The following is a 57671-nucleotide window of genomic DNA, read 5'->3' on the forward strand; positions in this document are numbered from 1 at the left end:
TGAGAGCCTACTCTAAGCGTAGGGCTTGAGAGTGAGGCGGACCATATAATTAGCCCCGCTGAGTCGCGGGGCTGATATTTGGTGATTTGTGTTAGCTCGTAAGGAGTCTTTGCATCTTATCGCGCTGTGCCTCTATGTAAGCGCGTTCTGGGCTTTGTTCTTTACAGTGATCCAGAATGAACTCAATTGAGCTTAGTACTGTCCTCCAGCGCGGTGTCTTAGGCAAAGTCTCAATACGCATGTATTTATCGAGCGTACGTGTTTGTAATGTACTGCGGTCGAGGTAGACGCGCCATAAACCACTTTGTTCAGCAAAGGCAAACTTGGTTTCTCCAGTCACCGATTCCCAATATTCCAATGCATGAGTCATCGTATCGACTAATACTTCGCGCATCAGCTCTTGTTTGTCCTTCTTGTTACCCAATGCTTTATCAGCAAGGCGAGTAAACTCACCGCCAAGTTCTTTCAGCTTCTGCAGCTGGTCTTTATCACCATCAAATGCGTAACTTGAAAGTACTTCAACTGCCGTCTCTAGGTTATGGATACGAGCTGCATTCGCTCCGCCTCCTACATTGAAGATATACATGACATCTAAACCAGAGCCTTCAGGCAGCTTGAGGATGTCTGCTTCAATGTTTTGACGAATATCTTCGATGTAGATATCAATCTTGCCACAGTAGTGCGGCTGCTTAACCGTAAGGAACTTAGGTGCAATTAGCTCATCAGCGGAAGAACGTTTTAGCTGTTCTAGGCTACGTTTAAATAGCTTACATGCTGCTTCGTTAGCAAAGCGAATACGTTGATCTTCACGAAGACAAATAATCGCCTCAGGTGCCGATTCTAGCTGTTCTAGCAGTCTACCTTGTGTCTCGAGCAGGCTGGCTTCGACTTCAGCACGCTGGCGTAGCTCCGATTCCAGTAACTTGTTCTCGATGTGGCGCATTTCAGCCTGACTTGCCGTCAAGTGGGCCTGAATACGTGCCGCGAGCTCTTGCTTATTAAATGGTTTGGTTAGGTAATCGTTCGCTCCCGCTTCAAAGCCCCTAACGCGATCTTCGGTTTGGCTTAGCGCTGTGAGCATAATGATTGGCAGCTCTGCATGATCGTAAGTTTCACGAAGTTCACTACAAACCTGATAGCCACTCATGCCTGGCATCATTATATCCAGTAGCAGCAACTCAGGCTTCTCTTGTTCAATTAAAGCGAGTGTCTCAGGGCCGTCTGAAATGGTACGAACTCGGTAGCCTTCAAGTCTCAAGAAGCTTTCAAGAACGCGCAGGTTGACGGGCTCATCATCAGCAACGTACAGCAATGGACCATCTGGGTTTTCAGGTAGAGACAAGTCGTCATTGTTGTCAAAGTTCGCTTCTGGAATTTGGAAATGCCCGCGAGCGGCAAGGCTTTCAGTCGCTTTGATTTCTTCTTCACTAGCGAGTGGCAAGGTGAAGCTGAATGTCGTTCCGACCATAGGTTGGCTGCTGACATACAATGAACCGCCCATCAACTCGATAAGTTGACGGCTGATGGATAGACCGAGACCTGCACCTTGACGGTAGCGACTAGCATCTTGACCTGCTTGGATAAGAGGTTCGAAGATATGCTCTAGGTGTTCAGCTGGAATACCCTGACCAGTATCGACCACTTGTACTCGGACTTGATCGTCTACAACGGTCGCTGAGATAACGATTTTGCCTTCTGAAGTGTACTTAATAGCGTTGCCAATCAAGTTATACAGCACTTGTTCCAAACGCTGAGGATCTGCTGAGACTGCTTTCAGATCCGCTGGCACTTGATTAATGATGCGGATGGTTTTGTTACCCAATAGGTGACCAGAAAGCTCCAGCACCAAGCGTGTTGCACTGGCTAGGCTCACTGCAGACTTTTGGATATCCATGCTGCCGTAGCGCATCTTGTGGTAATCCAATAGATCATCAACGAGGTTTGCTAGGCGCTGACCACTCTTGATGATGATGTCCAATTGGTACTTCTGGCTCGCAGGTATCGCGCCATTTGCACCAGACACCAGTGTCTCTGCAATGCCAACCATACCGTGCAATGGTGTGCGTAACTCGTGAGAGGTTGTCGCTAGGAATTCATCTTTCAGCTTATCTGCCAACTGCAATTCTTCGTTTTGCTTTTGGATCAGTTTGATGTTGCTCTCTAGCTCTTCGTTTTGTTGCTTGATGGTTTGGATCTTTTCACGAATTGAGCGCTGCATACGCTCAAAGCTGATTGCGAGTCGACCGATTTCATCTTTACGTTCGGTATTAAAGGTGGTTTCGTCCAGATCGCCAGCAGATACTTTCTCTGCTGCCCAAGTCAGCTTAAGCAGCGGAGAGGTGATGAAATTAGATAAGTAGTGTGAAGCAATCACAACCAAGATGATCGCTATTAGCATCGCAATGACAAACAGTTTCTCGAGCTGATGGACACGTGCAAAGGCCTCTTTCTCAGGAAGCTGTACAACGAGAGCCCAAGTGAGACCGCGAGTCTCAATAGGTGCAAATGCCGCAATCATCTCTTCGCCTAAACGGTTGCTGTATGTGCCCACTTCCGTTTCGCCAGCTAAAGCTTTGTCGACGATCTCTAAACTGTTTTGGATGTCTTCTTGCTTGGTGTTGATGGTACGAGGTTTGTGGTCACTGCCAACTAATAAGGTATCAATTGAAGAGTCACGATTGATTTCTGCAATCAGCTTTGTGATGCCATTGTTTGGCAAGCGGAACATTGCATAGCTGTGCAGATAGCCTTGCTGAACAATAGGCGCACCCAACCAAGCGACTTGCTTACCGTTTTCAATGTCAAAGTCGGATACCACGACAGGCGTGTAATCTTCATTCACTTTTCGGCGCGCGCTTACATCCTCGGAGAGGCGTTTAAATGTTTTTCCCAAAGCGGTGTCTTTGTGACGGCCGCTGAGGAGGTTGGTGCCGAAGTTATCATCTTTATTGATCGAATAAGTAACGTTACCGTCGATATCAACTAATAAAATATCGTTGAAATCAGAGCGCTTTAATAGCTCTAGGTAAGCCCAGTGATAACGTTTATGCAGAAGACGATAACGCTCACTACCAACGTAGTTGGAAGATTCGGGTAAAATCGACGTTTTGATTTGATCGCCGCTGCCTTTGATATAGCGTTGCTGTGCATTCTCTCTTGCTTCATCGATGTCGTGGCCTAATCGGCTAAAGGCATTGACCAAACCGTAGAAGCGCCCGCCACTGGCATAAGCCAATTCTGAGCGAACAAAGCCCATAACTTCGGTTTCTTGAGCTGCAAAGTAGTCGATGATCTGTTGTTGTTTGGTATCACGGACTGAGAGCAAATGGGATGTGCTCTGTTCTTCCAAATCTTTACTGTGGGATTGGAGGAAGAAAATAGCAGTGATCGTCAGTGGCGTAATACTAAGAACCAAAAACGCGGTCATTAGCGTGCTTTGCAGGCGCTTAAATTTCTGCTTTTTGTAGAATTTAAACATGGATAAGATTACAACTCATTAAAGGGCAGCGACCAATTTACTGGGGCTTACCGAGGTTCTCGTTAAAACGGACAAGAAGTTAAATGCGATAGAATTAACAAAATTAACGAGTTTTTTTTCTTTGACAAGAAAGTTGATTGCAAAGCGTGGGGAGCGACGCAGTTTTTCGTTGAGTTGGGCGGTTTTTGGCAAAGAGTTGCGCAGGATTTCACCTGCGCAACCAAGGGTTAGGATTTTTTCGCGTAGTAGATAGAGAATTTGTTGGTCTTATTTAGCGTCTCGCAATTATTGAAGGCTTTCTCAATAATTGGCGGATACTGCAAGAAACTGTTCGCCACAATGATCATTTCACCGTTGGCCGTCATGTACTTTGGAGCTTGACCTAAAAGAGTTTCTGCTGCGTTGTAGTTGGTGTCTAAGCCACTGTGAAATGGTGGGTTACTGACAATAAAACGGTAGTCTTTAACCGTGTCTGAGTAGATATCTGAGGCAAAAACACGACCGGATAACCCATTCGCCTCGAGTGTTGCTTGGCTAGAGGTAATGGCATAAGCGTTAATATCACACATCTCAATCGCGATCTCTGGGTTTGCTTTAGCCATAAATGCACCCAGCACACCAGCACCACAACCAAAGTCGAGTACCTTGCCTGAAAGCTTAGGTAAGGTTTCAAGCAGAAGACGACTGCCTAGGTCAAACTCACCATGGCTGAATACGCCAGGTAGACTCTTAACGGTAAGTGATTGTTCACCGAGTGTAATTTCGTAAGATTTAAACCAGTCGGCTTGATTGAACGGTTTTGGTTCGTTAAGGCAAGTGCCCCAGTAAAATGAACAGCGACGAGCAGAGTCGTATTTTTTAACCGGGCCGTATTCTTTGAACATCTTCTCAATGCTCTTGATGCCTGAGCGGTTCTCACCAACGACGACGATTTCTGTATTGATGCCTAACTTAGCCATCAACATTGCCAGTAAGTATTCTGCTTCCGCCTTGGCTTTTGGCCAGTATAAAAGCACCATGTCTGCTTGAGTCTCAATATCAAACTCTGAACCAAAGTGACTCTTCACTTTGTCCGATGTGCGAATTTGACGGTAGTAGCTGTAGTTAGAAGTAAATACTTCAACAGACTCACAATGAGCTACTAACTCAAGAGGGAACAGGTCTTCAACTTCTCCAGCAACTAAAACGTGTTTGCCGTTGAAGTATTCAAGTTGGCGCTGAGCTATTTGGCTAGGAGCGATATAAGCAGACATAAATTTGGTTCATCAGAAATAATTAGGGCCAGATTTTCGCATAATCTGGCCCAAGCTTGAAGTGAATAAGCGGTCGTTAGCTATTGTCTTGTTGATTGAGGAAGTCTTTAAACTCCTCTTCGTAGATATTGAATAGCACCATAGTCACGGCAAAGATCAGTGGACCGTAAATAAGGCCAATCAAACCAAATAGATGCAGACCACCCAGCAGTGAGAAGAAGATCATGAGCGTGTTCATGCCTGCACTGCCTTGCATCAGCAGTGGGCGCAGCAGGTTATCGATCGAGCCAACTACGAGAACACTCCACACTGTTAGGAATATAGCCCAAGTTGTGTCGCCAGTTAGGAACAAGTAAGCGGCTGCTGGAATCCAAATTAGCGCCGTGCCAACTACAGGGATAAATGACGCAAAGCCCATCATAGTGCCCCAGAACAAGCCAGGGAAACCTGCAAGCCACATACCGATACCACCAGCAAAGCCTTGAGCAATCGCGGTTAAGAATGACCCCATTACAGCTGATTTCGAGACCTGTTCAATCTCGGTCAGGATCTTATCTTCTTGGCTGCGAGAGAGCGGCAGAATATGGCGCATCGCTGAGATGATCTTGTCGTGGTCACGCAATAGGAAGAACAACACGAACAACATCAGGAAGAAGTCCATCAGGAAGTTGGTTGCATCCCCTAGGATTTTGGCACTGATAGCAACAAGGTTTGAACCAAATGATGTGGCGAATTGGCCAATTTTCTCAGCGATGGCTTGTGGTTCGATTTTGTCGAAAGGTAAGTACTCATTAACCAGTGCTAACCCTTTGACAACCCAAGGGTGTTGGAAGATATCTTGGATACCACCATTGCTTACCCACTTGTAGGTGTTTTGCGAAAATACCGACCCTTGCTGCACGATAGCAGCAAATACAAACAATAATGGAATCACAATAATAAAGGTGAGAACCACACAAGAGAGCAGTGAAACCAAGTTTTTGTGGTTTGGCAGTTTTCGTTCAAACCACTCATGTATTGGGAACATGAGTAGAGAAATAATAAACGCCATTACGATCGAGTTGATGTAAGGCTCGACCAATAAATAGCAGGCAAAAGCAGCGGCGAGCAGCGCAACAACTAGCACTCGATGACTCGACGTGATTTTTACATTATTCGGCATGTGATTAATCCAACTTACGGATGATTTATGTTTTACGCCTTATACCACAGCGCAAAATCTTTATTACTTTGCACCGACGTTTCTTTCAAGCTTATGACATAGCTGAATTGGGAAGGGGCAATTGACCTTGTTATAATGACCACAAATCAGACGGTTATCAATCAAGAGATAGAAAAATGGGTTGTTGTAGCGGCGATAAGAAGTGCAAAAGTGAAAAGAAAGCCAAACGTATACCGTGGTTTGGTATTGTTCTTGGCGTGTTAGTTATCCTCGTGATTGTTAATTGGCAAGCCTAATCCAGATAATAAAAAAGGACCTTGAAGGTCCTTTTTTGCGATTGCTGTTCTGGTAAAGAACGCTTATTTTGCTTCTTCAGCCAGAATTGCGAAACAACGATCAGCAGCTTCTAGTGTTGCATCAATTTCTTTTGAACCGTGAGCAAGAGAAGTAAAGCTTGCTTCGAATGCTGATGGTGCAAGGTATACACCGTGTTTTAGCATTAGGTGGAAGAAACGCTTGAAGCGCTCGACATCGCACTTAGTCACGTCTTCGTAGCACGTTACGGCTTCTTGGTCAGTGAAGAAGAAACCAAACATGCCACCCACTTGGTTTACTACCATTGGGATACCGTGCTTTTCTGCCAGTGCTTTGAAGCCTTCAGCAAGCTGTTTTGTTTTCGCCGCAAGACGTTTCTCGTTGCCTTCTTCTTTTAGCAGGTTCAAACATGCAAAGCCCGCAGCCATTGCTACTGGGTTACCTGAAAGTGTGCCAGCCTGGTAAACTGGACCTGTTGGCGCAACGTATTGCATGACTTCTTTACGACCACCGAAAGCACCCACTGGCATACCGCCACCGATTACTTTACCTAGCGTCGTTAGATCAGGCTTGATGTTGTAGTGTGCTTGTGCGCCGCCTAGTGCTACGCGGAAGCCTGTCATTACTTCATCAAAAATCAGTAGTGCACCTTCTTGGTCACAGATTTCACGTAGACCTTCGTGGAAACCTTCTACTGGTGGGATACAGTTCATGTTGCCCGCTACTGGTTCAACGATGATACATGCGATCTCGCCTTTGTTTGCTGCGAACAACTCACGTACTGAATCTAGATCGTTGAATGTTGCGGTTAGTGTGTGCTTAGCAAAGTCAGCAGGAACGCCAGGAGAGCTTGGTTGGCCAAGAGTTAGTGCACCAGAGCCAGCTTTTACTAGCAAGCTGTCTGCGTGACCGTGGTAACAGCCTTCAAACTTCATGATTTTGTCACGGCCAGTAAAGCCACGAGCAAGACGGATTGCACTCATGGTCGCTTCTGTACCAGAGCTCACCATGCGGATTTGTTCCATTGATGGCACTAGCTCAGACACTAGCTCAGCCATGGCAATTTCCATTTCAGTTGGCGCACCAAAACTCAGGCCACGTTGTGCAGCATCGATAACAGCTTCACGGATAACCGCGTGGTTATGACCTAGAATCATTGGACCCCAAGAGCCAACGTAATCAATGTACGCTTTACCATCGGCATCAAAAATCAGTGCACCGTCTGCTCGTTCGATAAATAGCGGAGAACCGCCAACGCCGTTGAATGCACGAACTGGTGAGTTCACACCGCCAGGAATGGTTTGCTGAGCCTTTTGATATAGCTCTGATGATTTGGTCATGGGGTTATCCTCTTTTGATTGCTCGGACCAAGTGGAGCGCATTGTACCTAGCTAATCTCAAGTTAGAAACGTTTTGGGTAATTTATGTGGGCACGGGCGATGTAAACTTACATATCAGCATCTGTTCTAAAGAATCAGCGGTGAATACTTGAACGAGTTTGTCAGGTATTGGATAATCGCTCTAATTAGCAAAAATTTGACGTCTCGCTTCAGGCTTGACGCATTACACGAGTGAGAGAGGTCTTCGTGAGCGAAGTAAACGTACCATTGTCTTTTTCTGATGCTGCAGCATCACGCGTTAAGGCGCTGATTGCAGAAGAAGAAAACCCAGCATTGAAATTGCGCGTATACATTACTGGTGGTGGCTGTAGTGGTTTCCAATACGGCTTCACATTTGATGAGAGCGTAAATGAAGGCGACACAACCATCGTAAACAGTGGCGTAACACTGGTTGTAGACCCAATGAGCCTGCAATACCTAATCGGTGGCGTGGTTGATTACACGGAAGGTTTAGAAGGAGCACGCTTCTTCGTTAATAACCCAAATGCGACGACAACTTGTGGTTGTGGTGCATCATTCAGTGTTTAATTAACACGACAACAGGCAGCCAATTGGCTGCCTGAGCTTTACGTAGCAGGGAGTCACGTAAACGCACTCCAGTTCCACAGAGGGCTGTGAGCTAAAAATAAAAAGGACTTTGTATGTCTGAAGTTTCTCTCGGACGACGCCTTGTCGAACGTCCATGGCTAGTTTCTTTAACACTGATTCTCGTACTTGCTGCATGGCTTGCAATAGGCCAACTTAAGGCGCAAGACGAAGCGAGTTTATCATTCTCCCCTCAATCCGATGACACGCCTGTTGCTAAGGTGATGTTCAACTCTTTTACCGCCCAGCCAACCAGTAAAACCATAGAGTTATATGGACGAACTGCGCCAAATAGACAAGCTCGTTTAGGGGCAGAAGTTGCGGGTAAGATCATTCGCTTGAACGTTCAGAAAGGGCAACGTGTTAAACAAGGGCAGGTGATTGCCAACATCGACGAGCGCGATCTCGATACTCAACTCAAGCGCGCTAAAGCGATGTTGCGTGTCAAAGAGAAAGAATTTAAAGCGGCAGAATCTTTGAAAAACCGAGGTTTGCAAGGTGAAGTTGCCTTTGCCACTGCACAAGCTGCATTGGTTGATGCTCGCGCAAACCTGAGTAATGTTGAAACCGCACTTAAAAACACCAAAGTAAGAGCGCCTTTTGACGGCATTCTTGACCATAGGTTCGTTGAAGTGGGGGATTTTGTTGGTGTTGGCGATCCTATTGCGACTGTTATTGACCTTGAAAAGTTAGTCATCGAAGCGGACGTTAGCGAGCGTCATATCCAATATTTAAAACAAGGCCAGCAAGCTGATGTCAGAACCATTGATAACACCCACCATCAAGGTGTTATCCGTTATATCGGGCGCGTATCTTCTACTTCGACCAATACTTTCCCGATTGAGATTGAAATCAGTAACGATGAACGTGCAATGCCTGCGGGTGTTAGTGCTGAGGTGGTATTGTCGCTAAGTGAAGTGATGGCAGTGAAAGTAACCGCCGCAATGCTCGCGCTCGATGAAGAAGGCAACCTTGGCATCAAAACACTGCGTGATCAGCATGTCCACTTTGTTCCTATTCAACTTGTGAAAGCTGAAAAAGATGGCGTTTGGCTGTCTGGATTGGGCGACCAAGTGGACATCATCGTACTCGGGCAGGGCTTTGCACGTGATGGTGATTTAGTGATGGCGACCAAAGTGGATGACGCCATTGAAGCTGCGAACCAGCAATAAGGAGGCAATATGTTTGCTTTGATTGATGCTGCGTTATCGCGTGCACGTACGATGCTCACCTTGTTGGTGATGATTTTGATTGCTGGTGTGATCACCTACATTACGATTCCTAAAGAATCGAGTCCAGACATCACCATCCCTATTATCTATGTTTCGGTAGGTCACCAAGGCATTTCGCCAACTGATGCGGAGCGCTTATTAGTTCGCCCAGTAGAGCAAGAGCTGCGTTCGATTGAAGGCGTAAAAGAAATGACCGCGGTTGCTTCAGAAGGCCATGCCTCGGTTACGCTTGAATTTAGTGTCGGTGTTGATCTGGCTGAAGCGATGGCAGATGTGCGTGACGCCGTCGATCTAGCCAAACCTAAATTGCCTGAAGACAGTGATGAGCCAACAGTAAATGAAGTGACATTCGCATCAGAAGAGCCTGTCCTCACTTTGGTTCTGTATGGCACCGTCCCTGAGCGCACAACAGTACAAATTGCTCGTGCACTGCGTGACAAGCTAGAAAGCTACCGTCAGGTGCTTGAAGTTGATATTGCCGGTGATCGTGAAGACATTGTTGAGATCGTCGTCGATCCGCTGTTGATGGAAAGCTATGGTCTGGATCAAGCAGACATCTACAACTTGATTGCTCTCAATAACCGAGTTGTGGCAGCGGGTTTCGTGGATACTGGCTATGGCCGTTTTTCAGTCAAAGTTCCTTCCGTATTTGATTCTCTCAAAGACGTATTAGAGTTACCGATTAAGGTAAACGGCAAAGAAGTGATTACTTTTGGCGATGTGGCGACTGTGCGCCGAGCCTTCCGTGATCCTGAAAGCTTTGCTCGCTTGGATGGTGACCCTGCTGTTGTATTGAATGTGAAAAAGCGTGCTGGCGAGAATATCATTGAAACGGTGGAACTCGTTAAACAGGTTCTGACTGAAGCGCAAAAGCGAGCGGATTGGCCAAACAACTTGCAGGTCAAATATACGTGGGATCAGTCCGATGACGTCAAATTGATGCTCAACGACCTACAAAACAACATCCTCTCCGCGATTATCTTAGTGGTTATCGTCATTATCGCGATACTTGGTGTGCGAACCGCTCTCTTGGTGGGGATCTCTATTCCTGGCTCATTCCTTACCGGCTTATTAGTGCTTTCGGTGTTTGGCTTAACGGTCAACATTGTGGTGCTATTCGCGCTGATCATGGCCGTAGGTATGCTGGTGGATGGCGCTATCGTGGTGACCGAATTTGCTGATAGGCGGATGCAAGAGGGCACGCCACGTAAAGAAGCGTATCGGGACGCGGCAAAACGAATGGCGTGGCCTATCACCGCTTCGACGGCAACGACCCTTGCTGCGTTTGCTCCGCTATTGTTCTGGCCGGATATTACCGGCGAGTTCATGAAGTATCTGCCGCTAACATTGATCGCAACGCTCACCGCTTCGTTGATGATGGCGCTGCTTTTTGTTCCGGTTATTGGTGGGATTATTGGTAAGCCACAAGTGGTTAACCCTAAAAGCCAGCAAGAGATGATTGATCTTCATAATGGCGAGTTTGATAAGGCTACTGGTATTACCAAGCTCTACTATCAAACGCTCTCGGTCGCTATCAAGCATCCACTTAAAGTTCTCTTCAGTGCCATACTGCTTGCTGGTGGTGTCGGCTTTACTTATAACAAGGCAGGACTAGGGGCAGAGTTCTTCCCAGAAGTGGACCCCGCTTTCTTTACCGTCAAGGTGCGTTCTTACGGCGATTTATCGATCAACGAAAAAGATGTCGTGATGAAAGAGATTGAAAAAGTCATGTTAGGGCATGATGAATTTGAGAGTGTCTATACGCGCACCGGAACGGATTCAAATGATGGTGATGAGATTGGTCAGATTCAAATAACGCCCGTCGATTGGCAATATCGTCGCAAAGTGAAAGACATCATTGAAGAACTCAAACAAACCACTAATCAATTCTCGGGCGTAGAGCTGGAGTACAAATTTCCCGATGCTGGGCCGCCGGTTGAACACGATCTTGTGATTGAAATGTCGGCGCAAAACTCAAGCATCGACCAATTAGACAGCGCTGCCAAATTGGTTCGTTACTGGGCTGATCGAAATCCCGCTTTAACTAACTTAAGTGATACAACCAATAAAGAAGGGATTGATTGGCAGATTGATATCCGCAGAGACGATGCCTCTCGCTTTGCTGCTGATGCAACTCTGGTTGGTAATACCGTCCAGTTTGTTACCAATGGTTTGAAGATTGGCGACTATTTGCCAGATGATGCCGATGAAGAAGTCGATATCTTAGTGCGTTACCCACAAGATAAGCGGGATATCGGACGTTTTGACCAGTTACGTGTAAAAACGGCGGCAGGTTTAGTGCCGATCACAAACTTTGCGCAGATTAAACCTGATCATAAGCAAGATACGATTCGCCGTGTTGATGGTCGTCGTGTAGTGAACATCAAAGCAGACATTGTTGAGGGTTATAACCTTGCCCTTGAATTACCAAAGATAACTGCAGAAGTAGAGCAGTTGGGCTTGCCTGCTGGTATTGAGTTTAAAATTCGCGGTCAAAACGAGGAGCAAGAGAACTCTTCTGCGTTTTTACAAAGTGCTTTCATGGTTGCACTTGGCGTGATGGCTTTGATTCTGATTACTCAATTCAACAGCTTCTACCAAGCCTTTTTGATTTTAAGCGCTGTGCTGTTTTCTACCGTTGGCGTGTTTGCTGGCTTGCTTATTTTCCAGAAGCCTTTCGGTATTATTATGTCGGGTATTGGTGTGATCGCATTGGCTGGTATTGTGGTGAACAACAATATCGTATTAATTGATACCTATAACCAAATGCGCAAGCGTGGGTTAGAAAAATCAGAAGCAATTCTGCGTACGGGCGTACAACGCCTGCGTCCAGTGTTACTGACCACTGTCACTACTATCCTGGGCTTGCTGCCAATGGTGTTAGAGATGAACATCGACTTAGTTAACCAGAAGATTGAATTTGGTGCGCCAAGCACGCAGTGGTGGTCTCAATTGGCTACGGCCGTTGCGGGTGGTTTGGCTTTTGCGACGGTGCTGACCTTGGTGCTGACACCGTGTCTGTTGATGCTTGGCCATGAACACAATATTGATGAACCAGACTCCGAAACAAAAGAGGCAGCGTAGGCTGCCTCTTTGTCATTGTTCAATTTAAATCGTTTTAGCTACTTCATCGCGAGTAATTTACTGTAGCGATCCAGCTTAGCCATACTGATCTTTGCGTTCGCCAAGAAGGTTTGTTTTGCTTTACCGGTCAGAGATTTCGACTGCGGTAAGTTTACCGTTCTTGGGTTTTTATGAACGCCGTTAACCAAGAATTCGTAGTGCAAGTGTGGACCAGTTACACGGCCAGTACCACCCAACGTACCGATGGTTTGACCTTGCTTAACGCGTTGTCCCGTTTTTACTGTTCGCTTAGTTAAGTGTAAGTATTTAGTAATGTAGGTATTGCTGTGTTTAATAAACACGTAGTTACCATTGAATTTGTTGTACGCTGATTTTTGCACAACACCATTACCCGCAGCCCAAATTGGTGTGCCTACAGGCGCGGCATAATCGGTACCTCTGTGAGGGCGAACTCTCCCGGTAACTGGGTGTAAGCGACGAGGATTAAAGTTAGAGGTAACACGACGGAAATCCAAAGGTGCTCGTAAGAAGGCTTTCTTCATCGCTCGGCCATTTTCATCGTAGTACTTACCGCTCTTCTCATCTAAGATTGCGGTAAAGGTGTCACCTTGGTTGTTAAAGATTGCAGCAATGATTTTTCCGCGTCCAATCACTTCGCCTTCAACCACTTCTTCTTGGTAAAGCACGCGGAAGGTATCGTTTTTACGAATGTCCAAAGCAAAGTCGATATCCCAACCAAAAATTCCCGCCAGTTCCATAATTTGGTTTGCATTCAAACCGGATGAAATCCCCGCATTCCAGAAGTTGGATTTGATTGTTGCTTCAGCGTAGTTATATTGGTAATCGACTTCTTTTTTGTCCACTTCAGAAACGTATTTGCCACCTTGCAGTTTAATGCGGAACGTTTCGAAGGCATTGAGTGTGCGTTTTAGTTGAATAAAGTCGTTATTTTCATCAAAGCCAAATTGCAGCCTGTCGCCAGGACGCAGTCGAGTGAGTTGCTCTTTGATTTCTTTATCTGAAGTAATCAGTTCATGCAGAAGGCGAGGAGATAAACCGACGCGGTTGAAAAGTACAGCGGCACTTTCACCATTTTTGACTTTGTATGTTTCCCAGCGCAAAACAGAAGGAAGAGTAGAAGAAGTGCTGCGCTCGGGTGATTCCACAGAAATCGGTACCGAGTAATGCTCACCGACTTTGAGTCGGCTTTGCTGTGGATCGAGGTCTTGCGGATCGGGTAAGAAAAACAGCGCGACGATGATCAGCGCACTAAAAAAACCGATCAGTACTTTGTGCAAGAGCGGTAGTCGGACAAAAATCGAATGCATGAGGTACTTGATTACTAAATTAAACGTAAAAATTGACAACTACCTAGTCTAACGTGTTTCAAAATGCATCGCTATTCAAGTAAGATGTTCAGCTATTATATTTTTGCCAAATCTGTGGGAGTGAACAAGAATGGCGAGCATTGAAGCTGCATTAGCCGAGATTAAGCGCGGTGTTGAAGAGCTGATTCCAGAAGAAGAGCTGATCGCAAAACTAAAAGAAGGTCGTCCTCTACGTATTAAATTGGGCGCCGATCCAACAGCACCTGACATTCACCTAGGCCATACGGTTATTTTCAATAAGCTTCGCTTGTTCCAAGAACTAGGTCATGAAGTGACGTTCCTAATCGGTGACTTCACTGCAATGGTTGGTGACCCAACAGGTAAGAACTCAACTCGTCCACCGCTAAGCCGTGAAGATGTTCTGCGTAACGCTGAAACGTACAAAGAGCAGGTGTTCAAAATCCTAGATCCAGCTAAGACAAAAATTCAGTTCAACTCTGAGTGGCTATCTGAGCTTGGCGCAGAAGGTATGATTCGCCTTGCAGCGAACCAAACCGTTGCTCGTATGCTAGAACGTGATGACTTTAAAAAGCGTTACGCTGGTGGCCAGCCAATCGCTATTCATGAGTTCATGTACCCACTACTTCAAGGTTGGGACTCAGTAGCAATGGAAACGGACGTTGAGCTTGGTGGTACTGACCAGAAGTTCAACCTACTGATGGGTCGTGAACTGCAAAAATCTCACGGTCAAAAGCCTCAAGTTGTACTGATGATGCCGCTTCTAGTAGGTCTAGATGGTGAGAAGAAGATGTCTAAGTCTTCTGGTAACTACATTGGTATCAGCGAAGCTCCAAGCGAAATGTTTGGTAAGATCATGTCTATTTCTGACGTTCTAATGTGGAGCTACTACGAGCTACTGTCTTTCCGTCCTCTGGAAGAAATTGCACAGTTTAAAGCTGACGTAGAAGCAGGTAAAAACCCTCGCGATATCAAAGTTCTGCTAGCGAAAGAAATCATTGCTCGTTTCCACAGTGAAGCGGATGCAGATGCAGCAGAGCAAGAGTTCGTTAACCGTTTCGCGAAAAACCAAATTCCTGACGAAATGCCAGAGTTTGATTTTGAGGCCGGCACGCCAGTAGCAAACCTACTGAAAGAAGCGGGTCTATGTGCTTCAACTTCTGAAGCAATGCGCATGGTTAAGCAAGGTGCTGCTAAGATTGAAGGCGAGAAAGTTGCTGATGCGAAGTTTGCTCCTGAAGTAGGCACTTACGTATTCCAAGTAGGTAAACGTAAATTCGCACGTATTACTATCAAGTAATCCATAACTGCTCAAAATGAAAGCGCCCACTGGGCGCTTTTTTTGTATGAAAATTTGGTGAATCCACAAGAGATTGACTGTAAAAGTGACGCATTTTTGCTACTATACGCGCGCTGCTAGGTGAGCAGCTTTATCGGAGATTTACATGAACAATACCGACCATCCTCCCAGTTGTTGGGTGAGTAAGATTAAGGGAGCGAAATAACCCGCTTCGGTATTGGCGATCTCCGCCTTACCTGAGTGGTGAGGCATCTTTTCTAATTTTTCCTTCTTGTTATTTCCTTTCATAAATTCTGAATAGACAGTGCTTTGGCATTGATGTTTTCGCACATCCAGTGTTTCTAATACACGTATGGACTGTGCTGAAGGCTTTTTGCGTGCGTTGTCGATGGTCGTTACCAATGCCAATCGGGAGATTCGCCATGACGGTAATGAACAACACTTTTATTGAAACAACACCAAACTTTTCTGAAGTAGAAATTGGTGCCGCTCGTAATGCGTTTTTGCGATACGAGCAAGAGCAGCAACTGCATTTACTCACCATTATGCCTATCGATGAGGCGGTTGGTATTTTGCAGCACTGTTCAGTTGGCTATGTAAATAGCTTGATTGCTCAACTTGAACAAGCTGGGCATGACAAACGTGCTCGTCACTATGCTCACCAGTTAGGTCTGCATATGTCTGAGGTTGATACACCAGACGGTTATCTTTCTACGAGCGTGCTAGGGCATGTGAAGCAGCGTATTGGCTGGATCATTGCACTTGCATTGCTTGGGATTGTGTCTGGCTTAATCATCGCTCAATATGAAGACACATTGAGCCAACTCGTTTTGCTGGCGGTTTACATGCCGGTGATCGCAGCCGCTGGTGGCAATACAGGAACTCAAGCCGCAACTTTGGTGATTCGTGCTCTTGCAACAGGAGAGCTTAAGAAGCGCCAATGGTTGGAGGTTTTGTGGAAAGAAAGCCGCGTAGCTCTGTTTATCGCGTTAGCGATTGCTATCGTGATGGTCGGCCGCATCATGTTATTCAGTGGGGGGCAATCGACAGGAGGCTTTGCGATTGAGGATATCGCGTTGGCGATTGCCGTCGCGTTGTTTATTCAGGTGACCATTTCAACCACGCTAGGCGGATTACTTCCTATTATTGCTCGAGCTTGTAAACTGGACCCAGCCGTTTTGGTGAGCCCAGTCTTAGCATCGATTGTCGATATTTCAGGGATGTGGATCTACTTTACCGTGGTGAACTACTTCTTAGGCATTGCCTGACTGAAACTCACAATGTCTTGGTAGAACAACTTCTCAAACTGCGTAATAGGGGGGACGACAGGCTTGTTATCGTCCCTCTTTTCTGGAAAGTAGTCCGATACAAACTGAACAAATAAAGTATTTGGTTTTCCGTTCTTATCTAATCCATAGCCTGCCATGTTATAGGTTCCGTACAGCGAACCGCTCTTCGCTATCAACTGACCTTTGATCGGCGCTTTGCGCATACTTTTACGGTATTGCAAAGTGCCCGACTCACCAGACTTCGGCATAATTGCGATCAGGTTAAGCTCCTTCTCATGCTGCCAAATGTAACGCAAAATGGCCGCCATAGAAGTGGCTGAAATTCGGTTATTGCGTGATAAGCCAGAGCCGTCTTCCAGTCTTGCATTACGAATATCGACACCGGTATTCGCAAAGATGATTTGTTTGATGGCTTCTGTACCGTTAGTAAAGCTTCCCGGTTGAACAAAAAACTTCGCACCAAGGGTTTTAGTCAGCGTATCTGCAATCAAGTTGTCAGAGCGTTTGAGCATTTGGTCTAAAAGTTGTGGCAACGGTTTAGACTTATGTACAGCAAGCAACTTACGCTGCTTTTCTGGTGCTTTACCAATTCTAATATTGCCTTTTAATGAGATACCAACTTGCTTGAGTAACTTTTGTACTTTTTGGCTGGTATAGCGTTCAGGATCTTGCACAGCAAATTTAAGAGGAAGCGGTTTGTCGCCTCGGTCAACCAGACAGCCAGTCAGTTCGTATTGGTTGTCTGGGTTAGCTATTAGGTCTAAATCACAGTGACGGCTCTTCTGAACGCTTCTAGAGACGGTTTGAACACTGGTTTTTACGTTTATTGGTTGATGTTCTGGGACGTAGACGCGAGTAGAACCATTTTTCTGCGTGTAGATAGAAGCTTGGACACAGTTATCATTCAACGTAATAGCAGAAGCTGGAGCACTGTAGCAAACCCCCAGAATATCCCATGGCCAACCTACAGCACGGTTATAACCAGTAAAAGCGCTGTTATCTAGCCAAAGGTCGCCTTTGATTTGATTCAAACCATTTTTCTTGGCTCGTGTCAGCATGGTTTTTAGATCTTGAGTCAGTAACGTTGGATCTCCAGAAAAAGTAAGTACCGCATCTGAGTTTGAGCTCTCTAAGGTGGTGCGAAACGCAAAGCTGTTTCCAAGTTCAAGTTTTGCCGCTAATGCAGTGACGACTTTTAGCGTGCTGGCTGGTGGGAAATACTGATCGGTTGGATGAATACCAGTTAGCTCACTTTGGTCATTGAGTTTTTCAGCAATCAAGCTGACACGAGAGCCTTCTGGCAAAACCTCTTGATGAGGATAGGCCATTGATGTGAGTGGGACGAGACTAGAAAAAAGTAATAAAGACCAACGTAAGCGCATAATGACAGTTCGTGAGGTTAGTTATGCAATTGAGTATATACCGAAAAATTGCAGAATTCTGGATATAAAAAATGCCCGCGTTGTGCGGGCATTTTATCTTCAAGTCGTAAGACTGAATTAGAAGTCGTAACGTAGACCTAGAGCTAGCTCGTCTTCTGCGTCAGCTTTAGTAGCTTTGTAGTTAGAAGCAGTAGTTGAGCCCATTGAATCGCCAGCATCAATTAGGTTGAAGTTGTACGATACGTAGCCACGGAAGTTAGGCTTGAAGTAGTAAGACGCGTCAACAGCGAAGTTGTTGGCAGACGTTTCGCCGTTAGTTTCTGCGTTGTTGTATGTAGAAGTGAACACAGTTTGACCTAGAGTGTAAGCACCTGCTAGTTCGTAACCTGTGTAATCTACAGTGTTCTTGAATGTTGCTTCTTTTTCACCGTCAGTGAATACACCAGCGAAGTATAGGTCGCTCATAGTGTAAGAAGCAGCAAGCATGTATTCGTTAGCGTCAGCTTGATCTGCGTAACCAGCACCTAGGTCAAGACCAGTGTCGCCTAGTGTGTAGATTGCAGATAGAGAGTAGCCATCTTCGCCGTTGTCTTTGTATTCGCCGTTGTCTTCTACACGGTCAGCAAAACGGTAGCTAGCTTTAACTGCTAGGTTTTCGAATTGACCTTTGTAAGAGAACATGTTGTCAGAACGGTCAGCTGCAGCTAGTTTGTCAGCAGCAGAGTTACCGTGGTAAGCCATGATATCTGTGAAGTCAGTAATAACGCCTAGTGCACCGTCGTTTTTACCGTAAGTCATTTCACCGAAAGCACCGCCAAGACCAGCGTATGCGTAACGAGTGTCTAGATTGCTGTTGCCGTCTACGCCGCCGTTTTCAGCTGTAGTGAACTCACCTTCCCAGAAACCAACACCGTATAGGTTGTCGTTGATTGCTTGAGTACCAAGGAAGTTTAGACGGATACGAGAGTTGTCCGCTACATCGCCATCTTTCATAGATAGACGTGCTTCAGCACGGCCGCCCATTTCTAGAGAAGTACCGTCTTGGTTGTAAAGCTCAGCTGCGTTAACGCCAGTTGCCATAGCTGCTGCAGATACAGAAAGAGCAATTAGAGTCTTTTTCATCTTATTTGTCCTAGTTAGCTGTCCATAATCATTGTTTTATGGGGGAGAGGTTATCTCTCACAAGTTATCGTTATGCGTATGGTTTCATTCGTGAGAATCGCCCACATTCGAAAAACCGATGACGTAACAACTTGCCGGACATGTTTTACTGCTAAAGTTTCCTTATGAGTTAGTAAAATGATATAAATCCAACTAATGAACAGTGTTCAATTGTTTGCTTTTGTTTTGTAAGTTGTTGTTAAATAGTGGTTTGTTTCGAGATGACATTGGCCTGACATTGATTTGTTTTTATCTTTTTTGATGTTTTTAGTGTAATGAACAGTGTTGTTTTTCAATAAACTGCGATGATGGTTAAATCTAAAAGCCATTGATGGCAAGGTATTACGCACACAACTGGATGGCAAAATCGAATTAGGGTGATTTCATACCCCAGTTTGTTTAAACTAATCAAAACAGAATCTTTGAACGTACTACCCAATCATCATGATTGGGTAGGCTTTTTTTGTCCAAAGACACCTTTGGCCTTGAGGTTATATAATGGAAAAAGTTCCAATGACACTACGTGGCGAACAATTGCTACGTACCGAGCTTGATCGTCTACTAAAGCTTCGCCCGCAAATTTCAGAAGCAATCGCAGAAGCGCGTGAACTAGGCGACTTGAAAGAAAACGCTGAATACCACGCAGCTCGTGAAGAGCAGGGTATCTGTGAAGCACAAATTCGTGACATTGAATACAAACTGTCTGTCGCTCAAGTAATTGACGTAACATCGATGGACAACACTGGTAAGGTGATTTTTGGCTCAACCGTAACTCTGATTGATTGTGATACGGAAGAAGAGAAAACCTACCAAATCGTGGGTGACGACGAAGCAGATATTAAAGCAGGTCGTATCTCAATCAGTTCTCCAATTGCTCGTGGCCTGATCGGTAAGATGGAAGGTGACGAAGTGGTTATTCAAACCCCTGGTGGTGCGAAAGACTTCGAAATTGACAGCGTTGAGTACATCTAATTAGGCGATGCTGTCTATTCGCTGATATAAACAGTAGATGCAAAAAAGGTCGCCCATGGCGACCTTTTCTTCTTCCGCTGCGTGAGTAGGGGTTACTTACGTGGGATTTCGATTTTACGCTCTTCAGACTGGCGGTATAGCACAAGTACTTTACCAATTGTCTGAACTTTTTCAGCGCCCGTCTCACGTACGATAGCGTCGATGATCAGCTGTTTTGTCTCACGGTCTTCTGATGCAACTTTAATTTTGATCAGTTCGTGGTGGTCAAGAGCGATTTCAATTTCTGCTAGCACGGCTTCTGTAAGTCCATTTGCGCCCATTAGCACAACAGGTTTTAAACTGTGAGCCAGGCCTTTTAGGTGCTGCTTTTGTTTGGTGCTTAGGTTCATTACGCGGCCAATTTTCTTTAAAATAAGGGTTGAAAAAAGCTATTTTAACGCCATCTATTGCTGAAGACTATAATTTATTGAGTAATAGGTTGAGCCTATTAAAACAATAGCTCCTAATTACGCCTTGTTGGGATTAAAATGAGTAAACAAAAACATTCGGCTAGTTCTGGTCGTTGGTTGAAAGAACACTTTGATGATAAATACGCAAACGAAGCTCGTAAAAAAGGCTACCGTTCTCGTGCTTACTTCAAAATTGAAGAGATCCAAACAAAAGATAAATTGTTGAAATCTGGGATGACTGTCGTCGATTTAGGCGCCGCTCCAGGTGGATGGTCTCAATATGCTGCTAAGATAATAGGTGAAGAAGGTCAAATCATTGCATGTGACTTATTGCCTATGGATCCAATCGCTGGCGTAAGCTTCCTACAAGGTGACTTTCGTGACGAGGCAGTATTAGATGCTCTGTTAGAAAGAATCCAACCTTCAATGGTGGACGTAGTAATGTCTGACATGGCGCCTAACATTGCTGGTAATAATTCTGTAGATCAGCCACGAGCTATGTATTTAGTTGAATTGGCTTTAGATATGTGTCGACAAGTTCTAGCACCTAATGGTAGCTTTGTCGTAAAGGTTTTCCAGGGTGAAGGCTTCGATCAATTTGTGAAAGAAGTCCGAGACATGTTTAAAGTCGTAAAAATCAGAAAACCAGACTCATCGCGAGCTCGCTCACGAGAAGTCTTTGTTGTAGCCACTGGTTACAAAGGTTAACTATTTCGCTCGTTTAGAGCATGGTTAACACTATAGCTACAGGTAATGAACTGTAGTACCCTACCTTTAATTACAATTAGTTATCGAGAGGCTGACACCTTGAGTGACATGGCAAAAAATTTAATTCTGTGGCTTGTTATCGCTGTCGTATTGATGTCGGTATTCCAGAGCTTTGGCCCTGGAGAAAGCAATGGCAGAACCGTGGATTACACCACGTTTGTACAGGAAGTTGGCCAAGGCCAGATTCAAGAAGCAACTTTTAAAGACGGTGAGATTAGCTTTGTTCGTCGCGGCGGCGGTGCCAAAATGGTTACTTACATGCCTGTGTATGACCAAAAGCTTCTAGATGACCTAATTAATCAAAACGTGAAAGTGCAAGGTACGCCTCCTGAAGAGCAGAGCCTGCTAGGCACTATTTTCATTTCTTGGTTCCCAATGATCTTACTGATTGGTGTATGGATTTTCTTCATGCGTCAAATGCAAGGCGGCGGCGGTAAAGGCGCTATGTCTTTCGGTAAGAGCAAAGCTCGTATGATGAGCGAAGAGCAGATCAAGACTACTTTTGCTGACGTTGCAGGTTGTGATGAAGCAAAAGAAGACGTAAAAGAATTGGTGGACTACCTGCGTGATCCAAGCCGCTTCCAAAAACTGGGCGGTAAGATTCCAACTGGTGTTCTAATGGTTGGTCCTCCTGGTACTGGTAAAACGCTTTTAGCGAAGGCCATTGCCGGTGAAGCAAAAGTACCGTTCTTTACTATCTCTGGTTCTGACTTCGTAGAAATGTTCGTAGGTGTTGGTGCATCTCGTGTACGTGACATGTTTGAACAAGCGAAGAAAGCGGCACCTTGTATCATCTTCATCGATGAGATCGATGCGGTTGGTCGTCAACGTGGTGCAGGTGTTGGTGGTGGTCACGATGAACGTGAACAGACACTAAACCAAATGCTTGTAGAGATGGATGGTTTTGAAGGTAACGAAGGTATCATCGTTATCGCCGCGACTAACCGTCCTGACGTACTTGACCCTGCGCTTTTGCGTCCTGGCCGTTTTGACCGCCAAGTCGTTGTTGGTCTTCCTGACGTACGTGGTCGTGAGCAAATTCTTAAAGTACACATGCGTAAAGTGCCTCTAGCGGGTGACGTAGAGCCATCTCTAATTGCACGTGGTACTCCAGGTTTCTCTGGTGCAGACCTAGCAAACTTAGTTAACGAAGCGGCACTATTCGCTGCACGCGGCAACAAGCGCAACGTTTCTATGGTTGAGTTTGAACTGGCGAAAGACAAAATCATGATGGGTGCAGAGCGCCGTTCAATGGTGATGTCTGAAGAAGTGAAAGAATCAACAGCATACCACGAAGCGGGTCACGCAATTGTTGGTCGCTTAGTTCCGGAACACGATCCAGTGTACAAAGTGTCTATCATTCCACGTGGTCGTGCATTGGGTGTGACTATGTACCTACCTGAGCAAGACCGTGTGAGTATGTCTCGCCAACACCTAGAATCAATGGTTTCTAGCTTGTACGGTGGTCGTCTAGCGGAAGAGCTGATCTACGGTGCTGACAAAGTATCGACAGGTGCATCGAACGATATAGAACGTGCAACAGACATCGCTCGTAAGATGGTTACGCAGTGGGGCTTCTCTGAGAAACTTGGTCCGCTACTGTATGCGGAAGAAGAAGGTGAAGTGTTCCTTGGCCGTAGTGTGACTCAGACTAAACACATGTCTGATGACACAGCGAAGCTGATCGACGACGAAGTTCGTAAGATCATCGACCGCAACTATGACCGTGCGAAGAAAATCTTGGAAGATAACATGGACATCATGCATGCGATGAAAGATGCGCTAATGAAGTATGAGACCATTGATGCTGGCCAGATTGATGACCTAATGGAGCGTAAAGCTGAGATCCGTGAACCTGCTGGTTGGGGCGACAAGCCAAACAAACCAGAAGATAACGATAAGCCTCAAGCGAAGCCTGAAGTAAAAGCAGAAGAGAAGCCGGTTGAGCCTACAAAACCTGTAGAGCAATCAACGTCTCAAGAAGCGACTTCAAGCGAAGCGCCAGAAAAGAAAGACTCTGAATAAAGAGTAGCCTTTGATAACAAACCCCGAGTTAAGCTCGGGGTTTTTGTATCTGTTGTGATTATTAACGCTATGATTATTAAAGCAAACAACAAATCTCTCGATCTTTCTCGCCCTCATGTTATGGCAATCCTCAATGTCACGCCTGACTCATTTTCTGATGGTGGTAAATTTAACTCACTTGAATTAGCGCTTGCTCAAGTTGAAAAAATGATCGCCGCTGGTGTGAGCATCATCGATATCGGTGGTGAATCAACACGACCAGGTGCCCCTGATGTTGAATTAGAAGAAGAACTGCAACGTGTGATTCCTGTTATCCAAGCGATACGTGATAAGCACGATGTTTGGATTTCTGTTGATACCAGTAAAGCTGAAGTGATGCGCCAAGCGGTTGCTGCTGGTGCAGACCTCATTAACGATGTTCGTGCGCTTCAAGAGCCGGGAGCATTAGAGGTAGCAGCAGAAGCTAACTTGCCAATTTGCCTGATGCACATGAAAGGCCAGCCACGTACGATGCAAGCCAATCCTCAATACGATGATCTGATGGAGGATGTCTCTGCATTCCTTCAAGAACGAATTGCTGCTTGTGAGGCTGTGGGTATCGATAAGTCTCAACTTATCCTTGACCCAGGTTTTGGTTTTGGCAAAACCATAGAACACAATTATCATATGCTCGCTCATCTTGAGAAATTCCATGAATTTGGCTTACCAATCCTTGCCGGTATGTCGCGTAAATCTATGATTTTCAATCTGTTAGATAAGCCAGCGGCTGACTGCACCAATGCGAGTGTCGTCTGTGCGACTATCGCGGCGATGAAAGGCGCGCAAATTATTCGAGTTCATGACTTTGAAGAAACCATTGAAGCAATGAAAGTGGTTGAGATGACGAACAAAAATATCTAAAAGAATTAAGGAAAGTTTTATGTCTGATAAAAGACGTTATTTCGGTACTGATGGCGTACGCGGTAAAGTTGGACAATACCCAATTACTCCAGATTTTGTACTGAAGCTTGGCTGGGCAGCTGGTCGTGTACTAGCGAAACAAGGCACAAAAAAAGTTATCATCGGTAAAGATACGCGTATCTCTGGTTACATGCTTGAATCTGCTCTTGAAGCCGGTCTTGCCGCTGCTGGCCTGAAAGCAACCTTTACTGGTCCAATGCCAACCCCAGCGGTTGCTTACCTAACGCAAACCTTCCGAGCGGAAGCGGGCATCGTTATTTCAGCTTCTCACAACCCATACTATGATAACGGCATCAAGTTCTTCTCATCTGAGGGTACTAAGCTTCCGGATGATATCGAGCTTGCTATTGAAGCTGAGCTAGATAAAGACATTGAATGTGTGGAGTCAGCTGAGCTTGGTAAAGCAACACGTCTGAACGACGCTGCTGGTCGTTACATCGAGTTTTGTAAGAGCACCTTCCCATCAGATCTTAGCCTAGCGAACGTGAAGATTGTGGTTGATTGTGCCCATGGTGCTACTTACCACATCGCTCCTAACGTATTTAAAGAGCTAGGTGCTGACGTTGTTGCTATGGGCGTTGAGCCAAACGGTACTAACATCAATGCTGAAGTCGGTGCGACAGACGTCCGCGCATTACAAAAACGTGTTGTAGAAGAGCAAGCTCACCTAGGCCTTGCGTTCGATGGTGACGGTGACCGTATCATCATGGTTGACCATTTGGGCAACAAGATCGATGGTGACCAAATTGCTTACATCATCGCTCGTGATGCACTGCGTCGCGGCGAATTAAAAGGCGGTGTCGTTGGTACGCTAATGACTAACCTAGGTATGGAAAATGGCCTGAAGCAATTGGGTATTCCGTTCGTACGTGCTGCGGTTGGCGACCGTTACGTGATGGAGCAACTACTTGCTAAAGGTTGGAAGATCGGTGCTGAAAACTCAGGTCACGTTATCTTGCTAGATAAAGTGACTACTGGTGACGCTATCGTAGCTGCGTTGCAAGTGCTTGCTTCTGTTGTCGGTAGCGAAATGACATTGCACGACCTGTCTCAAGGTATGACGCTTTACCCACAAGTGTTAGAGAACGTACGCTTTGCTGGTGAAAGCAACCCACTTGAAGCGCAAGCAGTGCTAGACTCAGTTGCAGAAGTAGAAGTAGAGTTGGGTGACAAAGGCCGAGTATTACTACGTAAATCAGGCACTGAACCACTTATTCGTGTAATGGTGGAAGGTGAAGATGCGGAACTTGTTCAAAGCTCTGCGCTTAAGATTGCAGAAGCTGTAAAAGCAAGTTGTTAATCATTGCTTTAACCCATTTTGCGAGAGGAAAGGGCAACTTTTGCCCTTTTTTTGAGCGCTTAATGCGTTGGTGGTGACTTTTTACTAATTTTCCCTTGTCAGCGTTACTGGCTTTCGCTAGTATTGCTCCGCCTCCCGTTAGGAGGTCGCTAGCCTTGTTCATAAATAAACACGATTGTTTTTGAACGGCGCTGGCTCAACAATTTGGAACATAGGTGGAAAAAAATGTTTTCAGTTCTACTTGTGATTTACCTGTTGGCGGCGCTTGGTGTGATTGGCCTTGTGTTGATTCAACAAGGTAAAGGCGCAGATATGGGAGCCTCGTTCGGTGCAGGTGCTTCAAACACAGTGTTTGGTGCAAGCGGCTCAGGTAATTTCTTAACCCGAACAACTGCTATTTTAGCAACCGTATTTTTTATCGTTAGCTTGCTACTTGGTCGTATGTCTACGCACAAGACTGAGTCACAATGGGTAGATCCAACACTAGGTCAACCAGTTGTAGAACAAGTTAAAGATGCAGCAAGTGAAGTTCCAGCACCAACAGGTGATGAAATTCCACAATAAGCTGTAAAGGTTTATGTAGCCGAGATGGTGAAATTGGTAGACACGCTAGCATGAGGTGCTAGTGCCTTAGGTGTGAGGGTTCGAGTCCCTCTCTCGGCACCATGAATTTACAAACTTGTAAATCACTTGGTTGAGCGTATAATGCTCAGCAAGTCGGACGCGGGGTGGAGCAGCTTGGTAGCTCGTCGGGCTCATAACCCGAAGGTCGTCGGTTCAAATCCGGCCCCCGCAACCAATCTCTTCTTTCATTTGGAAAGAATGATTCGATTGGCAAGTTTGCACAGTGCTAACCACACTGTGAGTTAAGAAAAGCAGTTTTTGGCTATTCTTAACGTATCAGGGTCCAGCAGCATAAAACCCCGACTTTCGGGGTTTTTTGTTATCTGAGTTTTTGTAATTTAACTCGGATCACTGCTTGGTTTTTTGATTGGGCTCTGAGCCCTTTTTTTGTTTCTGGAGTGGTTCAAATGACTGGTTTAGAAAGACAACTTACTGAAATGCTTGAAGCTCCTGTAGAAGCAACAGGCTACGAGTTGGTTGGATTAGAATTTATTCGTGCGGGTGCGCACTCAACGTTGCGTATCTACATCGACCATGAAAATGGTATCAACGTAGATGCCTGTGCAGAAGTTAGCCATCAGGTAAGTGCAGTATTAGACGTTGAAGATCCAATTTCTGTTGCTTACAGCCTAGAAGTTTCTTCTCCAGGCTTAGAAAGACCACTTTTCAAAGCAGCACATTACGAGCAATTTATTGGTCACGAGGTCAGCATCGTATTGAAAATGGCTGTTGCAAACCGTCGTAAATGGAAAGGTATTATCCACAGCGTTGATGGTGAGACAATTGCAGTTACTTGTGAAGGGCAACAAGAAGAGTTTGCTCTAAGTAACATTTCAAAAGCTAACCTGATCCCTAAATTTTAGTTCCCTAAAAAATTTGAAGCTTAGAGGCTAAATACAATGAGTAAAGAAATTTTAGCGGTAGCAGAAGCGGTATCGAACGAAAAAGCGGTACCTCGTGAGCGTATCTTTGAGGCTCTTGAGATTGCTCTAGCAACTTCTACAAAGAAAAAGTACGAAATCGAAATCGATGTACGCGTAGCTATCGACCGTAAAACGGGTGAGTTTGAAACATTCCGCCGTTGGTTGGTTGTAGAAGATGTTGAAAACCCAACAAAAGAAATCTCTCTAGAAGCTGCACAATACGAAGATGCAGACATTCAACTAGGTGATTTCGTAGAAGACGATATCCCATCGGTTACATTCGACCGTATTACGACGCAAACTGCTAAGCAAGTTATCGTACAAAAAGTCCGTGAAGCTGAGCGTGCGCAAATCGTAGAACAGTTCATCGACAACGAAGGTGATTTGATCACTGGTGTTGTTAAGAAAGTAAACCGCGAGACGGTTGTACTTGATCTTGGTAACAACGCAGAAGCGGTAATCCTACGTGATGACCAACTTCCTCGTGAAAACTTCCGTCCAGGTGACCGTGTTCGTGGTCTTCTGTACAAAGTTGCTCCTGAAGCGCGTGGTTTCCAACTGTTCATCACTCGTTCTAAGCCAGAAATGCTGGCTGAACTGTTCCGTGTAGAAGTGCCAGAGATCGCTGAAGAAATCATCGAACTTAAAGGCGCTGCACGTGATCCAGGTTCTCGCGCTAAGATCGCTGTTAAAACAAACGACAAGCGTATCGACCCTGTAGGTGCGTGTGTTGGTATGCGTGGTGCACGTGTACAAGCAGTATCTGGTGAGCTTGGTGGTGAGCGTATCGATATCGTTCTTTGGGACGATAACCCAGCTCAATTCGTTATCAACGCAATGGCACCAGCTGATGTTGCTTCTATCATCGTTGATGAAGATGCACACTCAATGGACATCGCTGTTGAAGCTGACAACCTAGCGCAAGCTATCGGTCGTAACGGTCAAAACGTACGTCTAGCATCTCAACTAACGGGTTGGGAACTGAACGTAATGACTGTGGCAGATCTTCAGAAGAAACACGCTGAAGAGTCTCAAGCGTCTATCGAAAACTTCATGAAGTACCTAGACATTGAAGAAGACTTCGCTCAACTGCTTGTTGAGGAAGGTTTCTCAACGCTAGAAGAAATCGCATACGTTCCAGTTAATGAACTGCTAGACGTAGACGGCCTAAACGAAGAGCTTGTAGAAGAACTTCGTAGCCGTGCGAAAGACGCACTAACGACAATTGCCCTAGCGCAAGAAGAGTCTTTTGAAGGTCTAGAACCTGCTGAAGACCTACTAGGCCTTGAAGGTCTAGAGCGTGAGATGGCATTCAAGTTGGCAGCAAAAGGTGTAGCAACACTAGAAGATCTAGCCGACCAAGGTATCGACGATTTAGAAGGTATTGAAGGCCTGACAGAAGAACGCGCAGGTGAGCTTATCATGGCTGCACGTAACATCTGTTGGTTCGGCGAAGAAGCATAATATCAGCAAGGAGGAAGCGGCATGACACAATTAACAGTTAAAGCTCTGAGTGAAGAGATTGGTACTCCAGTCGACCGCTTAATGGAACAACTTGCTGACGCTGGCATGAACAAAGCGAGTTCTGACCATGTATCGGATGAAGAGAAGCAAAAGCTTCTCTCTCACCTGAAGAAAGAGCACGGCGATAAGTCGGGCGAATCTGAACCTACTAGACTGACGCTTCAACGTAAGACTCGTAGCACGCTAAGTGTTGCAGCAGGTGGCGGCAAAAGTAAGGATGTTCAAGTAGAAGTGCGTAAGAAGCGCACATATGTGAAGCGCAGCACTATCGAAGACGACGCAAAACGTGAGGCTGAGGAAGCAGCAAAACGTGAAGCTGAAGAGCTTGCGAAGCGTGAGGCTGAAGAACAAGCCAAACGTGAAGCTGCAGAGAAAGCACAGCGCGAAGCCGATGAGAAAGCGAAACGTGAAGCGGATGCAAAACGTGAAGCTGAAGAAAAGGCAAAACGCGCACAAGCTGATAAGGCTAAGAAAGAAATGAATGCAAAAAACGCGGATGCTAATACGCAAGCGAAGAAAGAAGCTGACGAGCTAAAGCGTCGTCAGGAAGAAGAAGCCCAACGTAAAGCTGAGCAAGAAGCGGCTAAGCTAGTTGAAGAAGCTCGTAAACTTGCAGAAGAGAACGAAGCTCGTTGGTCTGAAGAAGAGACTAAAAAGAAAGAGCTTGAAAACTCTGACTACCACGTAACTACTTCTCGTTACGCTCGTGAAGCTGAAGATGCAGCTGACCGTAAAGAAGAAGGTGGTGCTCGTCGTAAGAAGAAGAAACCAGCAAAAGAAGAGCAATCACGCGGTGGTCGTAACCAACGTGGTGGCAAAGGCCGTAACAAAGGCAAACTTGCTAAGCCAACTTCAATGCAACACGGTTTCGATAAGTCTGCGACTGTAGCAAAACAAGACGTAGTAATCGGTGAGACAATCGTTCTTTCTGAACTTGCTAACAAGATGTCGGTTAAAGCGACAGAAGTTATCAAAGTAATGATGAAGATGGGCGCTATGGCGACTATCAACCAAGTGATCGACCAAGAAACAGCACAACTTGTTGCTGAAGAAATGGGTCACAAGGTAGTTCTTCGTAAAGAGAACGAACTGGAAGAAGCAGTACTATCTGATCGTGATACAAACGCAGAAGCAGTACCACGCGCTCCAGTAGTAACAATCATGGGTCACGTTGACCACGGTAAAACGTCAACACTTGATTACATCCGTCGTACTCACGTTGCTTCAGGCGAAGCGGGTGGTATCACACAGCACATCGGTGCTTACCACGTTGAAACTGACAACGGCATGATCACGTTCCTTGATACTCCTGGACACGCGGCGTTTACTGCTATGCGTGCTCGTGGTGCTCAAGCGACAGATATCGTTGTTCTTGTAGTTGCAGCAGACGATGGCGTAATGCCACAAACAGTTGAAGCGATCCAGCACGCGAAAGCGGCAGGCGTTCCTCTGATTGTTGCTGTGAACAAGATCGATAAAGAAGACGCGAACCCAGACAACGTTAAGAATGAGCTAGCTCAATACGACGTAATCCCTGAGGAATGGGGCGGTGAGAACATGTTCGTTCACATCTCTGCTAAACAGGGTACAAACATCGACGGTCTTCTAGAAGCAATCCTTCTTCAATCTGAAGTTCTAGAGCTTACAGCTGTAGCAGAAGGCATGGCATCTGGTGTTGTTGTTGAATCTCGTCTAGATAAAGGTCGCGGTCCAGTTGCAACAGTACTTGTTCAATCAGGTACGCTAAACAAAGGCGATATCGTTCTTTGTGGTCAAGAATACGGCCGTGTTCGTGCAATGCGTGACGAACTAGGTAAAGAAATCACAGAAGCTGGTCCATCTATCCCTGTAGAGATCCTAGGTCTTTCAGGTGTACCATCTTCAGGTGATGAAGCAACAGTCGTACGTGACGAGCGTAAAGCGCGTGAAGTAGCGAACTACCGTGCTGGTAAGTTCCGTGAAGTGAAACTTGCTCGTCAGCAGAAATCTAAACTAGAAAACATGTTCTCTAACATGACTGCTGGTGAAGTTGCTGAACTAAACGTAGTACTGAAAGCTGACGTACAAGGCTCTGTAGAAGCAATCGCAGACTCTCTACTGAAACTGTCTACTGACGAAGTTAAAGTGAACATCGTTGGTTCTGGTGTTGGTGGTATTACTGAGACTGACGCAGTTCTTGCAGAAGCTTCAAACGCAATCATCCTTGGCTTTAACGTACGTGCGGATGCATCTGCTCGTCGTGCGATTGAAGCAGCAAGCGTTGACCTACGTTACTACTCAATCATTTACCAATTGATTGACGAAGTTAAACAAGCAATGGGCGGTATGCTTGCTCCAGAATTCAAGCAAGAGATCATTGGTCTTGCTGAAGTACGTGACGTATTTAAGTCACCGAAACTGGGCGCAATCGCTGGTTGTATGGTTACTGAAGGTCTAATTAAGCGTAACAACCCAATCCGCGTTCTACGCGACAACGTTGTTATCTACGAAGGTGAGCTAGAATCACTTCGTCGCTTTAAAGATGACGTTCAAGAAGTTAAGAATGGCTACGAGTGTGGTATCGGCGTTAAGAACTACAACGACGTTCGCGTTGGCGACCAGATCGAAGTATTCGAAATCGTTGAAATCAAACGTACTCTAGACTAATTGACTAAAATTACTAACCGTCTGAAAGACAAACAGTAATTGGTTGTTGAATACACCATGGGGGGCTGGCTTGACCATCCCCCCATTCTTTCTATTTAAGAGAATGAATATGTCAAAAGAATTTAGCCGCACGCAGCGCGTATCACAGCAGCTGCAAAAAGAACTTGCGATGATCCTTCAACGTGAAGTTCGTGACTCTCGCCTAGGCATGGTTACGATTTCAGACGTAGAAGTGTCACGCGACCTTGCTTACGCAAAAGTATTCGTTACTTTCTTATGTGTGGGTGAGCAAACACCAGAATCATGCCTAGCAGCACTACGTGAGCACGAAGTGCACATCCGTATGATGCTTGGTAAGCGTATTCGCCTACGTCTAACGCCTGAAATCCGTTTCTACTACGACAACACACTAGTAGAAGGTATGCGCATGTCGAACCTAGTTTCTGAAGTTGTTAACGAAGATAAACGTAAACAGCAAGATTCAGGTCGCGAAGAAGATCAGGCAGGGGAAAAGTAATGGCTCGTCGTCGTAAAGGTCGTCCAATTAATGGCGTTATCTTGTTGGACAAACCAACAGGTATTTCTTCCAATGATGCACTGCAAAAAGTAAAGCGTATCTACTTTGCTGAGAAAGCGGGTCATACGGGTGCATTGGACCCACTAGCGACGGGCATGTTGCCAATCTGCTTAGGTGAAGCAACCAAGTTCTCTCAGTTCTTGTTAGATTCAGACAAGCGCTACCGCGTAATCGCAAAGTTAGGTGAGCGTACTGATACGTCTGACTCTGATGGCGAAGTGGTAGAGACGCGTCCTATTGATGTGAACCTAGAGAAGTTAGAAGCGTGTATTGATACGTTCCGTGGTGAATCAGACCAAGTTCCTTCAATGTTCTCAGCATTGAAGTACCAAGGTAAGCCATTGTACGAGTACGCTCGTAAAGGCATCGAAGTGCCACGTGAATCTCGCAAGATCACGGTATACGAAATCGTACTTCACCGTTTTGAAGGTGATGAAGTTGAGATGGAAGTACACTGCTCAAAAGGCACTTACATCCGTACTATCGTTGATGACCTAGGTGAAATGCTTGGCTGTGGCGCACACGTGACTATGCTTCGTCGTACTGGTGTTGCTAAGTACCCATACGAAAAAATGGTGACGCTAGAACAACTTAATGAGTTGCTTGAACAAGCACATCGCGATGAAGTAGCACCGAAAGAGTTGCTTGATCCACTGCTGTTGCCAATGGACACTGCCGTTGAAGATTTGCCTGAGGTAAACCTAAATGCTGAGCTAACTAACTTAGTACAGCATGGTATGCCAGTGCAGGTACTGGGTGCGCCAGAGGGTACCCCAATTCGCATGACTTCTGGTGAAGATAAGCTGTTTATTGGCGTTGCTGAAGTGAACGACGATGGAAAAGTGGCACCAAAACGTTTGGTGGTTTTCCGCGACGAAGAGTAACTTCACTAAGCTCCAGAAAATACCGGCGATAATGCCGGTATTTTTATATTGCGCGGGTGAGGAAACTTCCCTATAATTCGCGCTTCGCGTAGCGGCTGAATCAGAGATTGGCTGCTACAACTTTAAACCTACTCTTATTAGGAGAGAATTATGTCTCTGAATGCAGAAACTAAAGCAGCAATCGTTGCAGAATACGCACAAGGCGAAGGCGACACTGGTTCACCAGAAGTTCAAGTAGCTCTACTTACAGCTTCTATCAACCACCTACAAGGTCACTTCAAAGCACACAAAGGCGATCACCACAGCCGTCGTGGTCTTCTACGTATGGTTTCTCGTCGTCGTAAGCTTCTAGATTACCTAAAAGGTAAAAATCTAGCTCGCTACCAAGACCTAATCAAGCGTCTAGGCCTACGTCGCTAATCAGCGACTGCATAGCAGTTTGTCTAAAAGGGGCTTTATGCCCCTTTTTTGTTGCCTGTTACTTATTTTGACTGCTATAGCTTAGCCAAATCAGACTTATGCCGTTATACTACACGCGGCTAAATCTCGTTTAGAGATTTTCACTAGGCTCATTGCATTACAGTCAACCACGTCGACCAAAAGGTCGCGACTATTAAAAGTGAACTGAACGCCACATTAGTTTGTTTTTACTAGTCGCGATTCGTAATGCCTTGGGTATCAATCAATACTCTCTAAGCAAATCAATCGATGCGCTTGGAAACAAGGAATAACAATGTTCGAAAAACCAGTTGTTAAAACGTTCCAGTACGGTAACCACACAGTTACTCTAGAAACTGGCGTTATCGCACGTCAAGCTACGGCTGCAGTAATGGTTACTATGGACGATACAGCAGTATTTGTTTCTGTAGTTGGTAAAAAAGAAGCGGTTGAAGGTCAAGACTTCTTCCCTCTAACAGTTAACTACCAAGAGCGTACTTACGCAGCAGGTAAAATCCCTGGTGGTTTCTTCAAGCGTGAAGGTCGTCCTTCTGAAGGCGAAACGCTAACGGCTCGTCTAATCGACCGTCCAATCCGTCCTCTATTCCCAGATGCATTCAAAAACGAAGTACAAGTTATTGCAACAGTAGTATCTGTGAACCCAGACGTTCAACCAGACATCCCAACAATGATTGGTACGTCTGCTGCGCTAGCTATCTCTGGTATTCCGTTCAACGGTCCTATCGGTGCTGCGCGTGTTGGTCACATCGACGGTCAACTAGTACTTAACCCAAGCAACACTGAGCTAGAAACATCTAAACTAGACCTAGTTGTTGCAGGTACTGAATCTGCAGTACTAATGGTTGAATCAGAAGCTGACAACCTAACTGAAGAAGAAATGCTATCTGCTGTTGTATTCGGTCACGATCAACAACAAGCTGTGATCAAAGCAATCAACGAATTCAAAGCTGAAGTTGCTACTCCTGCTTGGGATTGGGTTGCTCCAGCAGAGAACACTGCGCTTGTAACTAAGATTGCTGAACTTGCTGAAGCAAAACTGGTTGAAGCTTACCAAATCACAGAGAAGATGGCTCGTTACGACCGCATCCACGAGATCGCTGGTGAAGTTAACGAAGTGCTGCTTGCTGAAGATCCAGAAGCAAACACAAAAGAAATCCACACTATCTTCCACGATCTAGAGAAGACAGTTGTACGTCGCAGCATCATCGCTGGTAACCCACGTATCGACGGTCGTGAAAAAGACATGGTTCGTGCGCTTGACGTACGTACTGGTGTTCTTCCTCGTACTCACGGTTCTTCACTATTTACTCGTGGTGAAACTCAGGCGCTAGTAACTGCGACTCTAGGTACGCAGCGTGACGCTCAAATCATCGATGAGCTAACAGGTGAGCGTAAAGATCACTTCCTACTACACTACAACTTCCCTCCATACTGTGTTGGTGAAACTGGTTTTGTAGGTTCTCCTAAGCGTCGTGAAATCGGTCACGGTAAACTGGCTAAACGCGGTATCGCAGCAGTAATGCCTTCTGTTGATGAGTTCCCATACACAGTACGTGTTGTATCGGAAATCACAGAATCTAACGGTTCTTCTTCAATGGCTTCTGTATGTGGTACTTCTCTTGCTCTTATGGACGCAGGTGTGCCAATCAAGTCTTCTGTTGCGGGTATCGCAATGGGTCTTGTTAAAGAAGGCGACGACTTCGTTGTTCTTTCTGACATCCTTGGTGACGAAGACCACCTAGGTGACATGGACTTTAAAGTAGCAGGTACTAACACTGGTATCACTGCACTTCAAATGGACATCAAGATCGAAGGTATCACTAAAGAGATCATGCAAATTGCGCTTAACCAAGCTCAAGGTGCACGTAAGCACATCCTATCTGTAATGGATGAAGCTATCTCTGGTGCTCGTGAAGACATCTCTGAATTCGCTCCTCGCATTCACACAATGAAGATCAGCGCAGAGAAGATCAAAGACGTTATCGGTAAAGGTGGTGCAGTTATCCGTGCTCTAACTGAAGAGACTGGTACAACTATCGAAATCGAAGACGACGGTACTATCAAGATTGCAGCAACTGAAGGTGCAGCAGCGAAAGAAGCTATCCGCCGTATCGAAGAGATCACTGCTGAAGTTGAAGTAGGCCGTATCTACACTGGTAAAGTTGCACGTCTAGCTGACTTTGGTGCATTCGTAACGGTTCTTCCTGGTAAAGATGGTCTAGTGCACATCTCTCAAATCGCTGAAAAACGCGTTGAGAAAGTGTCTGACTACCTAACTGAAGGTCAAGAAGTTCAAGTTAAAGTTCTTGAAATTGACCGTCAAGGCCGTGTACGTCTAAGTATGAAAGAAGCAGTAGAGAAGCCAGCAGAAGAAGCAAACGACGCTTCTGAAGCAAAAGGCGAGTAATCTAAGTTTCGACTTTTGGTCTTTTATTAGCTTAAGAGCCTGAAAGCATGCTATAAAAGGGGAGCATTTTCGCTCCCCTTTTTTTTGGCCTGTTTCACCAATTATCGCCTCAAGCGAAGTTAACTAGCCTATAGTGCATAAAGAGAAACAGACCCAGAGCGGTCCAAACAGGAGTACCAATTAGTGAAATGGTTTCAAACCGCAAGTTTATGTGTTGCTATCGCGCTGACCGGTTGTGCTAATACCTCTCAACAATCGGCACAACAGTGGATCTACCCTCCGATGGCGGTACCGCTACAACCAAGCGTGCAACAAGAAGTTCAGATTGCGCGCCTTTCCCAGCTTTTACAGCGTCCAGACCTGAGTGATGAAGTTCGCGCTAAGATGCATTACGAGCGTGGTAACTACTACGACAGTGTTGGCCTGCGCGATCTTGCTCGTTTGGACTTCAATCAGTCTCTACAACTGAATCCAGCTCAACCAGATATCTTTAACCTACTAGGCGTGTATTTCACTCAAGTTGGCGAGTTTGATGCGGCTTACGAAGCGTTCGATTCGACATTAGAGCTAGCACCAGAGAATTCATACGCAGAGCGTAACCGAGCGATAGCGCTTTACTACGGTGGTCGTATCGATCTGGCTCTGGAAGACATGACTAAGCATTATGAAGAAATGCCGAGTGACCCGTTCCGTGCACTATGGCTTTACATCATCGAAGCAGAGCAAAACCCTGAGCAAGCGAAAGCGAACCTAGAGAAGCGTTACCAGCGCGACCGAAGTGAAGAGTGGGGCTGGGTTCTGGTTGCCATCATGCTGCGTGACGTGTCTGATGATGCCGCACTAAAAGCTATCATGGATGGCACGCGTGAGAATTACCGCCTTGCTGAGCGTTTGACAGAAACTTACTTCTACCTTGGTAAGCGTTACCAACTCGAGGGTGATATTGCTGACGCGATCTCGTTGTACAAGCTGGCGATCTCTTTCAACGTTTATGAATACGTAGAGCACCGTTACTCTTTCTTGGAGTTGGCGCAAATCTACGATCAGTTGCAGCAAGAACAACTTGCTAAGCTCAAAGCCGAGCAAGAGCAACAAGAAGAAAAATAACCATGAGCCGCTCAATCAGAGCGGCTTTTTTGTGCTTGAAGAATTTGGATGGCTTCACTAAAATAGTTAGCCTTGCTAACTAAATGGGCAAAGCATAATGGCATTAGAAAAAAGCCTGATTGATTTAGAACGCTTTTGTGCCAAAGCGTGGCGTGTTTATGCCAAAGAAGATCCACTTTCGCACCTGAGTTTTAATGAGTTTGATTACTTGCGAGTGATTCAACTGCACCCAGAAGGTGTACGCATTACCGACTTAGCGGAAGAGCTTCAAGTTACCAAACCTTCGGCTTCAAATATGGTGGTTCGTTTGGAGAAAAAAGGCTTGGTAAGGCGCATTGCTTGTAACGAAGATGCTCGCTCTAAACGTGTGCTATTAACGGAAGAAGTGATAGCTGAAATGTCTTTGGAACAAGTGGTGTATAAAGATATTTCACAGCAGCTTATGCGTAAGTTGGATGCGAAAGAAGCACAGCAATTGAAAGCGCTATTAGATAAAGCGCTCGGAAACTAAACCTATTTTTATTCTTTTATCAATTTAGTTAGCTTTGCTAACTATTGGTGGTAGTCATGCAAAACTCTATTTATAAACAGTTTTGGAAATACACAATTCCGACCGTCGCAGCCATGCTGGTTAACGGCTTGTATCAAGTGGTGGATGGTATCTTTATCGGTCGGTATGTCGGTGCTGACGGATTAGCGGGGATCAACGTTGCTTGGCCAATTATCGGCTCGATACTCGGTATCGGTATGATGGTGGGTGTAGGTACGGGCGCACTCGCCTCTATCAAACAAGGTGAAAAAGACAGTGAGGGCGCGAAACGCATTCTCTCAACTGGTCTATTGCTTTTAGTCGCTCTGATGCCAATAGTGGCGACAACCTTGTTGTTCTTCGCCGATGACTTTATTCGCTGGCAGGGCGCTGAAGGTCGTGTTTACGAGCTTGGTTTGCAGTACCTGCATATCCTGAGTGTCGCGTGTGTGTTCTCGCTGGGCTCGATTGCAGTGCCGTTTTTGCTGCGTAATGATGATAGCCCTAACTTAGCCACCATCTTGATGGTGATCGGCGCGGTAATCAATATCGTGCTCGACTATATCTTTATCGCTTGGCTTGGCTGGGAGCTTACCGGTGCTGCAATTGCTACCGCTCTGGCGCAGATGGTTGTGACGATTTTGGGTGTGGGGTACTTCTTTACTTCCAGAGCCAACATGCGCTTGTCTTTCAGCGATTTGAAGATGCAGTTTGATGTCATTCCTAAGATTGTCATGATAGGCACGTCTAGCTTCTTTATGTACGCTTATGGCTCAATGATGGTCGCACTGCATAACGTGCTGTTTGCCCAGTACGGCAGTGCGTTGTTGATTGGTGCTTACGCCATCTTAGGCTATATCGTGACGGTCTACTACTTGATCGCAGAAGGCATCGCTAATGGTATGCAGCCTTTGGTGAGCTATAACCACGGTGCACGCAATCAAGACAATATTCGTAAGCTATTGAAGGTCGCAATGGGCACGTCAGTGCTCGGTGGTGTCGCGTTTGTTATTCTGATGAACATCTTCCCATACGAGTTTGTCTCGGTGTTCAACAACGCAGACCAACATCTGATTGATGCGACGGTGGTCGGTATCCGTCTACACATGTTTGCGCTGTTCTTAGATGGCTTCTTGGTGGTTGCGGCGGCGTACTACCAATCGGTAAACAAAGGCAGTAAAGCGATGTTTGTGACCATTGGTAATATGGTGATTCAATTACCGTTCTTGTTCATCATGCCGAAGCTGTTGGGTGTGACGGGTATTTGGATTGCATTTCCATTGTCTAACATCGCCTTGAGTCTGGTCGTGATGACAATGTTGTGGCGTGATATTAAGAAGATAATGAATGAGAGTTCTCCAGCGCCGAGTGTTCAAGTCTCTTAACCGAATATTAATACGAAAAAGCGAGGTCAGTACCTCGCTTTTTTATTGGCTTGAAACCCAGAGAAAGGCTTAGATGTTTTTCACCTCTAAGCCAGCAAGTTGATGCCAGTAACCGTTACATTGGCGGTCTTGGATCTTGCCTGGGTTGGTGCCTTTCTCATTGGAGCGGAACTGGTCTAGCTCAGAGAAGGTGCTAAGACCGAGTGGACTCAAACGTACCACGTCAACCAGACCTTCCATGCTTGGCAGATCGTTGATCAGGTTGTAGCAGTAACCAGACTGAGTTTGGATACCGTTGAGGTTAAATACTTCCTGACCTTCTTGGCTGCTTACTTGGATACCTGTTGGGTATTTAATACAGCAAGTTTCGCAATCATCTTTAGCTTTGTTTTCTGCACGAGCGGTAAAGCAGCGCGCCGAGTAAGCCAGTGGCAGATAACCGTGGCTGAAAACTTCCACTTCAAACTTATTGCGAATGCCAAGTTCATCACATTGAAGCAAGGTATTACTAAGCCATTCACGAGACAGCTCTACAGGCATACACCAGCGGATCATGCCTTGCTTTAGGAACAAGTTAAGCGTGTGCGCGTTGTAAGTGTTAACCGCTGGGCCAACGACGAAAGGCACTTTGTGCTCAGAAGCCAGTTGAACCGCAGACACATCGTTGGCTTCAATCGCGAAGTCACCGTTGTCGATGTACTTCTTCATGATGTTCACTTCACTTGGCGCTTCTAATAACGCCATCGTGGAAAGCACGACTTGTTTGCCAGCCGCAGAGAGTTCTTTCGCGATATCAAACCAATGTGCAGGCTTCATTTCACGACGTTTTGAACATACGGTCTCACCAAGGTAGATGATGTCCGCAGAGCTTGATTTCGCTTGTTCATAAAATGCTTCAACGTCTTGCTTTGGCCAGAAGTACAACAACGGACCAAGTGCGTATTTCATTGAGTTATCCATCTTAACCTCTACTGCCATTTACGGTGGTAAGCACCAAGTGTGGTTTGCGTACCTTCAGACACGTTTGCCAACGCTGCATCCCAAGCTGCTTCTACTTGGTAAGCCTCTGGATTTGCTTGGTAACGATCAATCGCTGCACGCCACGTGCGCGTTACTTGTTCTACGTAAGCAGGGCTACGTTGGCGACCTTCAATTTTTACGGAAGCGACATTGGCAGCAAACAGCTCAGGCAACATAGAAAGGGTGTTCAAACTGGTTGGCTCTTCCAGTGCGTGGTAGCGTTTTTTCTCGCCTTCAATTTCAGCTTCGAAACGACCTTTACACAAGGTTGGGTAGCCCGCGTTTTCACCAGCGCTGTAGCGATCGATCAGGATGTCGTTAAGACGAGATTCCAGCCCGTTTTCTGTTTCTTGCCAGCGAACGTATTTTGCCGGAGAACACGCACCAACGGTGTTTGGTGATTCGCCAGTCATGTACGAAGACAGGTAGCAACGACCTTCTGACATGATGCACAGGCTACCAAAAGCAAAGACTTCGAGCTCGACATCGCTAGTGATGTTGCGAGAAAGCTGTTTTACCTGATGGATAGACAGTACGCGAGGCAGTACAACACGTTTGACGTTGAAGTTTTGCTTGTAGAAATCTACCGCAGCAACGTTGGTCGCTGATGCCTGTACAGAAAGGTGTAGTTCGAGCTCTGGGTATTTGCGAGCAGCGTACTCAAGTACCGCAATGTCAGCCACGATCAGTGCATCGACACCCAGTGCCGCAGCGTTGTCGACAGCGTTTGTCCAACGTTCAAAACCATTTGGGTGGGCAAAAGTGTTAAGCGCAACGTGGATCTTTTTGTTGCGGTCATGAACGTATTGCACCGCTTTTTCTAGCTTCTTGCCGTTGAAGTTCAGGCCAGCAAAGTGACGAGCGTTGGTATCGTCTTTAAAGCCGATGTATACGGCGTCTGCACCGCAATCAATCGCGGTTTTTAGCGCAGGCAAGTTACCCGCGGGACACAAGAGTTCCATATGCTCACAATCATAGAGAATAAAAAGGTGCCCGCATTTTATGAAGAATTATGAATAGCGAAATTGACCTAAGTTAGGTTTAGCGCAATAAAGTTGAGATTTACCCCTTGAGAGTAAGGGGTAACACTCAGATTTTGTTGCAGTTGAGATCAGTTCTTATGACGGCGGTTTTGCGCAAACAACTCTTCCACTTCGTGTTTAGGTTGAGGACGGTAGAAATGGAAGCCCTGAATCGAGTTACATTGCAGGTTCGAGAGCAGTGTTGCTTGCTGGTGGGTTTCCACACCTTCGGCAACAACCGTCAAATCCAATGATTTACCAAGGTTGATGATATTCTCAATCACTGTTACCTGTTTCGGTAGGGCATCGATGTCGTTGATAAACGCGCGGTCGATTTTTAATTCATCGATAGGGAAGCGTGCTAAGTAGGAAAGGGAAGAGTAACCAGTACCGAAGTCATCGATAGACAATGCGAAACCAAGCTTCTTGATCGCATTAAGCATTTGCAGCGTGTGTTCGCTGTCGCTCATTACCGCACTTTCTGTTAGCTCGAAGGTAATGCAGCTTGGGTCAAGTTCGGTGGTGCGCAGTAGCTTCTCCATGTAGTCGATCAGCTGTGGGTTGCCAAACTGTTCTGGAGAGAGGTTGATCGCTACGCGTCCAGGTAGAATGCCTTGCAGTTTCCAGCGTTTTACTGTGTTAAACACATCACGCATTACCACGCGACCAAGGTGTTCAATCAAGCCTGCACGCTCAGCTACAGGGATAAATGCCCCCGGGCTAATGTAACCTTCGACCGGATGCTTCCAACGTACTAGCGCTTCGGCTCCGTTAATGCTGAAGTCGCGGGCGTTAACTTTTGGTTGGTACCATACTTCCAAGCCGTTTTGCTGCAACGCTTTTTGTAGCTCGATCTCTAACCACAAACGCATACGCGCTTCTTTGTTCATCTGATCGTTAAATTTAATCAGGCGGTTCCGACCACGGTCTTTTGCTTCGTACATCGCGGTGTCAGCGTTTTGCAGCAGAATGCGCGCGTCTTGCCCGTCTTCTGGGTAACGCACGCTACCGATAGAACACGCAAGGCGTTTACTGAAATGATGCAGATCGAAAGGTTGGTTAATCAGAGAAATAATGCGTTCAGAGAGGATCTCCGCCATGCGAGTGTTTTCTGGCTCAGGCAGGATAATGCCAAATTCGTCGCCACCCAAGTGACCAATGATGGCTTGATTAGGTAAAGAACGTTTTAGGCGGGCGGAGACTTCTTGAATCACTTTGTCACCGATGTGATGGCCTAGTGAGTCGTTAATGTTCTTAAAGTTATCGATGTCGAGGTAGAAAACCAGCAGCGGTGTCTGACTCTTGATGAGTTGTTCTAGTCGCTTGGTAAAGCCAAAGCGGTTATACAGTTTAGTTAGCGAATCGATGTGCGCGTCTTCGTTGGAGTTGGAAGAGAGCAGCTTGGGCGCATCGTCGGCGTCTTGAATCAAAATGATTTGAGACTCACTACCGAGAATCGCCGTAGTATCGGCATGTAACTGTACTTTCCGTTCGAACCCACAACGCGCGCTAGTCAGACACACGAAAGGTTTTTCAGAAAGCAGCGTACTGATGCGATGGGTGAAGACTTTTTTGCTGTTTTCATCGATAAACAGCCGAGTCAGCTCTTCACCAAGTAGCTCATGTGGTGAATTCAACCCGAGTAAACGTGCGGAGGCTGGGTTGGCAGAAATTATGATGTCATCTTCCACCAATAACAAACCGTCAGGTAGAAGTTGAGTTAACTTGGCAAATTTGCTTTCTGACTCTTCTAACGAGCGAACCAGAATTTGTTTTTCAGACGTATCGATGGCATGGAAAACCACGAAGCGGATTTCGTTTTCTTCATGAACCGGAGAAAGGCTGAAGTGAAGGCTGGTTTCAAGGTCGGTCTCGTCTAGCGTGATTTCTGCTTCAACATGATCGCCTTTGAACGCGCGTTGGTAGTAGGGCGTGAGCTTTTTGTAGAACTGCTCTCCCAGTACTTGGCTGTCGTTTAGACCAACGATGTCGTCGTGTCTTAAGCCTGCAATGTCACAATAGCGATCACTCACCATTCGATAATTGTGTTTATTATCAAGAATGGCAAAAAAGAATGGGCTATTTGAGGTAAGCGTTGCAAACCAATGTTGTAATTGCTGGGAAGGCATTAAGGTGTTACCGATCTCCAATGAGCCTGATTATTCGTCCGTGTAATAAAAACGCTATTTTGATAACTATAACTTTGAACATACCGTTATTAAAGCGTTTATCCACGACTTAGCGTCAATAATACACGTAAGGTCAAAAAAACGACGCTTGAGTGAGAAAAACTGCCTACTTCTAAAACAAACAGATTTATTGATACATAACAGGTACTGGTATTACGCTATTGCGTAATATAGGCGACCTTATGACAAAGTAACGGATAATTAGCGTGTTAAACAAGATTCGCAGTCAACTAGTAAAGAACGCAGCATCAATTTTGCGATCTCCAGTCCAGTTATTGCCACAAACTGTTCAGAAAAAAGCCTTGTTAGAAGGTTTGAAAATGGTATTTAAAGAAGCGCTTGAAGATGGCGATTTTGAATTCCTTGAAGATAAGTGGCTGAAAGTTGCGATTAAAGACTTGAACTTAGCATGGTATATCAGCTACCAAGACGAAAAATTAGTGGTAGCAGAGAAACCGGTTCAGGAAGATGTGAGTTTTAGTGGTAACCTTAACGACCTAGTACTTATTGCTGGTCGTAAAGAAGACCCTGATACACTGTTCTTCCAACGTCGTCTTTCTATTGAAGGCGACACTGAGCTAGGCTTAGAAGTGAAAAACCTGATGGACAGTGTCGACTTAGAGCAGTTACCAAAAGCGATGCAAGTAGCACTGAACCAATTGGCTGACTTTGTTCAGAAAGGGGTTCAAGCGCCTGCACAAGAAACCGGAGTAGCGAATGCTTATTCGAACTGAAGCCCCTGCGGACATTCTCACCATTGACCGCTTATTAAAACATGCCTTCCCAACAGAAGCGGAAGCCAACTTAGTGATGCGTTTACGTGAAAACGGTAAGCTCACTTTGTCTTTGGTGGCATGCACCGATGAAGGTGAAGTGGTTGGTCATGCGCTGTTTAGCCCTGTGACGTTGAATGGTGAAGATTTGTCGTGGCAAGGTCTTGCGCCTTTGGCTGTACATGAAGATTACCGTCGTCAAGGCATTGCAGCCGAGTTGATCAAAGAAGGCTTTGATTCACTGCGTGATTTTGGTTACCCAGTGTGTGTGGTGTTGGGCGATCCTGACTACTACGGGCGTCAAGGTTTTAGAGCCAGCGAAGAGATGGGCTTCGATTGTGCGTGGGAAGTACCACAAGGTGCATTTCGCGTCGCAGAATTGGTGGAAGGGCAATGTGACGGACGCTCTGGTCGCATCGATTATTCACCAGAGTTCTCTGAGCTATAATCGCTAAATTGAATGACAAAGCCCGCTGTAAAAAGCGGGCTTTGTTTTTGAGCGGGCTACTTTTCAGTCGTCAATAGGAAAGCGGTTTAATCCTGCTCTTTAACGCGCTTCTTACCCCAGATTTCGATTTTTGCTTTTTTGCTCATACCAGCGGCATTCAGTGTCATGTTGCCCCAGCTTTTGTATTCCATCTCTAGACGTTTGAACTTCGCGTCTTCAGAACCTGGTAATGTCCAAGCGCGTGTCGACATGCCTTTTGTCAGAGTTCCAACCATAGTTTTGAGCTTTTTCTCACTGCCGTCGGTCATGGTCACTTTCATGTTCTTAATGCTCATGGTGCCTTGAGTGCACTTGATTTTGATCTTGCTGAACTGACGATTCTTAAACAGACCGTTTGGTTCTACTGTGTCGGTTTCAGTTTGGAAGTTCACGGTTTTTTCGGCGATCAGCTCCCAACCATCGTTGCTATCCTTAGCGAAAGTGGTAAAGCTGGTGGTTGCGATAAGTAACGTAATAGCGAGTGATTGGAAAAGCTTCATAACACCTCTGACTTTAAAAGCGAAATTTTGATAGGATTGCCTCGTTCAAATAGGTGACAAAAGATGTCAATTAACGAGAAACAATATTTACACGAAATGGGGATCAGCACTTGGGAGCTGAGTCACCCAGAAAGACTGGAAGGCTATCAATCGCCATTATTGGATTTGCAAAGTTCTTGTAAACTCCTATTGGTATCGCCAATGTGTCCAGAAAACGAGACAGCTTTAATGTTTGAGCGTGTATTAAAAAGCATTAAGCTCACGCTCGACGACGCTCTGCACCTAGAGCCTGAGCGCTTATCCATGCTGGGTGAGCATCAACTAGAATGGGTGTGGTTCGCAGGCTGTGAGGCAGATGCCAGCATTAATGCTAAGCAACTGACGTCACCGCTATTACAAGATATTGATGGCAACAACGAACAACGCCGCGCATTGTGGCAACAAATCTGTTCGTACTCTTAACGGAGCTAACGCGTGACAATTGAAATTACGCCTATGCGTGCTGAGCACCTCGACCAAGTTTGGCAGATCGAGCAGCAAGCGCATTCTCACCCTTGGGCAGAATCTTTGGTGCGTGACTTATCCAGTCGCGGCGCTTGCCATCATGTGATGCTGGAAGGTGCTAAAGTGGTTGGTTACTTCTACGGACAGAATATTGTCGGAGAAGTGACGCTATTAAATATTGCCATCGCGCCCTCTCAACAGGGGAAAGGGCTAGGGCAAAAATTGCTGGATGCATTTATCGAACACTGCGAGCAAGCGAAAGCAGAGAGCGCCTGGTTGGAAGTGCGTGAAAGTAACCACTCAGCTATCCATATTTATGAGCAAGCAGGCTTCAATGAGGTGGACCGTCGTTACAACTATTACCCTGCCAAAACGGGCAATGGTAAAGAGGACGCCATTATTATGAGTTACTTATTTTTGAGCTAATGTCAGTTGCCCTAAGATTTACGTATCTAGAGCCTTGGTAAAGCCAAGGCTTTTTTATGTCTAAAACCTCGCCTTGTCACAGTTATATCTTCTGATTATCCGTTTTTGTTCGCGTTATTATCTTTGAAGTTATAGATTTATAAATAATATGAAACCAGTCTGATTTATCTAGGGAGGGATAATTGACGAAGCCGTATCCGCGAACATTTAACACTCCCGTCGCGCAGTTATTTGAAGAGCAGAGTCGGGGGACCGTCCTTAAAGTTTTAATGCTGGTCTCTTTTCTTACGTTTGTGCCTTTAGGTATCAAAAATCTGTGGATTGGAGAGACTTTTCTCGGCTGTGTCCTGCTGACCTTTCAGCTAAGTTTTATCATTGAGTTCGCCTCACTACTGACATCAGGGCAAAGCAAAATTGGCTACCGCATTCCACTGTGTTTACTCTGGTTATCGGTGGTATTGAGCGTGCACATATTTGGCATTATAGCGACATACTGGGTCTTTCCTGTGATTGTTGCCTTGGTGTTTGTTATCCCGACTAAGGATGCGTTATTGACCAACGGTGCAATCATCACTGGATGCGCTCTCTCTGCTTGGCATCAGCTAGAGTGGAGTATCACTTTGCGCTTTGTTCTTGCCGTGATTTGTTGCGTTGTGGTCGCGCATGTTGCGGTGCACAAAATTGTAGAGTTGCAAAAGAGCTTAACGTTTCTCTCTACACGAGATTCGATGACAGGGGCATTGAATCGTGGGCAGTTAGAGGCGTTTTTGCAACGAGCATTAGAGGACAAGCGCTTAGGGAAAGCGTCGACGATCGCCGTGATTGATATCGATCATTTTAAACAGGTGAATGATCTGTATGGGCACGATGTGGGTGATGAAGTCATTAATCAAACCGTAGCGATTCTCAATGACTATTCCCGTGAGTACGACTTATTGTTTCGCTTAGGTGGGGATGAGTTTCTACTCTTGTTTGAAGGGCTTTCTGAGCAAACGGCGCAATTTATGATGAGCAACATCTGTGACAAGGTACGTTCAAAACATTTTGCACGTTATGCACATGTCTCACTCAGTGTTGGCGTGGCTGAATGCTTATTAGAAGACGATACCCCTGATCTTTGGCTAAAACGCGCTGATATTGCTTTGTATGATGCAAAGCAAAATGGACGGGACCAAGTTGTAGTGGCGTCAATAGCTTTTCGCAAATCGGAAGCATTGGATTGGCAGGATGAGGTCCAGCAGCGTAGCTTACTCTAAACATGCTAGGAAAGTTGCCCCTAAAGCAATAATAAGCGAGAATACCGCGCAATATTGAATTGAATAAAGCTTGTTTGAATTTTGAGCAAGCCATCAGACATCAAAGAAGACCAGTTTCATGTCAAATACACCTTTTCTAGGCGAAGTTTCTAAGCGTAGAACGTTCGCTATTATTTCTCACCCGGATGCGGGTAAAACCACCATTACTGAAAAAGTACTGTTATTCGGAAACGCGATCCAAAAAGCAGGTACGGTTAAAGGTCGTGGTAACGCACAGCACGCAAAATCAGACTGGATGGAAATGGAAAAGGAACGTGGTATCTCGGTTACTACTTCTGTAATGCAGTTCCCTTACAACGATTGTCTGGTAAACCTACTTGATACTCCTGGACACGAAGACTTCTCGGAAGATACTTACCGTACTCTAACGGCGGTTGACTCATGTCTAATGGTTATCGATGCGGCGAAAGGTGTCGAGGATCGTACTCGTAAGCTGATGGAAGTAACGCGTCTGCGTGACACACCAATCGTAACCTTCATGAACAAACTTGACCGTGACGTTCGTGATCCAATGGAAGTATTGGACGAAGTAGAAAACGAACTTGGCATGATGTGTGCGCCAATTACGTGGCCAATCGGCTGTGGTAAAGAGTTTAAAGGCGTTTACCATATTCACCGTGACGAAACGATTCTGTACGAATCTGGCCACGGTCACGAGATCCAAGAAGTTCGCATTATCAAAGGTCTAGACAACCCAGAGCTTGATGAGAAAGTGGGTGAGAGCTTAGCAGCCAGCGTTCGTGAAGAGCTTGAACTTGTGATGGGCGCTTGTCCTGAATTTGATCATGACGCTTTCCTTACTGGTGAACTAACGCCAGTTTACTTCGGTACAGCACTAGGTAACTTTGGTGTTGACCACATGCTAGATGGCTTAACTGAGTGGGCGCCAGCGCCGAAAACTCGTCAAGCGGTAGAGCGTGATGTGGAAGCGACAGAAGACAAGTTCTCAGGCTTCGTATTTAAGATCCAAGCAAACATGGATCCAAAACACCGTGACCGTATCGCATTCATGCGTATCGTATCGGGTACTTACACACAAGGCATGAAGATGAACCACGTTCGTCTTGGCAAGCAAGTAAGTATCTCAGATGCGGTTACCTTTATGGCGGGTGACCGTTCTCGTGCAGAACACGCTTACGCGGGTGACATCATTGGTCTACACAACCACGGTACTATCCAAATTGGTGATACGTTCACTCAAGGTGAAGCGCTGAAGTTCTCTGGTATTCCAAACTTTGCGCCAGAACTGTTCCGTCGTATTCGTCTAAAAGATCCATTGAAGCAGAAGCAGCTGCTGAAAGGTCTGGTTCAGCTTTCTGAAGAAGGTGCGGTACAGGTATTCCGTCCATTGCAAAACAACGACCTGATCGTAGGTGCGGTTGGTGTGCTTCAGTTTGACGTGGTTGTGGCTCGCTTGAAGTCAGAATACAACGTTGAAGCGATTTACGAAGGCGTAAACGTAGCAACCGCTCGTTGGGTTGAGTGTGGCGATGCGAAGAAACTGGACGAGTTCCAACGTAAGAACCAAACTAACCTAGCATTGGACGGTGGTGATAACCTAACGTACATCGCGCCAACTATGGTTAACCTAAACCTAGCGCAAGAGCGTTTCCCAGATATCGATTTCCGTGCGACTCGTGAGCACTAATCGAATCTAATTCGCTTTATCTCGCGTACTAGATCATAAGCCGCCGTTAGCTATACACTTAGCTAACGGCGGTTTTTTATTTGGCGCAGCGCGAATTTTATTAGCTAAAAAGGGTGTGTGATGAACTGGTTTAAGAAAGGACTTAAACGCTATGACGATTGGTGCAAAGAGATGGGGCTGACGCCTGATCAAAAGCGCAGTTGTGTACCGTATAAACAAGACCCGGTTCATGAAGACGAGCCTGCTAAAAAAGCAGAGCAAGAGAAAGCAAACAATGAAACTGTTTGATACCCACTGCCATTTTGACTTCGATGTCTTCCAAGATGACTTTGCACATCAAGTTGAGCTTGCGCGTGACCAAGGAGTTGAGCGTATCTTGATTCCTTCTGTCGGGCCGAGTAACTGGGCTCGTATTCAAGCGCTGGCCAATCAATACTCTCACCTTTATTACGCGTTGGGTTTTCATCCCTATTTTCTACAACCAGAGTTTGAGCAGTTTGCCCCAGAGCTGGAATCGTTACTTTCCTCGCCCAACCGACAATGCGTCGCGATAGGGGAGTGCGGTTTGGACTTCGCAATAGATGTGCCTGTCGAGCTTCAAGAGCAGGCGCTTGAATTGCAATTCGACCTGGCAAGACTGTTCGATCTGCCTGTTATTTTACACAGCCGAAAAGCACACAATCGTCTCATCCAACTAGTCAAAGCAGCCAAGCTTCCTAAAGGTGGTGTATTGCACGCGTTCTCTGGCAGTTATCAGCAAGCAATGGAATGGGTTCGATTAGGTTTTCTTATCGGAGTTGGGGGCACAATTACCTATCCACGAGCGAATAAAACTCGCGACACGATTCAAAGATTATCACTTGAGAATATCGTTTTAGAAACGGACGCTCCGGATATGCCTATACTTGGCTATCAGGGCGAGCCTAATCACCCTTCAAAACTGATTCATGTATTGAATGAGCTCTCTCTGTTGCATACAGAAAGCAAGCAATCGATTGCCTCTCAGCTATGGGAAAATAGCAATTCTGCCTTCTTTATATGTGAATAAAATCTAAAGATGGTGTTTAAAAGCGAAAACGTTTTCCTGCTTATTGTGAGATAACTCACAAATGGGAGTGAATCAATGATGAATCTTATAAGAAAGTGTGAGGGTGGCATTACTTTAATTGATTCTGCATGAGTATAATTGCCCCCGCTTTATAGCTCCATTTTGTAACACGCCAATAAATAACTTATAAGGAAGTCATAAACTATGAGCCTGTTTATGAGCCTAGTCGGTATGGTAGTGCTTCTTGCTATTGCATTTGCATTCTCATCTAACCGCAAAGCTATCAACTTTAGAACTGTGGGTGGCGCATTTGCTATCCAATTCATCCTTGGTGCATTTGTTCTTTACGTACCTTGGGGCCGTGATCTACTAAACGGTTTCTCTACTGGTGTTTCTAACGTTATCAACTACGGTAACGATGGTTCATCTTTCCTATTCGGTGGTCTTGTTTCTGACAAGATGTTCGAAGTATTCGGCGGCGGCGGCTTCATCTTCGCATTCCGCGTTCTTCCTACACTGATCTTCTTCTCTGCACTGATTTCAGTTCTTTACTACATTGGCGTAATGCAGTGGGTTATCAAGATTCTTGGTGGTGCACTACAAAAAGCGCTTGGCACTTCTCGTGCGGAATCAATGTCTGCAGCAGCTAACATTTTCGTAGGTCAAACTGAAGCACCTCTAGTTGTTCGTCCATTCGTACCAAAAATGACTCAATCTGAGCTATTCGCGGTAATGTGTGGTGGTCTAGCATCTGTAGCTGGTGGTGTACTAGCAGGTTACGCTTCAATGGGTGTTCCTCTAGAGTACCTAGTAGCTGCATCATTCATGGCAGCACCGGGTGGTCTACTATTCGCTAAGATTCTTCACCCAGAGACTGACCAGCCTCACGAAGACATCGAAGAAGCAATGGACGGTGGCGACGACAAGCCAGCTAACGTAATCGACGCAGCAGCGGGCGGTGCGGCTTCTGGTCTACAACTAGCACTAAACGTTGGTGCAATGCTAATCGCGTTCGTAGGTCTTATTGCTCTTATCAACGGTATGCTAGGTGGCATCGGTGGTTGGTTCGGTATGCCTGAACTAACACTAGAACTTATCCTAGGTTACGCGTTCTCTCCACTAGCATTCCTAATCGGTGTTCCATGGGACGAAGCAGTTGTTGCTGGTTCATTCATCGGTCAGAAACTAGTAATCAACGAATTCGTTGCATACTTGAACTTCACACCTTACCTAGGTGAAGGCGCTCAAGTTGTTGCAGCTACTGGTGAAGTAATGTCTGCTAAGACAACAGCTATCATCTCATTCGCACTATGTGGCTTCGCGAACCTTTCTTCTATCGCGATTCTACTTGGTGGTCTAGGTAGCCTTGCACCAAACCGTCGTTCAGATATCGCTCGCATGGGTATTAAAGCAGTTCTTGCTGGTACGTTGTCTAACCTAATGGCAGCGACTATCGCAGGCTTCTGCCTTAGCCTTGCAGCACTTTAATTAGAATCGGTTCTTAATATATAGACGCCGTTTTAAATCATGCCCTGTAGCAAGAGATTGCTGCGGGGCATTTTTCGTTTTTCAGGCCTGAAAATTTAACCGCTCGTATATTCTGCACGAAAGAGTTACGCAGTTGGTGGAATAGGGGCTGGAAAATTTTGAGATACAAACCGTTTGCGCTCTATTTGGTGCTACAGTTTTGCGGTGAAACTCTATAATGTAGTAATCACGAATTCGTGGTTATGATGACCACTTAATCACAGAGTGAATACTACATACTCGATGGGCAAATGAATTGCCCTGCAATATCAAATCTCACAAGCGTTTTATTGTTTGATGTGATATTAAAGACACCGCAATCATAGATTGTTGTGCCATAGGCCAAACTGGTACTGTGCGGTGACAAGGATAGCAATTGGTATATGATTTTTCGCAGTATATGCCGAGTCTTCAGGGAACCAAGTCCGTTCATTAATAGACTGCTTAGCTAAAATCTCACGCTGTCTCTACTTGTTGATTATAGTTAGAGAAGCGATGTGAAGCTGAGTAGTGAATTTTTTGAATATTGATCGGAGATAGAAATGAGCGATTTAAAAGCAGCAGCGCTACGTGCACTGAAACTTATGGACCTTACTACGCTAAATGATGATGACACTGATGCAAAAGTGATCTCACTATGTCATGACGCGAAATCAGCAGTAGGCAACACAGCTGCAATCTGTATTTACCCTCGCTTTATTCCTATTGCTAAGAAGACACTTCGTGAGCAAGGTACGCCTGAAGTTCGTATCGCAACGGTAACGAACTTCCCACACGGTAACGACGACATCGAAATCGCAGTTGCTGAAACAAAAGCGGCGGTTGCTTACGGTGCAGACGAAGTAGACGTAGTTTTCCCATACCGCGCTCTAATGGCGGGTGATGAGAAAGTTGGCTTCGAACTAGTTAAGCAATGTAAAGAAGCTTGTGGTGATATCCTTCTTAAAGTCATCATCGAAACAGGTGAGCTTAAAGAAGAAGCACTCATCAAGAAAGCATCTCAAATCTGTATCGAAGCAGGTGCTGACTTCATTAAAACTTCAACTGGTAAAGTGCCAGTAAACGCAACACCAGAATACGCTCGCATGATGCTTGAAGTTATTCGTGACATGGGTGTTGCAGAAACTGTTGGTTTCAAACCAGCAGGTGGTGTGCGCACTGCTGAAGATGCAGCGGCATACCTAGCAATGGCTGACGAAATCCTTGGTGACAACTGGGTTGATGCTCGTCACTACCGTTTCGGTGCGTCTAGCCTGCTAACAAACTTACTTAATACATTAGAAGTATCGGACGAAGTCGCTGATCCAGCAGCGTACTAATACCAACAATACGTCTGAACGGTAGCACCAGCTTTGGTGCTACCAATCCTCTTCTATCCTACTTTTTCCATGGCTCATAATGAGCTTGGGGAGGCACTAATGTATTTACCACAAGAAATTATCCGTAAAAAACGTGACGGCGAAGTTCTAACAGCCGACGAAATCAACTTCTTCATTCAAGGCGTAGCAAACAACAGTGTATCTGAAGGTCAGATCGCCGCATTTGCTATGACAATCTTCTTCAATGAAATGACGATGCCAGAGCGTATCGCACTAACGTGTGCAATGCGTGATTCAGGTATGGTTATCGATTGGAGCCACATGAACTTTGGTGGCCCAATTGTCGATAAGCACTCTACTGGTGGTGTGGGTGACGTGACTTCTCTAATGCTTGGTCCAATGGTGGCTGCATGCGGTGGTTTCGTACCTATGATCTCTGGTCGTGGTCTTGGCCATACGGGCGGTACGCTGGATAAGCTTGAGTCTATTCCTGGCTACAACATCACACCGACAAACGACGTATTTGGTGAAGTAACCAAAGACGCAGGTGTGGCAATTATCGGTCAAACGGGTGACCTAGCACCAGCGGATAAGCGCGTTTACGCGACTCGCGATATCACCGCGACAGTAGATAATATTTCACTGATCACGGCGTCGATTTTATCGAAGAAGCTTGCTGCAGGTCTTGAATCTTTAGTGATGGACGTGAAAGTAGGTTCTGGCGCATTCATGCCAACTTACGAAGCGTCTGAAGAACTAGCAAAATCTATCGTTGCAGTAGCAAACGGTGCTGGCACTAAGACTACGGCAATTCTTACGGACATGAACCAAGTATTGGCTTCTTCGGCGGGTAACGCAGTGGAAGTTCGCGAAGCGGTTCGTTTCTTAACGGGTGAATACCGTAACCCTCGCCTACTTGAAGTGACCATGGCTTCATGTGCTGAAATGTTGGTGCTTGGCAAATTGGCTGAGAACACAGAAGACGCACGTGCGAAACTGATGGAAGCGCTAGATAACGGCAAAGCGGCTGAGTGCTTCGGTAAGATGGTAGCTGGTCTAGGTGGTCCTGTGGATTTCGTAGAAAACTACGATAACTACCTAGAAAAAGCAGAAATCATCAAACCAGTATACGCAACAGAAACTGGCGTTGTATCTGCGATGGATACTCGTGCTATCGGCATGGCTGTGGTTTCAATGGGCGGCGGTCGTCGCGTTGCGACAGATGAAATCGACTACGCAGTTGGTTTCGATAACTTCATCCGTCTAGGTGAAGTGGCAGACAGCGATAAACCTCTTGCGGTTATTCACGCTCGCACTGAAGAGCAGTGGGAAGAAGCCGCTAAAGCACTTCGTAGTGCAATCACTGTAGGTGGTGAGTACACGCCAACGCCAGAGGTTTACCGCCAAATCCGTGCAGAAGATCTTTAATCGAATAAGTAATTACACAAGGCCTACTCAACCATAATAAGAAGCCGAGTGGGCCTAAGGAACGAGCAATGAAAAGAGCATTTATTTTAGTACTAGACTCATTCGGCATCGGCGCAGCTGCAGATGCAGAACAATTCGGTGATGTAGGTTCAGACACGCTAGGTCATATTGCTGACCAGTGTGAGCAAGGCTTAGCAAATAACGATAAGCGTGAAGGCGCGCTTCGTCTTCCAAACCTATCTAAACTAGGTCTGGCAATGGCGCACAAAGAGTCAACCGGTCGTTTTGCCCCTGGCCTAGATGCAGACGCTGAAATCATCGGTGCATACGGTCACGCTGCAGAGCTTTCTTCAGGTAAAGACACACCGTCTGGTCACTGGGAAATCGCAGGTGTTCCTGTTCTGTTTGATTGGGGTTACTTCACTGATAAAGCAAACAGCTTCCCGAAAGAGCTGACTGACCGCATTCTTGAGCGTGCTGGTCTGGACGGTTTCCTTGGTAACTGTCACGCTTCTGGTACTCAAGTTCTTGACGATCTTGGTGAAGAGCACATGAAGACTGGTAAGCCAATCTTCTACACATCTGCTGATTCTGTATTCCAAATCGCATGTCACGAAGAGACTTTTGGTCTAGACCGTCTACTAGAGCTTTGCCAAATTGCACGTGAAGAGCTAGAAGATTACAACATCGGTCGTGTTATCGCGCGTCCATTCGTTGGTGCTGGTAAAGGTCAATTCGAGCGTACCGGTAACCGTCGTGACCTTTCTGTTGAGCCACCATCAGCAACTGTGCTTCAGAAGCTAGTTGAAGAGAAGCAAGGTGATGTGGTTTCTATCGGTAAGATTGCGGATATCTACGCAAACTGCGGCATCACTAAGAAAGTGAAAGCGACAGGTATCCCTGCATTGTTCGAAGCAACGCTAGAGCAAATTAAAGAAGCGGGTGACAACACAATCGTATTCACTAACTTTGTCGATTTCGACTCAGCTTACGGTCACCGTCGTGACGTAGCGGGTTACGCTGCTGCACTTGAGTACTTCGATGGTCGCATCAATGAAGTGCTAGAGATTATGGAAGAAGACGATGTGCTTATTCTAACGGCAGACCACGGCTGTGATCCAACATGGCCTGGTACTGACCATACTCGTGAGCACATCCCAGTGATTGTTTACGGTAAGAAAGTACCAGCAGGTTCACTAGGCCGTCGCGATAGCTTTGCTGATATCGGTCAAACATTGGCGAGTTACTTCGGTACTTCTCCAATGGATTACGGTAAGAACTTCCTATAATTAGATAGGTTTTGAAAACTAGGAGCTTGAGGCTCCTAGTTTTATGTTGGCAGCATGGAAGTGCTGCTTGTCGGAAATGAGATTATTCTAGCCAAAGCCGCCAGTAGCAGTGCGGATCGCTAGAGACAGGTTAAGGAAAAGAAACATGGCAACTCCACATATCAATGCAGAAATGGGTGCTTTCGCAGACGTCGTTCTGATGCCGGGTGACCCGCTACGTGCAAAATACATCGCAGAGACTTTCCTTGAAGATGTAGTTCAAGTGTGTGACGTTCGTAATATGTTTGGTTACACAGGCACTTACAAAGGTCGCAAGATCTCGGTAATGGGCCACGGTATGGGTATCCCATCTTGTTCTATCTACGTGACTGAGCTGATCAAAGACTTCGGTGTGAAGAAAGTGATCCGTGTAGGTAGCTGTGGTGCTGTGAACGAAGACATCAAAGTACGTGATGTTGTTATCGGCATGGGTGCTTGTACTGATTCTAAAGTGAACCGTATCCGCTTTAAAGGTCATGACTTTGCGGCTATCGCTGACTACAAAATGGTTCGCGCAGCAGAAGAAGCAGCAAAAGCTCGCGGCGTTGATGTGAAAGTAGGTAACCTATTCTCAGCGGAACTGTTCTACACGCCAGATCCAGAAATGTTCGACGTAATGGACAAGTACGGCATCGTAGGTGTTGAAATGGAAGCGGCTGGTATCTACGGTGTTGCTGCAGAGTACGGCGCAAAAGCGCTAACTATCTGTACTGTTTCTGACCACATCAAAACTGGTGAGCAAACGACATCTGACGAGCGTCAAACTACGTTCAACGACATGATGCTGATCGCTCTAGATTCAGTATTGCTAGGTGATGAAGAATAAGGTGAGAGCCTTCTATTCTTTTGCTTATCAGCATTAAAAAACAGCCCGCATCATGCGGGCTGTTTTATTTTCTAAATTCGCTTTTTGGATTATTTGGTTAGCAACAGGTTTTCTGCTTTCTTGCGGCGGATCGGCTGTCTGCGCAAGATCATGATGAACAACATGCCACACACAAAGCTCATTAGCACCATCATGTACATGTAGCGATCACTCTTGCGGTAATGGTGATCAGAAATCGCGGTGACTCGACCAGTTTCAAATGTCACTCGCACAAAGCCAATCACGGCACCATCCGATAACACTGGTTCTACGAGCTGTTGTCGGCCAATGGATGCGGTTGCAAGAGGGGTATCTAGCCCTAAAACTTCACGCACCGACAGTGCTTCTTCACTCGATGCTAAGCGCACGCCTTGTGCGTCGTAAATAGTCGCGTCGAATACCAAGCGGTCTTGAGCAAGCTGGTTGGTTAGCTTCAATAGACGCTCTTGGTCTTTATTGATGATCATCTCGCCGGCAGACAATGATGCCTGCGAAATCAAAACTTTGGTCAGGGTTTCAAGCTGCTGTGCTTGTATCTTCTCATTACCCTTACTGATCACGACACTGTTCTTGATGGTGATGAAAAGCATCACACACAACAGGATCAGAGCCAGAATTCGTAGGGCATTCCTTACTGAGAACAAGGATTCACTCATGCTCTTTACTCGTCCATTCAAATCAAAACAAAGACTTGCCTTTTTAGCTTGTTAAGGTAACGTTTTAGCAAAGTCACAAGGGATTATATACATGGACGCGTCAAAAAGCTTGCCTATCAGAAGGCATACGACTCTTTTAAAACGACTACCCGAAACTCGGTTTGCGACACAACTCGATAAAGCCAAGGCGAATTGGATTGTGTTTGGCGAACATCTTGAGCCTCGTAACTTCGAAGACATCGACTTCTTTACCGGTTTCTACAATCCTATTCTGGATACGTGGAAAGTCGGCCAATATGAAGTGGCATTAATGGCGGGCAATCTTACGCCTGAACATGAAACCATCCTAAAAAGCTTAAAATTGGATTACGCTTCTCTAAACGAGGTGCCGGATCTGTCTGCGCCGGGTTTGGTTGTGTTTGATATGGACTCAACGGCAATTCAAATCGAGTGTATTGATGAAATTGCTAAACTTGCTGGTGTTGGCGAAGAAGTCGCAGAGGTGACTGAGCGTGCCATGCAAGGTGAGTTGGATTTCGAGCAAAGCTTACGTCAACGTGTCGGTAAACTGAAAGGTGCCGATGAAGCGATTCTTGAACAGGTGCGCAGCCAGCTGCCATTCATGCCAGATTTCGAAGCGCTGATTGCAACTTTTAAAGCGCTTGGGTGGAAGGCCGCTATTGCTTCCGGTGGTTTTACTTACTTCTCAGACTTCATTAAAGACAAAGTAGGATTAGACTTTGCGCAGTCCAACCAACTGGAAATTGTTGATGGTAAGCTGACCGGTGAAGTGCTAGGCGATGTTGTGTCAGCCCAAACGAAAGCAGATATTTTGGTTGAGCTTGCTGAAGAATACGACATTGAGCAGCACAATACGGTTGCCGTCGGTGATGGTGCGAACGACTTGGTGATGATGGCTGCGGCAGGCCTTGGTGTTGCTTATCACGCCAAACCTAAGGTTGAAGAACAAGCACAAACCGCTGTTCGATTCGCAGGTTTAGGTGGCGTACTGTGTATTCTTTCTGGAGCGCTGGTTAAGCAGCAGAAAATCAGCTGGAAAGCGAAACCTTAGTTGGCGCTTCTTCCAAA

At 45.8% G+C, this 57671-nt stretch carries 49 protein-coding genes and 2 tRNA genes; 37 read left to right on the plus strand and 14 right to left on the minus strand.

Annotated elements, in window-relative coordinates:
- Nucleotides 1–91: 91 nt before the first annotated feature.
- From GXP65_RS13250 to hemL, 4 genes are all read right to left on the minus strand, one after another.
- Nucleotides 92–3478 carry a response regulator gene (locus GXP65_RS13250; RefSeq protein ID WP_162093019.1) on the minus strand — a complete coding sequence of 1129 codons (3387 nt, stop codon included), beginning with the start codon at nucleotides 3476–3478 and terminating at the stop codon, nucleotides 92–94.
- Between the two features lie 227 nt (nucleotides 3479–3705).
- The gene (gene rsmC, locus GXP65_RS13255) at nucleotides 3706–4731 is read right to left on the minus strand and encodes a 16S rRNA (guanine(1207)-N(2))-methyltransferase RsmC (protein WP_162093020.1); all 1026 of its coding nucleotides are present in this window, start codon (nucleotides 4729–4731) and stop codon (nucleotides 3706–3708) included.
- A 76-nt stretch (nucleotides 4732–4807) separates the two neighbouring features.
- Complete coding sequence (locus tag GXP65_RS13260) at nucleotides 4808–5893, minus strand: AI-2E family transporter (protein WP_005425277.1); 1086 nt, start codon at nucleotides 5891–5893, stop codon at nucleotides 4808–4810.
- A gap of 359 nt (nucleotides 5894–6252) precedes the next feature.
- Complete coding sequence (gene hemL, locus GXP65_RS13265) at nucleotides 6253–7548, minus strand: glutamate-1-semialdehyde 2,1-aminomutase (RefSeq protein WP_162093021.1); 1296 nt, start codon at nucleotides 7546–7548, stop codon at nucleotides 6253–6255.
- A gap of 246 nt (nucleotides 7549–7794) precedes the next feature.
- Between hemL and erpA the strand changes: the two genes are divergently transcribed.
- The 3 genes from erpA (at nucleotide 7795) to GXP65_RS13280 (ending at nucleotide 12509) form a co-directional block, all read left to right on the plus strand.
- The gene (gene erpA / locus GXP65_RS13270) at nucleotides 7795–8136 is read left to right on the plus strand and encodes an iron-sulfur cluster insertion protein ErpA (RefSeq protein WP_005425270.1); all 342 of its coding nucleotides are present in this window, start codon (nucleotides 7795–7797) and stop codon (nucleotides 8134–8136) included.
- Nucleotides 8137–8249: 113 nt separating this feature from the next.
- A complete protein-coding gene (locus GXP65_RS13275) occupies nucleotides 8250–9365 on the plus strand; it encodes an efflux RND transporter periplasmic adaptor subunit (protein WP_162093022.1) in 1116 nt (371 codons plus the stop codon).
- A 9-nt stretch (nucleotides 9366–9374) separates the two neighbouring features.
- Nucleotides 9375–12509 carry an efflux RND transporter permease subunit gene (locus tag GXP65_RS13280; RefSeq protein ID WP_162093023.1) on the plus strand — a complete coding sequence of 1045 codons (3135 nt, stop codon included), beginning with the start codon at nucleotides 9375–9377 and terminating at the stop codon, nucleotides 12507–12509.
- Between the two features lie 38 nt (nucleotides 12510–12547).
- On the opposite strand, the gene GXP65_RS13285 is transcribed toward GXP65_RS13280, so the two are convergent.
- Nucleotides 12548–13837: a peptidoglycan DD-metalloendopeptidase family protein gene (locus GXP65_RS13285; RefSeq protein ID WP_012128833.1), complete on the minus strand. Its 1290-nt coding sequence runs from the start codon at nucleotides 13835–13837 to the stop codon at nucleotides 12548–12550.
- 130 nt (nucleotides 13838–13967) lie between these two features.
- Between GXP65_RS13285 and tyrS the strand changes: the two genes are divergently transcribed.
- Nucleotides 13968–15155 (plus strand): tyrosine--tRNA ligase, encoded by a 1188-nt coding sequence (tyrS, locus tag GXP65_RS13290; protein WP_012128832.1) that lies wholly within the window; start codon nucleotides 13968–13970, stop codon nucleotides 15153–15155.
- 141 nt (nucleotides 15156–15296) lie between these two features.
- Here the strand turns inward: tyrS and GXP65_RS13295 are convergent, their stop codons facing one another.
- Nucleotides 15297–15563, minus strand: a complete 267-nt coding sequence (locus GXP65_RS13295; protein ID WP_038891075.1) for a hypothetical protein — start codon at nucleotides 15561–15563, stop codon at nucleotides 15297–15299.
- 14 nt (nucleotides 15564–15577) lie between these two features.
- Here GXP65_RS13295 and GXP65_RS13300 point away from each other — a divergent pair, with 14 nt between their 5' ends.
- A complete protein-coding gene (locus GXP65_RS13300) occupies nucleotides 15578–16423 on the plus strand; it encodes a magnesium transporter (protein ID WP_005425264.1) in 846 nt (281 codons plus the stop codon).
- On the opposite strand, the gene dacB is transcribed toward GXP65_RS13300, so the two are convergent.
- Together dacB and GXP65_RS13310 are read right to left on the minus strand one after the other, a co-directional pair.
- On the minus strand, nucleotides 16402–17826 hold the full coding sequence (gene dacB / locus GXP65_RS13305) for a serine-type D-Ala-D-Ala carboxypeptidase (protein ID WP_081233487.1): 1425 nt from the start codon (nucleotides 17824–17826) through the stop codon (nucleotides 16402–16404). The two genes, GXP65_RS13300 and dacB, sit on opposite strands and share 22 nt — an antisense overlap.
- Nucleotides 17827–17943: 117 nt before the next feature.
- Entirely contained in the window at nucleotides 17944–18948 is a 1005-nt protein-coding gene (locus tag GXP65_RS13310; protein ID WP_005439448.1) for a porin, read from the minus strand.
- A 537-nt stretch (nucleotides 18949–19485) separates the two neighbouring features.
- Between GXP65_RS13310 and greA the strand changes: the two genes are divergently transcribed.
- Complete coding sequence (gene greA / locus GXP65_RS13315) at nucleotides 19486–19959, plus strand: transcription elongation factor GreA (protein ID WP_005530343.1); 474 nt, start codon at nucleotides 19486–19488, stop codon at nucleotides 19957–19959.
- 92 nt (nucleotides 19960–20051) lie between these two features.
- Here the strand turns inward: greA and yhbY are convergent, their stop codons facing one another.
- Nucleotides 20052–20348, minus strand: coding sequence for a ribosome assembly RNA-binding protein YhbY (gene yhbY / locus GXP65_RS13320; protein WP_005425257.1), 297 nt, complete (start codon nucleotides 20346–20348; stop codon nucleotides 20052–20054).
- A gap of 138 nt (nucleotides 20349–20486) precedes the next feature.
- Between yhbY and rlmE the strand changes: the two genes are divergently transcribed.
- The 17 genes from rlmE (at nucleotide 20487) to vmrA (ending at nucleotide 38526) form a co-directional block, all read left to right on the plus strand.
- Nucleotides 20487–21116 carry a 23S rRNA (uridine(2552)-2'-O)-methyltransferase RlmE gene (rlmE, locus tag GXP65_RS13325; protein WP_005439450.1) on the plus strand — a complete coding sequence of 210 codons (630 nt, stop codon included), beginning with the start codon at nucleotides 20487–20489 and terminating at the stop codon, nucleotides 21114–21116.
- 108 nt (nucleotides 21117–21224) lie between these two features.
- Nucleotides 21225–23201 carry an ATP-dependent zinc metalloprotease FtsH gene (gene ftsH, locus GXP65_RS13330; RefSeq protein WP_012128827.1) on the plus strand — a complete coding sequence of 659 codons (1977 nt, stop codon included), beginning with the start codon at nucleotides 21225–21227 and terminating at the stop codon, nucleotides 23199–23201.
- A gap of 69 nt (nucleotides 23202–23270) precedes the next feature.
- Entirely contained in the window at nucleotides 23271–24101 is an 831-nt protein-coding gene (gene folP, locus GXP65_RS13335) for a dihydropteroate synthase (protein ID WP_162093024.1), read from the plus strand.
- 19 nt (nucleotides 24102–24120) lie between these two features.
- Nucleotides 24121–25461: a phosphoglucosamine mutase gene (glmM, locus tag GXP65_RS13340; protein WP_162093025.1), complete on the plus strand. Its 1341-nt coding sequence runs from the start codon at nucleotides 24121–24123 to the stop codon at nucleotides 25459–25461.
- 225 nt (nucleotides 25462–25686) lie between these two features.
- A complete protein-coding gene (gene secG, locus GXP65_RS13345; RefSeq protein ID WP_005530332.1) occupies nucleotides 25687–26025 on the plus strand; it encodes a preprotein translocase subunit SecG in 339 nt (112 codons plus the stop codon).
- Between the two features lie 18 nt (nucleotides 26026–26043).
- Nucleotides 26044–26127: transfer RNA gene (locus GXP65_RS13350), tRNA-Leu, on the plus strand.
- Between the two features lie 56 nt (nucleotides 26128–26183).
- Nucleotides 26184–26260, plus strand: a tRNA-Met gene (locus GXP65_RS13355).
- 232 nt (nucleotides 26261–26492) lie between these two features.
- On the plus strand, nucleotides 26493–26948 hold the full coding sequence (gene rimP, locus GXP65_RS13360; protein ID WP_005530330.1) for a ribosome maturation factor RimP: 456 nt from the start codon (nucleotides 26493–26495) through the stop codon (nucleotides 26946–26948).
- Nucleotides 26949–26984: 36 nt separating this feature from the next.
- Nucleotides 26985–28472: a transcription termination factor NusA gene (gene nusA, locus GXP65_RS13365; RefSeq protein WP_005530328.1), complete on the plus strand. Its 1488-nt coding sequence runs from the start codon at nucleotides 26985–26987 to the stop codon at nucleotides 28470–28472.
- A 21-nt stretch (nucleotides 28473–28493) separates the two neighbouring features.
- Nucleotides 28494–31178, plus strand: a complete 2685-nt coding sequence (infB, locus tag GXP65_RS13370) for a translation initiation factor IF-2 (protein WP_005530326.1) — start codon at nucleotides 28494–28496, stop codon at nucleotides 31176–31178.
- Nucleotides 31179–31287: 109 nt separating this feature from the next.
- Nucleotides 31288–31695: a 30S ribosome-binding factor RbfA gene (gene rbfA / locus GXP65_RS13375; RefSeq protein WP_162093026.1), complete on the plus strand. Its 408-nt coding sequence runs from the start codon at nucleotides 31288–31290 to the stop codon at nucleotides 31693–31695.
- Nucleotides 31695–32639 carry a tRNA pseudouridine(55) synthase TruB gene (gene truB / locus GXP65_RS13380; protein ID WP_005431933.1) on the plus strand — a complete coding sequence of 315 codons (945 nt, stop codon included), beginning with the start codon at nucleotides 31695–31697 and terminating at the stop codon, nucleotides 32637–32639. Before rbfA ends, truB begins: the two co-directional genes overlap by 1 nt.
- A gap of 150 nt (nucleotides 32640–32789) precedes the next feature.
- Complete coding sequence (rpsO, locus tag GXP65_RS13385; RefSeq protein ID WP_005380094.1) at nucleotides 32790–33059, plus strand: 30S ribosomal protein S15; 270 nt, start codon at nucleotides 32790–32792, stop codon at nucleotides 33057–33059.
- Between the two features lie 313 nt (nucleotides 33060–33372).
- On the plus strand, nucleotides 33373–35505 hold the full coding sequence (gene pnp, locus GXP65_RS13390; protein ID WP_005530322.1) for a polyribonucleotide nucleotidyltransferase: 2133 nt from the start codon (nucleotides 33373–33375) through the stop codon (nucleotides 35503–35505).
- Between the two features lie 183 nt (nucleotides 35506–35688).
- Nucleotides 35689–36612 carry a lipoprotein NlpI gene (gene nlpI, locus GXP65_RS13395; protein WP_038891085.1) on the plus strand — a complete coding sequence of 308 codons (924 nt, stop codon included), beginning with the start codon at nucleotides 35689–35691 and terminating at the stop codon, nucleotides 36610–36612.
- 97 nt (nucleotides 36613–36709) lie between these two features.
- Nucleotides 36710–37123, plus strand: coding sequence for a MarR family transcriptional regulator (locus tag GXP65_RS13400; RefSeq protein WP_005530319.1), 414 nt, complete (start codon nucleotides 36710–36712; stop codon nucleotides 37121–37123).
- A 56-nt stretch (nucleotides 37124–37179) separates the two neighbouring features.
- Nucleotides 37180–38526: a sodium-coupled multidrug efflux MATE transporter VmrA gene (gene vmrA / locus GXP65_RS13405; protein ID WP_162093027.1), complete on the plus strand. Its 1347-nt coding sequence runs from the start codon at nucleotides 37180–37182 to the stop codon at nucleotides 38524–38526.
- A gap of 69 nt (nucleotides 38527–38595) precedes the next feature.
- On the opposite strand, the gene GXP65_RS13410 is transcribed toward vmrA, so the two are convergent.
- The 3 genes from GXP65_RS13410 to GXP65_RS13420 all read right to left on the minus strand — a co-directional run bounded on the left by GXP65_RS13410 (nucleotide 38596) and on the right by GXP65_RS13420 (nucleotide 42697).
- The gene (locus tag GXP65_RS13410; RefSeq protein ID WP_162093028.1) at nucleotides 38596–39474 is read right to left on the minus strand and encodes a U32 family peptidase; all 879 of its coding nucleotides are present in this window, start codon (nucleotides 39472–39474) and stop codon (nucleotides 38596–38598) included.
- A 20-nt stretch (nucleotides 39475–39494) separates the two neighbouring features.
- Complete coding sequence (locus tag GXP65_RS13415) at nucleotides 39495–40508, minus strand: U32 family peptidase (protein ID WP_005431919.1); 1014 nt, start codon at nucleotides 40506–40508, stop codon at nucleotides 39495–39497.
- A 149-nt stretch (nucleotides 40509–40657) separates the two neighbouring features.
- Nucleotides 40658–42697, minus strand: a complete 2040-nt coding sequence (locus tag GXP65_RS13420; protein ID WP_162093029.1) for a bifunctional diguanylate cyclase/phosphodiesterase — start codon at nucleotides 42695–42697, stop codon at nucleotides 40658–40660.
- Nucleotides 42698–42963: 266 nt separating this feature from the next.
- On the opposite strand from GXP65_RS13420, the gene GXP65_RS13425 reads away from it, so the two are divergent.
- Together GXP65_RS13425 and GXP65_RS13430 are read left to right on the plus strand one after the other, a co-directional pair.
- Entirely contained in the window at nucleotides 42964–43491 is a 528-nt protein-coding gene (locus GXP65_RS13425; protein WP_005431915.1) for an SCP2 domain-containing protein, read from the plus strand.
- Entirely contained in the window at nucleotides 43475–43978 is a 504-nt protein-coding gene (locus GXP65_RS13430) for an N-acetyltransferase (RefSeq protein WP_005431913.1), read from the plus strand. The genes GXP65_RS13425 and GXP65_RS13430 overlap by 17 nt, the downstream gene beginning before the upstream one ends.
- Nucleotides 43979–44064: 86 nt before the next feature.
- Here GXP65_RS13430 and GXP65_RS13435 read toward each other — a convergent pair whose 3' ends face one another.
- On the minus strand, nucleotides 44065–44517 hold the full coding sequence (locus tag GXP65_RS13435) for a hypothetical protein (RefSeq protein ID WP_005431911.1): 453 nt from the start codon (nucleotides 44515–44517) through the stop codon (nucleotides 44065–44067).
- Nucleotides 44518–44580: 63 nt separating this feature from the next.
- On the opposite strand from GXP65_RS13435, the gene GXP65_RS13440 reads away from it, so the two are divergent.
- From GXP65_RS13440 to deoD, 11 genes are all read left to right on the plus strand, one after another.
- Nucleotides 44581–44979 carry a DNA polymerase III subunit psi gene (locus GXP65_RS13440; RefSeq protein WP_005431900.1) on the plus strand — a complete coding sequence of 133 codons (399 nt, stop codon included), beginning with the start codon at nucleotides 44581–44583 and terminating at the stop codon, nucleotides 44977–44979.
- 12 nt (nucleotides 44980–44991) lie between these two features.
- Entirely contained in the window at nucleotides 44992–45447 is a 456-nt protein-coding gene (gene rimI, locus GXP65_RS13445) for a ribosomal protein S18-alanine N-acetyltransferase (protein ID WP_081233485.1), read from the plus strand.
- Nucleotides 45448–45629: 182 nt separating this feature from the next.
- Nucleotides 45630–46703, plus strand: a complete 1074-nt coding sequence (locus GXP65_RS13450; RefSeq protein ID WP_038891091.1) for a GGDEF domain-containing protein — start codon at nucleotides 45630–45632, stop codon at nucleotides 46701–46703.
- 118 nt (nucleotides 46704–46821) lie between these two features.
- The gene (prfC, locus tag GXP65_RS13455; protein WP_162093030.1) at nucleotides 46822–48411 is read left to right on the plus strand and encodes a peptide chain release factor 3; all 1590 of its coding nucleotides are present in this window, start codon (nucleotides 46822–46824) and stop codon (nucleotides 48409–48411) included.
- A gap of 120 nt (nucleotides 48412–48531) precedes the next feature.
- On the plus strand, nucleotides 48532–48699 hold the full coding sequence (locus GXP65_RS13460; RefSeq protein WP_158652499.1) for a DUF5363 family protein: 168 nt from the start codon (nucleotides 48532–48534) through the stop codon (nucleotides 48697–48699).
- On the plus strand, nucleotides 48686–49459 hold the full coding sequence (locus GXP65_RS13465) for a TatD family hydrolase (protein ID WP_162093031.1): 774 nt from the start codon (nucleotides 48686–48688) through the stop codon (nucleotides 49457–49459). The genes GXP65_RS13460 and GXP65_RS13465 overlap by 14 nt, the downstream gene beginning before the upstream one ends.
- A gap of 204 nt (nucleotides 49460–49663) precedes the next feature.
- Nucleotides 49664–50947 carry a NupC/NupG family nucleoside CNT transporter gene (locus GXP65_RS13470; protein WP_012128806.1) on the plus strand — a complete coding sequence of 428 codons (1284 nt, stop codon included), beginning with the start codon at nucleotides 49664–49666 and terminating at the stop codon, nucleotides 50945–50947.
- Between the two features lie 581 nt (nucleotides 50948–51528).
- Nucleotides 51529–52305 carry a deoxyribose-phosphate aldolase gene (gene deoC / locus GXP65_RS13475; RefSeq protein WP_005530303.1) on the plus strand — a complete coding sequence of 259 codons (777 nt, stop codon included), beginning with the start codon at nucleotides 51529–51531 and terminating at the stop codon, nucleotides 52303–52305.
- 99 nt (nucleotides 52306–52404) lie between these two features.
- Nucleotides 52405–53733, plus strand: a complete 1329-nt coding sequence (gene deoA, locus GXP65_RS13480) for a thymidine phosphorylase (protein WP_162093032.1) — start codon at nucleotides 52405–52407, stop codon at nucleotides 53731–53733.
- Between the two features lie 68 nt (nucleotides 53734–53801).
- A complete protein-coding gene (locus GXP65_RS13485) occupies nucleotides 53802–55022 on the plus strand; it encodes a phosphopentomutase (protein ID WP_038891095.1) in 1221 nt (406 codons plus the stop codon).
- Nucleotides 55023–55167: 145 nt separating this feature from the next.
- The gene (gene deoD / locus GXP65_RS13490; RefSeq protein ID WP_005449118.1) at nucleotides 55168–55887 is read left to right on the plus strand and encodes a purine-nucleoside phosphorylase; all 720 of its coding nucleotides are present in this window, start codon (nucleotides 55168–55170) and stop codon (nucleotides 55885–55887) included.
- An 89-nt stretch (nucleotides 55888–55976) separates the two neighbouring features.
- Here the strand turns inward: deoD and GXP65_RS13495 are convergent, their stop codons facing one another.
- Nucleotides 55977–56582 carry a YtjB family periplasmic protein gene (locus tag GXP65_RS13495; protein WP_012128802.1) on the minus strand — a complete coding sequence of 202 codons (606 nt, stop codon included), beginning with the start codon at nucleotides 56580–56582 and terminating at the stop codon, nucleotides 55977–55979.
- A gap of 91 nt (nucleotides 56583–56673) precedes the next feature.
- On the opposite strand from GXP65_RS13495, the gene serB reads away from it, so the two are divergent.
- Nucleotides 56674–57654: a phosphoserine phosphatase gene (serB, locus tag GXP65_RS13500; protein ID WP_162093033.1), complete on the plus strand. Its 981-nt coding sequence runs from the start codon at nucleotides 56674–56676 to the stop codon at nucleotides 57652–57654.
- The last annotated feature ends 17 nt before the right edge of the window (nucleotides 57655–57671 follow it).

This window comes from Vibrio sp. LB10LO1 (assembly GCF_010092875.1).
Lineage (GTDB): Bacteria > Pseudomonadota > Gammaproteobacteria > Enterobacterales > Vibrionaceae > Vibrio > Vibrio campbellii.

Bases quoted from the DNA above. Each gene is read 5' to 3' on its own strand.
- rsmC (WP_162093020.1), bottom strand. From the start codon at position 4,731: ATGTCTGCTTATATCGCTCCTAGCCAAATAGCTCAGCGCCAACTTGAA.
- deoA (WP_162093032.1), top strand. From the start codon at position 52,405: ATGTATTTACCACAAGAAATTATCCGTAAAAAACGTGACGGCGAAGTT.
- ftsH (WP_012128827.1), top strand. From the start codon at position 21,225: ATGGCAAAAAATTTAATTCTGTGGCTTGTTATCGCTGTCGTATTGATG.
- folP (WP_162093024.1), top strand. From the start codon at position 23,271: ATGATTATTAAAGCAAACAACAAATCTCTCGATCTTTCTCGCCCTCAT.
- GXP65_RS13470 (WP_012128806.1), top strand. From the start codon at position 49,664: ATGAGCCTGTTTATGAGCCTAGTCGGTATGGTAGTGCTTCTTGCTATT.
- deoD (WP_005449118.1), top strand. From the start codon at position 55,168: ATGGCAACTCCACATATCAATGCAGAAATGGGTGCTTTCGCAGACGTC.
- GXP65_RS13275 (WP_162093022.1), top strand. From the start codon at position 8,250: ATGTCTGAAGTTTCTCTCGGACGACGCCTTGTCGAACGTCCATGGCTA.
- glmM (WP_162093025.1), top strand. From the start codon at position 24,121: ATGTCTGATAAAAGACGTTATTTCGGTACTGATGGCGTACGCGGTAAA.
- nusA (WP_005530328.1), top strand. From the start codon at position 26,985: ATGAGTAAAGAAATTTTAGCGGTAGCAGAAGCGGTATCGAACGAAAAA.
- pnp (WP_005530322.1), top strand. From the start codon at position 33,373: ATGTTCGAAAAACCAGTTGTTAAAACGTTCCAGTACGGTAACCACACA.
- secG (WP_005530332.1), top strand. From the start codon at position 25,687: ATGTTTTCAGTTCTACTTGTGATTTACCTGTTGGCGGCGCTTGGTGTG.
- rpsO (WP_005380094.1), top strand. From the start codon at position 32,790: ATGTCTCTGAATGCAGAAACTAAAGCAGCAATCGTTGCAGAATACGCA.
- GXP65_RS13460 (WP_158652499.1), top strand. From the start codon at position 48,532: ATGAACTGGTTTAAGAAAGGACTTAAACGCTATGACGATTGGTGCAAA.
- GXP65_RS13260 (WP_005425277.1), bottom strand. From the start codon at position 5,893: ATGCCGAATAATGTAAAAATCACGTCGAGTCATCGAGTGCTAGTTGTT.
- serB (WP_162093033.1), top strand. From the start codon at position 56,674: ATGGACGCGTCAAAAAGCTTGCCTATCAGAAGGCATACGACTCTTTTA.
- GXP65_RS13435 (WP_005431911.1), bottom strand. From the start codon at position 44,517: ATGAAGCTTTTCCAATCACTCGCTATTACGTTACTTATCGCAACCACC.
- GXP65_RS13410 (WP_162093028.1), bottom strand. From the start codon at position 39,474: ATGAAATACGCACTTGGTCCGTTGTTGTACTTCTGGCCAAAGCAAGAC.
- GXP65_RS13310 (WP_005439448.1), bottom strand. From the start codon at position 18,948: ATGAAAAAGACTCTAATTGCTCTTTCTGTATCTGCAGCAGCTATGGCA.
- deoC (WP_005530303.1), top strand. From the start codon at position 51,529: ATGAGCGATTTAAAAGCAGCAGCGCTACGTGCACTGAAACTTATGGAC.
- GXP65_RS13465 (WP_162093031.1), top strand. From the start codon at position 48,686: ATGAAACTGTTTGATACCCACTGCCATTTTGACTTCGATGTCTTCCAA.
- greA (WP_005530343.1), top strand. From the start codon at position 19,486: ATGGAAAAAGTTCCAATGACACTACGTGGCGAACAATTGCTACGTACC.
- hemL (WP_162093021.1), bottom strand. From the start codon at position 7,548: ATGACCAAATCATCAGAGCTATATCAAAAGGCTCAGCAAACCATTCCT.
- GXP65_RS13250 (WP_162093019.1), bottom strand. From the start codon at position 3,478: ATGTTTAAATTCTACAAAAAGCAGAAATTTAAGCGCCTGCAAAGCACG.
- GXP65_RS13285 (WP_012128833.1), bottom strand. From the start codon at position 13,837: ATGCATTCGATTTTTGTCCGACTACCGCTCTTGCACAAAGTACTGATC.
- rbfA (WP_162093026.1), top strand. From the start codon at position 31,288: ATGTCAAAAGAATTTAGCCGCACGCAGCGCGTATCACAGCAGCTGCAA.
- GXP65_RS13400 (WP_005530319.1), top strand. From the start codon at position 36,710: ATGGCATTAGAAAAAAGCCTGATTGATTTAGAACGCTTTTGTGCCAAA.
- rlmE (WP_005439450.1), top strand. From the start codon at position 20,487: ATGAGTAAACAAAAACATTCGGCTAGTTCTGGTCGTTGGTTGAAAGAA.
- GXP65_RS13440 (WP_005431900.1), top strand. From the start codon at position 44,581: ATGTCAATTAACGAGAAACAATATTTACACGAAATGGGGATCAGCACT.
- tyrS (WP_012128832.1), top strand. From the start codon at position 13,968: ATGGCGAGCATTGAAGCTGCATTAGCCGAGATTAAGCGCGGTGTTGAA.
- dacB (WP_081233487.1), bottom strand. From the start codon at position 17,826: ATGCGCTTACGTTGGTCTTTATTACTTTTTTCTAGTCTCGTCCCACTC.
- GXP65_RS13495 (WP_012128802.1), bottom strand. From the start codon at position 56,582: ATGAGTGAATCCTTGTTCTCAGTAAGGAATGCCCTACGAATTCTGGCT.
- GXP65_RS13485 (WP_038891095.1), top strand. From the start codon at position 53,802: ATGAAAAGAGCATTTATTTTAGTACTAGACTCATTCGGCATCGGCGCA.
- GXP65_RS13415 (WP_005431919.1), bottom strand. From the start codon at position 40,508: ATGGAACTCTTGTGTCCCGCGGGTAACTTGCCTGCGCTAAAAACCGCG.
- vmrA (WP_162093027.1), top strand. From the start codon at position 37,180: ATGCAAAACTCTATTTATAAACAGTTTTGGAAATACACAATTCCGACC.
- rimP (WP_005530330.1), top strand. From the start codon at position 26,493: ATGACTGGTTTAGAAAGACAACTTACTGAAATGCTTGAAGCTCCTGTA.
- infB (WP_005530326.1), top strand. From the start codon at position 28,494: ATGACACAATTAACAGTTAAAGCTCTGAGTGAAGAGATTGGTACTCCA.
- yhbY (WP_005425257.1), bottom strand. From the start codon at position 20,348: ATGAACCTAAGCACCAAACAAAAGCAGCACCTAAAAGGCCTGGCTCAC.
- prfC (WP_162093030.1), top strand. From the start codon at position 46,822: ATGTCAAATACACCTTTTCTAGGCGAAGTTTCTAAGCGTAGAACGTTC.
- GXP65_RS13300 (WP_005425264.1), top strand. From the start codon at position 15,578: ATGACGGTAATGAACAACACTTTTATTGAAACAACACCAAACTTTTCT.
- GXP65_RS13430 (WP_005431913.1), top strand. From the start codon at position 43,475: ATGCTTATTCGAACTGAAGCCCCTGCGGACATTCTCACCATTGACCGC.
- GXP65_RS13420 (WP_162093029.1), bottom strand. From the start codon at position 42,697: ATGCCTTCCCAGCAATTACAACATTGGTTTGCAACGCTTACCTCAAAT.
- truB (WP_005431933.1), top strand. From the start codon at position 31,695: ATGGCTCGTCGTCGTAAAGGTCGTCCAATTAATGGCGTTATCTTGTTG.
- GXP65_RS13280 (WP_162093023.1), top strand. From the start codon at position 9,375: ATGTTTGCTTTGATTGATGCTGCGTTATCGCGTGCACGTACGATGCTC.